At 67.2% G+C, this 55,518-nt stretch carries 52 protein-coding genes and 1 pseudogene (1 of these 53 only partly in view); 31 read left to right on the forward strand and 22 right to left on the reverse strand.

What is annotated here, in order from left to right; all coding sequences use genetic code 11:
• Positions 1–122: 122 nt before the first annotated feature.
• The 5 genes from A9974_RS18485 to A9974_RS18505 all read right to left on the reverse strand — a co-directional run bounded on the left by A9974_RS18485 (position 123) and on the right by A9974_RS18505 (position 6,851).
• Complete coding sequence (locus A9974_RS18485; RefSeq protein WP_183005628.1) at positions 123–2,123, reverse strand: ribonucleoside triphosphate reductase; 2,001 nt, start codon at positions 2,121–2,123, stop codon at positions 123–125.
• A 147-nt stretch (positions 2,124–2,270) separates the two neighbouring features.
• Positions 2,271–2,621, reverse strand: a complete 351-nt coding sequence (locus tag A9974_RS18490) for a DUF3325 domain-containing protein (RefSeq protein WP_183005629.1) — start codon at positions 2,619–2,621, stop codon at positions 2,271–2,273.
• Positions 2,618–4,228, reverse strand: coding sequence for a PepSY domain-containing protein (locus A9974_RS18495; protein WP_183005630.1), 1,611 nt, complete (start codon positions 4,226–4,228; stop codon positions 2,618–2,620). Before A9974_RS18495 ends, A9974_RS18490 begins: the two co-directional genes overlap by 4 nt.
• Before the next feature lie 173 nt (positions 4,229–4,401).
• On the reverse strand, positions 4,402–5,409 hold the full coding sequence (locus tag A9974_RS18500) for a tripartite tricarboxylate transporter substrate binding protein (RefSeq protein ID WP_255468230.1): 1,008 nt from the start codon (positions 5,407–5,409) through the stop codon (positions 4,402–4,404).
• A 29-nt stretch (positions 5,410–5,438) separates the two neighbouring features.
• Positions 5,439–6,851, reverse strand: coding sequence for a M20 family metallopeptidase (locus A9974_RS18505; protein ID WP_183005631.1), 1,413 nt, complete (start codon positions 6,849–6,851; stop codon positions 5,439–5,441).
• A gap of 220 nt (positions 6,852–7,071) precedes the next feature.
• Here A9974_RS18505 and A9974_RS18510 point away from each other — a divergent pair, with 220 nt between their 5' ends.
• Both A9974_RS18510 and A9974_RS18515 read left to right on the forward strand, forming a co-directional pair.
• Entirely contained in the window at positions 7,072–7,998 is a 927-nt protein-coding gene (locus tag A9974_RS18510; protein ID WP_183005632.1) for a LysR family transcriptional regulator, read from the forward strand.
• A 216-nt stretch (positions 7,999–8,214) separates the two neighbouring features.
• The gene (locus tag A9974_RS18515; RefSeq protein WP_220806026.1) at positions 8,215–8,994 is read left to right on the forward strand and encodes an alpha/beta fold hydrolase; all 780 of its coding nucleotides are present in this window, start codon (positions 8,215–8,217) and stop codon (positions 8,992–8,994) included.
• Positions 8,995–9,072: 78 nt separating this feature from the next.
• On the opposite strand, the gene A9974_RS18520 is transcribed toward A9974_RS18515, so the two are convergent.
• The gene (locus A9974_RS18520; RefSeq protein ID WP_183005634.1) at positions 9,073–9,972 is read right to left on the reverse strand and encodes a LysR family transcriptional regulator; all 900 of its coding nucleotides are present in this window, start codon (positions 9,970–9,972) and stop codon (positions 9,073–9,075) included.
• Between the two features lie 133 nt (positions 9,973–10,105).
• Here A9974_RS18520 and A9974_RS18525 point away from each other — a divergent pair, with 133 nt between their 5' ends.
• From A9974_RS18525 to A9974_RS18550, 6 genes are all read left to right on the forward strand, one after another.
• Positions 10,106–11,293, forward strand: a complete 1,188-nt coding sequence (locus A9974_RS18525; protein WP_183005635.1) for an FAD-dependent oxidoreductase — start codon at positions 10,106–10,108, stop codon at positions 11,291–11,293.
• Between the two features lie 61 nt (positions 11,294–11,354).
• Entirely contained in the window at positions 11,355–12,056 is a 702-nt protein-coding gene (locus A9974_RS18530) for a hypothetical protein (protein ID WP_183005636.1), read from the forward strand.
• Positions 12,057–12,123: 67 nt separating this feature from the next.
• Positions 12,124–12,621 carry a molybdopterin-guanine dinucleotide biosynthesis protein B gene (gene mobB, locus A9974_RS18535; RefSeq protein WP_183005637.1) on the forward strand — a complete coding sequence of 166 codons (498 nt, stop codon included), beginning with the start codon at positions 12,124–12,126 and terminating at the stop codon, positions 12,619–12,621.
• A gap of 125 nt (positions 12,622–12,746) precedes the next feature.
• Positions 12,747–13,763 (forward strand): peptidase U32 family protein, encoded by a 1,017-nt coding sequence (locus tag A9974_RS18540; RefSeq protein ID WP_183005638.1) that lies wholly within the window; start codon positions 12,747–12,749, stop codon positions 13,761–13,763.
• Complete coding sequence (locus tag A9974_RS18545) at positions 13,760–14,650, forward strand: U32 family peptidase (RefSeq protein ID WP_183005711.1); 891 nt, start codon at positions 13,760–13,762, stop codon at positions 14,648–14,650. Before A9974_RS18540 ends, A9974_RS18545 begins: the two co-directional genes overlap by 4 nt.
• On the forward strand, positions 14,647–15,078 hold the full coding sequence (locus A9974_RS18550) for an SCP2 domain-containing protein (protein ID WP_183005639.1): 432 nt from the start codon (positions 14,647–14,649) through the stop codon (positions 15,076–15,078). Before A9974_RS18545 ends, A9974_RS18550 begins: the two co-directional genes overlap by 4 nt.
• 55 nt (positions 15,079–15,133) lie before the next feature.
• Here A9974_RS18550 and A9974_RS18555 read toward each other — a convergent pair whose 3' ends face one another.
• Both A9974_RS18555 and A9974_RS18560 read right to left on the reverse strand, forming a co-directional pair.
• The gene (locus tag A9974_RS18555) at positions 15,134–17,371 is read right to left on the reverse strand and encodes an ABC transporter permease subunit (RefSeq protein WP_183005640.1); all 2,238 of its coding nucleotides are present in this window, start codon (positions 17,369–17,371) and stop codon (positions 15,134–15,136) included.
• A gap of 7 nt (positions 17,372–17,378) precedes the next feature.
• Positions 17,379–18,404 (reverse strand): amino acid ABC transporter substrate-binding protein, encoded by a 1,026-nt coding sequence (locus A9974_RS18560; protein WP_183005641.1) that lies wholly within the window; start codon positions 18,402–18,404, stop codon positions 17,379–17,381.
• Positions 18,405–18,573: 169 nt separating this feature from the next.
• Here A9974_RS18560 and A9974_RS18565 point away from each other — a divergent pair, with 169 nt between their 5' ends.
• From A9974_RS18565 to A9974_RS18575, 3 genes are read left to right on the forward strand one after another with little or no spacing between them, the layout of a single operon-like run.
• Entirely contained in the window at positions 18,574–19,713 is a 1,140-nt protein-coding gene (locus A9974_RS18565; protein ID WP_183005642.1) for an aminotransferase class V-fold PLP-dependent enzyme, read from the forward strand.
• 35 nt (positions 19,714–19,748) lie between these two features.
• Positions 19,749–21,044, forward strand: a complete 1,296-nt coding sequence (locus A9974_RS18570; protein WP_183005643.1) for an O-acetylhomoserine aminocarboxypropyltransferase/cysteine synthase family protein — start codon at positions 19,749–19,751, stop codon at positions 21,042–21,044.
• Positions 21,045–21,049: 5 nt separating this feature from the next.
• Positions 21,050–21,868, forward strand: a complete 819-nt coding sequence (locus A9974_RS18575) for an alpha/beta fold hydrolase (protein WP_255468231.1) — start codon at positions 21,050–21,052, stop codon at positions 21,866–21,868.
• 28 nt (positions 21,869–21,896) lie between these two features.
• On the opposite strand, the gene A9974_RS18580 is transcribed toward A9974_RS18575, so the two are convergent.
• Positions 21,897–22,838, reverse strand: coding sequence for an AraC family transcriptional regulator (locus A9974_RS18580; RefSeq protein WP_183005644.1), 942 nt, complete (start codon positions 22,836–22,838; stop codon positions 21,897–21,899).
• Positions 22,839–23,048: 210 nt separating this feature from the next.
• Here A9974_RS18580 and A9974_RS18585 point away from each other — a divergent pair, with 210 nt between their 5' ends.
• Genes A9974_RS18585 through A9974_RS18605 form a run of 5 tightly spaced genes read left to right on the forward strand, consistent with a single transcriptional unit; the run spans position 23,049 to position 27,552 of the window.
• The gene (locus tag A9974_RS18585; protein ID WP_183005645.1) at positions 23,049–23,606 is read left to right on the forward strand and encodes a carboxymuconolactone decarboxylase family protein; all 558 of its coding nucleotides are present in this window, start codon (positions 23,049–23,051) and stop codon (positions 23,604–23,606) included.
• Positions 23,603–24,712 carry an acyl-CoA dehydrogenase family protein gene (locus tag A9974_RS18590; protein WP_183005646.1) on the forward strand — a complete coding sequence of 370 codons (1,110 nt, stop codon included), beginning with the start codon at positions 23,603–23,605 and terminating at the stop codon, positions 24,710–24,712. The genes A9974_RS18585 and A9974_RS18590 overlap by 4 nt, the downstream gene beginning before the upstream one ends.
• Entirely contained in the window at positions 24,709–25,521 is an 813-nt protein-coding gene (locus A9974_RS18595) for an ABC transporter ATP-binding protein (RefSeq protein ID WP_183005647.1), read from the forward strand. The genes A9974_RS18590 and A9974_RS18595 overlap by 4 nt, the downstream gene beginning before the upstream one ends.
• Positions 25,511–26,701, forward strand: coding sequence for an ABC transporter substrate-binding protein (locus A9974_RS18600; RefSeq protein ID WP_183005648.1), 1,191 nt, complete (start codon positions 25,511–25,513; stop codon positions 26,699–26,701). Before A9974_RS18595 ends, A9974_RS18600 begins: the two co-directional genes overlap by 11 nt.
• 23 nt (positions 26,702–26,724) lie before the next feature.
• On the forward strand, positions 26,725–27,552 hold the full coding sequence (locus tag A9974_RS18605) for an ABC transporter permease (protein WP_255468233.1): 828 nt from the start codon (positions 26,725–26,727) through the stop codon (positions 27,550–27,552).
• A 48-nt stretch (positions 27,553–27,600) separates the two neighbouring features.
• On the opposite strand, the gene A9974_RS18610 is transcribed toward A9974_RS18605, so the two are convergent.
• Complete coding sequence (locus A9974_RS18610) at positions 27,601–28,176, reverse strand: surface-adhesin E family protein (protein WP_183005649.1); 576 nt, start codon at positions 28,174–28,176, stop codon at positions 27,601–27,603.
• A gap of 216 nt (positions 28,177–28,392) precedes the next feature.
• Between A9974_RS18610 and A9974_RS18615 the strand changes: the two genes are divergently transcribed.
• Positions 28,393–29,757, forward strand: a complete 1,365-nt coding sequence (locus A9974_RS18615) for a hypothetical protein (RefSeq protein WP_183005650.1) — start codon at positions 28,393–28,395, stop codon at positions 29,755–29,757.
• Positions 29,754–30,197, forward strand: coding sequence for a GNAT family N-acetyltransferase (locus tag A9974_RS18620; protein WP_183005651.1), 444 nt, complete (start codon positions 29,754–29,756; stop codon positions 30,195–30,197). Before A9974_RS18615 ends, A9974_RS18620 begins: the two co-directional genes overlap by 4 nt.
• Before the next feature lie 43 nt (positions 30,198–30,240).
• Here A9974_RS18620 and A9974_RS18625 read toward each other — a convergent pair whose 3' ends face one another.
• Positions 30,241–30,930, reverse strand: coding sequence for a GntR family transcriptional regulator (locus tag A9974_RS18625; RefSeq protein ID WP_183005652.1), 690 nt, complete (start codon positions 30,928–30,930; stop codon positions 30,241–30,243).
• Positions 30,931–31,058: 128 nt separating this feature from the next.
• Between A9974_RS18625 and araD the strand changes: the two genes are divergently transcribed.
• The 4 genes and pseudogenes from araD to A9974_RS18645 all read left to right on the forward strand — a co-directional run.
• On the forward strand, positions 31,059–32,789 hold the full coding sequence (araD, locus tag A9974_RS18630; protein WP_183005653.1) for an L-arabinonate dehydratase: 1,731 nt from the start codon (positions 31,059–31,061) through the stop codon (positions 32,787–32,789).
• A 44-nt stretch (positions 32,790–32,833) separates the two neighbouring features.
• Positions 32,834–33,544: a ribonuclease activity regulator RraA gene (locus A9974_RS18635; RefSeq protein WP_183005714.1), complete on the forward strand. Its 711-nt coding sequence runs from the start codon at positions 32,834–32,836 to the stop codon at positions 33,542–33,544.
• A gap of 143 nt (positions 33,545–33,687) precedes the next feature.
• Complete coding sequence (locus A9974_RS18640) at positions 33,688–34,677, forward strand: tripartite tricarboxylate transporter substrate binding protein (protein WP_183005654.1); 990 nt, start codon at positions 33,688–33,690, stop codon at positions 34,675–34,677.
• A 279-nt stretch (positions 34,678–34,956) separates the two neighbouring features.
• Positions 34,957–35,454 (forward strand): annotated as a pseudogene (locus tag A9974_RS18645) (PDDEXK nuclease domain-containing protein); the annotation flags it as partial.
• 43 nt (positions 35,455–35,497) lie between these two features.
• On the opposite strand, the gene A9974_RS18650 reads toward A9974_RS18645, so the two are convergent.
• Both A9974_RS18650 and A9974_RS18655 read right to left on the reverse strand, forming a co-directional pair.
• Positions 35,498–36,469 carry a tripartite tricarboxylate transporter substrate binding protein gene (locus A9974_RS18650; RefSeq protein ID WP_183005655.1) on the reverse strand — a complete coding sequence of 324 codons (972 nt, stop codon included), beginning with the start codon at positions 36,467–36,469 and terminating at the stop codon, positions 35,498–35,500.
• Positions 36,470–36,482: 13 nt separating this feature from the next.
• Entirely contained in the window at positions 36,483–37,385 is a 903-nt protein-coding gene (locus tag A9974_RS18655; protein ID WP_183005656.1) for a dihydrodipicolinate synthase family protein, read from the reverse strand.
• A gap of 352 nt (positions 37,386–37,737) precedes the next feature.
• On the opposite strand from A9974_RS18655, the gene A9974_RS18660 reads away from it, so the two are divergent.
• Positions 37,738–38,388 carry a GntR family transcriptional regulator gene (locus A9974_RS18660; RefSeq protein WP_183005715.1) on the forward strand — a complete coding sequence of 217 codons (651 nt, stop codon included), beginning with the start codon at positions 37,738–37,740 and terminating at the stop codon, positions 38,386–38,388.
• Positions 38,389–38,517: 129 nt separating this feature from the next.
• Here A9974_RS18660 and A9974_RS18665 read toward each other — a convergent pair whose 3' ends face one another.
• The gene (locus tag A9974_RS18665; protein WP_183005657.1) at positions 38,518–39,504 is read right to left on the reverse strand and encodes a tripartite tricarboxylate transporter substrate binding protein; all 987 of its coding nucleotides are present in this window, start codon (positions 39,502–39,504) and stop codon (positions 38,518–38,520) included.
• 85 nt (positions 39,505–39,589) lie between these two features.
• Positions 39,590–40,714 (reverse strand): muconate/chloromuconate family cycloisomerase, encoded by a 1,125-nt coding sequence (locus tag A9974_RS18670; RefSeq protein ID WP_183005658.1) that lies wholly within the window; start codon positions 40,712–40,714, stop codon positions 39,590–39,592.
• A gap of 107 nt (positions 40,715–40,821) precedes the next feature.
• Here A9974_RS18670 and A9974_RS18675 point away from each other — a divergent pair, with 107 nt between their 5' ends.
• The 3 genes from A9974_RS18675 (at position 40,822) to A9974_RS18685 (ending at position 42,817) form a co-directional block, all read left to right on the forward strand.
• Entirely contained in the window at positions 40,822–41,706 is an 885-nt protein-coding gene (locus A9974_RS18675) for a LysR family transcriptional regulator (protein ID WP_183005659.1), read from the forward strand.
• A 114-nt stretch (positions 41,707–41,820) separates the two neighbouring features.
• Positions 41,821–42,318: a hypothetical protein gene (locus A9974_RS18680; protein WP_183005660.1), complete on the forward strand. Its 498-nt coding sequence runs from the start codon at positions 41,821–41,823 to the stop codon at positions 42,316–42,318.
• A gap of 58 nt (positions 42,319–42,376) precedes the next feature.
• Positions 42,377–42,817 (forward strand): hypothetical protein, encoded by a 441-nt coding sequence (locus tag A9974_RS18685; RefSeq protein WP_183005661.1) that lies wholly within the window; start codon positions 42,377–42,379, stop codon positions 42,815–42,817.
• Between the two features lie 86 nt (positions 42,818–42,903).
• Here the strand turns inward: A9974_RS18685 and A9974_RS18690 are convergent, their stop codons facing one another.
• The 3 genes from A9974_RS18690 to A9974_RS18700 all read right to left on the reverse strand — a co-directional run bounded on the left by A9974_RS18690 (position 42,904) and on the right by A9974_RS18700 (position 48,277).
• Positions 42,904–46,041 carry a CheR family methyltransferase gene (locus A9974_RS18690; protein ID WP_183005662.1) on the reverse strand — a complete coding sequence of 1,046 codons (3,138 nt, stop codon included), beginning with the start codon at positions 46,039–46,041 and terminating at the stop codon, positions 42,904–42,906.
• A gap of 192 nt (positions 46,042–46,233) precedes the next feature.
• A complete protein-coding gene (locus A9974_RS18695) occupies positions 46,234–46,908 on the reverse strand; it encodes a class I SAM-dependent methyltransferase (protein WP_183005663.1) in 675 nt (224 codons plus the stop codon).
• Positions 46,909–47,095: 187 nt separating this feature from the next.
• Positions 47,096–48,277, reverse strand: coding sequence for a hypothetical protein (locus tag A9974_RS18700; RefSeq protein WP_183005664.1), 1,182 nt, complete (start codon positions 48,275–48,277; stop codon positions 47,096–47,098).
• Positions 48,278–48,797: 520 nt separating this feature from the next.
• On the opposite strand from A9974_RS18700, the gene A9974_RS18705 reads away from it, so the two are divergent.
• Positions 48,798–49,232 (forward strand): SgcJ/EcaC family oxidoreductase, encoded by a 435-nt coding sequence (locus A9974_RS18705; protein WP_183005665.1) that lies wholly within the window; start codon positions 48,798–48,800, stop codon positions 49,230–49,232.
• Positions 49,233–49,259: 27 nt separating this feature from the next.
• On the opposite strand, the gene A9974_RS18710 is transcribed toward A9974_RS18705, so the two are convergent.
• A complete protein-coding gene (locus A9974_RS18710; protein WP_183005666.1) occupies positions 49,260–50,150 on the reverse strand; it encodes a LysR family transcriptional regulator in 891 nt (296 codons plus the stop codon).
• A gap of 100 nt (positions 50,151–50,250) precedes the next feature.
• Here A9974_RS18710 and A9974_RS18715 point away from each other — a divergent pair, with 100 nt between their 5' ends.
• Both A9974_RS18715 and A9974_RS18720 read left to right on the forward strand, forming a co-directional pair.
• The gene (locus tag A9974_RS18715) at positions 50,251–50,679 is read left to right on the forward strand and encodes a nuclear transport factor 2 family protein (protein ID WP_183005667.1); all 429 of its coding nucleotides are present in this window, start codon (positions 50,251–50,253) and stop codon (positions 50,677–50,679) included.
• Complete coding sequence (locus A9974_RS18720; protein ID WP_183005668.1) at positions 50,679–51,605, forward strand: NADP-dependent oxidoreductase; 927 nt, start codon at positions 50,679–50,681, stop codon at positions 51,603–51,605. The genes A9974_RS18715 and A9974_RS18720 overlap by 1 nt, the downstream gene beginning before the upstream one ends.
• A gap of 215 nt (positions 51,606–51,820) precedes the next feature.
• Here A9974_RS18720 and A9974_RS18725 read toward each other — a convergent pair whose 3' ends face one another.
• A complete protein-coding gene (locus tag A9974_RS18725) occupies positions 51,821–52,237 on the reverse strand; it encodes a RidA family protein (protein ID WP_183005669.1) in 417 nt (138 codons plus the stop codon).
• A gap of 272 nt (positions 52,238–52,509) precedes the next feature.
• Here A9974_RS18725 and A9974_RS18730 point away from each other — a divergent pair, with 272 nt between their 5' ends.
• Complete coding sequence (locus A9974_RS18730) at positions 52,510–52,929, forward strand: DUF1801 domain-containing protein (protein WP_370539650.1); 420 nt, start codon at positions 52,510–52,512, stop codon at positions 52,927–52,929.
• Positions 52,930–53,037: 108 nt separating this feature from the next.
• Here A9974_RS18730 and A9974_RS18735 read toward each other — a convergent pair whose 3' ends face one another.
• On the reverse strand, positions 53,038–53,964 hold the full coding sequence (locus A9974_RS18735; RefSeq protein ID WP_183005671.1) for a LysR family transcriptional regulator: 927 nt from the start codon (positions 53,962–53,964) through the stop codon (positions 53,038–53,040).
• A 134-nt stretch (positions 53,965–54,098) separates the two neighbouring features.
• Between A9974_RS18735 and A9974_RS18740 the strand changes: the two genes are divergently transcribed.
• Complete coding sequence (locus A9974_RS18740; protein WP_183005672.1) at positions 54,099–54,497, forward strand: RidA family protein; 399 nt, start codon at positions 54,099–54,101, stop codon at positions 54,495–54,497.
• Positions 54,498–54,570: 73 nt separating this feature from the next.
• Here A9974_RS18740 and A9974_RS18745 read toward each other — a convergent pair whose 3' ends face one another.
• Positions 54,571–55,518, reverse strand: the 3' portion of a protein-coding gene (locus tag A9974_RS18745; protein ID WP_183005673.1) for a hypothetical protein. It continues 591 nt past the right edge of the window; the window shows 948 of its 1,539 coding nt (coding positions 592–1,539); the start codon falls outside the window, past its right edge; its stop codon occupies positions 54,571–54,573.

The raw sequence follows: 55,518 nt of genomic DNA on the forward strand, positions 1-55,518 counted from the left end.
GCCTTTCACTTTTTCTTCCCCGGGCGGGGATCGCCCGGGGAAGAAAAAGTGAAAGGCGGTGGAGGGTTACGTGGCTTGGGCGACAGGCTTGACCCCGCCGGCCCGCGTCAGCCGTGTTCGCCTCACGCCGGCGCGCAGCACGCGGACTGCTTGGCCAGCAGTTCGGCATCGCACTTCGGGCAGAACTCGTGATGCCCCGCCAGATAGCCGTGGTTGGGGCAGATCGAGAACGTGGGTGTGACGGTGATGTAGGGCAGCCGGAAGTTCGACAGCGCGCGCCGCACCAGCGCCTTGCAGGCGTCGGCGGACGACACCGCTTCGTTCATGTACAGGTGCAGCACGGTGCCGCCCGTGTACTTGCCTTGCAGCGTTTCCTGCAAGGACAAGGCCTCGAACGGGTCGTCGGTATGGCCCACCGGCAACTGGCTGGAGTTGGTGTAGTAGGGCTGGGCGGCGGTGCCGGCCTGCAGAATGCCGGGCCAGCGCTTTTTGTCTTCGCGGGCGAAACGGTAGGTGGTGCCTTCGGCCGGCGTGGCTTCCAGGTTGTACAGGTGGCCGGTCTCTTCCTGGAACTGCGTCATGCGGTCGCGCACCCGGTCCAGCAGGCGCACGGCCAGCGCGTGGCCGGCGGGCGTCGTGACGTCGTCGGTGTCGCCCGTGAAGTTGCGGATCATCTCGTTGATGCCGTTCACGCCCAGCGTGCTGAAGTGGTTGCGCAGGGTACCCAGGTAGCGCCGGGTGTAGGGGTACAGGCCCTGGTCGATGTAGCGCTGCACGACTTTGCGCTTGGTCTCCAGCACGTCGCGGCCCAGGCCTAGCAGGTGGTCCAGCCGGGCCATCAGCGCGGCCTCGTCGCCTTGGCAGGTGTGGCCCAGGCGCGCGCAATTCACGGTCACCACGCCCACCGAGCCGGTCTGCTCGGCCGACCCGAACAGGCCATTGCCGCGCTTGAGCAGTTCGCGCAGGTCCAGCTGCAGGCGGCAGCACATGGACCGCACCATATGCGGCTCCAGATCGGAATTCAGGAAGTTCTGGAAGTACGGCAGTCCATAGCGTGCCGTCATCTCGAACAGGCGCGTGGTGTTGGGATGGTCCCAATCGAAATCGGGCGTGATGTTGTAGGTAGGAATGGGGAAGGTGAAGACCCGCCCCTTGGCATCGCCGGCCATCATCACTTCGATGTAGGCGCGGTTGATCATGTCCATCTCGGCCTGCAGGTCGCCATAGGCGAACGGCATTTCCTCGCCACCCACGTAGGGGATCTGGTCCTTCAGGTCGGCCGGGCAGGTCCAGTCGAAGGTCAGGTTGGTGAAGGGCGTCTGCGTGCCCCAGCGGCTGGGCACGTTCAGGTTGTAGATCAGTTCCTGCATGGCCTGCTTGACCCCGCCGTAGGTCATCGCGTCGCGGCGGATGAAGGGCGCCATGTAGGTGTCGAACGAACTGAACGCCTGTGCGCCGGCCCATTCGTTCTGCAGGGTGCCCAGGAAGTTCACGATCTGGCCGATGGCCGCCGACATGTGGCGCGGCGGAGTGGCTTCGACCTTGCCGGGAATACCGTTGAAGCCTTCGGTCAGCAGCTGGCGCAGCGACCAGCCGGCGCAATAGCCGCTGAGCATGTCCAAGTCGTGGATGTGGATGTCGCCTTCGCGGTGGGCGCGGCCGGCTTCGGGGGTGAAGACGTTGGACAGCCAGTAGTTGGCCGTGACCTTGCCCGCCACGTTCAGGATCAGGCCGCCCAGGCTGTAGCCCTGGTTGGCGTTGGCGTTCACGCGCCAGTCGCGTTGTTCCAGGTATTCCTCCATGGCGCTTTCCACGTCCACCAGCGTGTGACGCAGCGAGCGCAGGCGGGCGTGCTGTTCGCGGTACACGATGTAGGCGCGGGCGGTGCGCCAGTAGCCGGCCTGCACCAGCGTGTCTTCCACCTGGTTCTGGATGGTCTCCACGCCGGGGCAGACATTGCCGTCGGCGGCCAGCGCGTCGATCACTGCGCCGGTCAGCACCTGCGCGATGTCATCGTCCAGCTCGCCGGTGCCGCGGCCGGCGGCGGCGATGGCCGCCGCGATCTTGGCGCGGTCGAAACCGACGACCCGGCCGTCGCGCTTGAGGATGTGTTGGAGTTGCATCGTCGACACCATATGTTGTGGGGTAGAAAAACTCTACCACCACATATGGTGCCAAATGCGGAGGCGGCGAGGCGTTTGTCGGCCTGGCTTGATGCGGGTCAAATGCGGCCGGGCGGACCCACGCCGGCGCAATCTGGTGGCGCCGGCCTAGAAGCCGAAGCTGATGCCCGCGATGGAAATCACCACCGCCAGGGCCGCGGTGCGCATCGCCGGGCGCGGCGCCCAAGACAGCATGCCGACCCAGAGCAGGGCGCCGGCGGACAGCCAGCCCAGCCACGCCACCACGCCGACGGTGTTGCCCCACAGGCCCACGCAAGGCAGCAGGGCGAGCAACAGCAGCAGGATGCCGGCGCCACGCAGCACGCGGGTGTGGCCGGCCTGCGGGTCGCGGCCCCAGACCTGATCGTAGTGGCGCGGCATGGCGAGACTCAGGCAGGCCATGCCGGAATAGGTCAACAACAGCGCCATGGCGATGCCGAATGCGTCGTTCAGATTCATGCTGCGGCTTCCTGTTGCGCGCGGGCCTTGCGCGGCGGGGGCGCGGACAAGGATTGATTGCGCAATCGTAGCGCAGCCCAGCCGGCCAGCAGGCCCGCGGCCAGGGATGTCAGCTCGACGCCGGCGCTTTCCCAGTCGCCGCGCGCGATCTGCGCCACGGGATGATCGCCCAGCGTCAGCAGCGACAGCACGGGTAGCAGCAGGCACAACGCCGATAGCAACCCCAGTTGCCAGATCCAGGCGCGCCGCGGCGTGCACAGCCAGGCATGCGCCAGCGTCATGGCCCAGACGATGAAGAACACGCGGATTTCCCAGCCGGCGCGTTGCGGCAGCGACACGGGCAACAGGCGGTTGGCCCACAGATAGGCGATGCAGGCGATAGCCAGCCCCGCCATGGCGGCCACGTTCAGGCCTTCGATCAGGCGATAGACGCGGACGGTGGCGGCGCCGAATTCGTTGCCCATCTTGACGCGGCGCTTGACCATGAACAGCACGGCGCCCGTGCCCATCATGGCCGCGCCGGCCACACCGCACAGGAAGTACAGCCATTTCATTGCCAGGCCGCCGAACTTGACCATGTGCAGGTCGGACATGACCTGGTGCGTCAGCGGCGCGGCGCCGCCGTGCACGCCGCCCGGCTGCCGCATGCGCAGCACCTCGCCGGTGGCGCCGGAAAACGCCACCATGCCGCTGGTGCTGCTGATCGAGGTGTGCTGGGTGGCCGGTTCGTTCCAGCCGTAGACGCCGATGCGCATGGCGCCGTCCTCGGGGTTGTGGATGACGATGGCGCGGGCGCTCTGGCCGATCATCTGCTCGGCGCGGGCCACGAGCGGCTCCAGCGCCGGCACGGCCAGGGGCGTGCCGGTGGGCGCGGGCTTGTCTTCGCCCATCAGTTCGGCCAGGTACTGGCGCGACGCTTCCATGCCGGAACCGTAGGCGGCCACCATGGGGGCAGGCATCAGCGTCACGGCGGAAATCACGAGGCCGGTGTAGACGATCATGAACTGGAAGGGCAGCGTCAGCACCGCGGTCGCGTTGTGCGCGTCCAGCCAGGACCGCTGGCCTTTCTTGGCGCGGAAGGTGAAGAAATCCTTGAAGATGCGCTTGTGCGTCACTACGCCCGAGACCATCGCCACCAGCATCGCCACGGCCGCGAAGGCTACGATCCACAGGCCTATCGGGTCTGCGTGCAGGGTGTAGTGGAAGTCCACGAAATGCGTGCCGCCCAGCGTGGCGCGGGCGCCGCCATGGGCGTCTTCGGCCAGTTCCTCGCCCGTTTCGGGGTCCAGTTCGGCATCGGCGTACTGGCCGTTCTTGTCGAACCAGTAGGCCACCAGGCCGTTGTCGTGGAAGCGGTCGACGGGCCAGATTTCCCACATGCCGGCGCCGGGGTGATGGCGCGTCATGTATTGCACCGCCAGTTCAAGGCGGCGCTTGCGATCCACCTTGGCGGGCGTCTGCTGGGCGGCCTGGGCCTCGGCGGCCTGGTGCTCGGGCGTCATCCAATGCGTGATGGCTTCGGAAAACACGGCCAGCGAACCGGTGAGAAACACCGCGAACAGCAACCAGGAAAACCACAGGCCGACCCAGGTGTGCAGCCAGGCCATGGATAAGCGGAAACCGGATTTCAGAACGAGCCTCTTTATTGTCGACGCGGCCTTGGGGAGGGCGCGGGCATTTTATTGAGAATGGTTCTGATTCTAGTCTAAATGGGGTCGGAGTGGTTGTAGATGAGACGCCAACGCATGGGAGTGGGGCTGCCGGGCAAGGCCGTTGGGCTTCAATCGAGTTTGATATCCGCGCGCCGGCCGACTTCGCCGAAGACGCGCAGCTCGTCTTCCATGCGGGCTTTGAAGGCCGGGCCCGGCAGGTAGACCGGTTCCAGCGCCAGATCGTTGATGGCGCGGCGCACCTGCGGGTCCTGCATGATGTCCGCGACCGCGCGGTTCAGCGTGTCCAGCACCGGCGCGGGCGTGCGGGCCGGCGCCACCAGGCCGTACCAGCCCACCATCGACACGCCGGGCAAGCCGCTTTCGATGAAGGTGGGGACATCGGGCAATTGCGGCACGCGGTGTTCGCCGGTGACGGCCAACGCGCGCACCTTGCCCGCCTTGACCTGCGGCGCGGCCGAGGACACGGTGTCCACGCCCAAGGCGATCTCGCCGCCGATCAGCGCGGTGATGAACTGGGCGCTGCCCTTGTACGGGACCGGCGTCATCTTGGCGCCGGCCGCTTCGGCGAACATCTCGCCCACCAGGTGCGGGGCCGAGCCCGGGCCGAAGGTGCCGTACATCAGGCCGCCGCTGGCGGTCTGGCTGCGGGCCAGCTTGGCGGCTTCCTGGGCGGTGTTGGCCGCCAGGCTGTTCTGCACCAGCAGCACCACCGGCGCCAGCGCCACGATGGCGATGTGCTCGAAGCTCGTGCGTGGATCGTAGGGCAGCGACGGCTTCAGCGCCGGCAATACCGTGTAGGTGGTGCTGCCCGACAGCAGCAGCGTGTAGCCGTCGGGCTGGGCCCGCGCCACGGCGTCGGCGCCGATGACGGTCGAGGCGCCGGGGCGGTTTTCCACGATGACGGCCTGGCCCAGCTTGCCCGACAGCTTGTTGGCCAGCAGGCGGGCCACGGCGTCGGTTGCGCCGCCGGGCGTGAAGGGCACCACCAGCTTGATGGCCTGTTCGGGGTAGGCGGCGCGGGCATCGGCGGCCCAGGCCGTGGTGAACGCGGTGGCCGCCAGCAGGGCGGCGGCGGACAGGCGGGACAGCGCGCGGTGGCGCGAGGGTGTGGTCATGGACGATCCGGAAGTCATGAGCTATCGCGTCAGGGGGTAGCGCAAGCGGTGCCTTGGCGCAGGGCGGGGCCCTGTTCACCCAGGTCCCAGAACAGGCCCGCCATGATCGCCAGGCCCTCGCGCGCCACGCTGCCCAGCAGGTGTTCGTTGGGCGCGTGCTGCGCGCAGGCGGGGTAGGAGTGGGGCACCCACAGCGTGGGCAGGCCAAGCTGGTCGGCGAAGATGTCGTTGGGCAGCGAACCGCCCAGGTTGGGCAAGAGCGCCGGGCGGCGGCCGGTGGTGCGCTCGAGCGAGGCGGCGGCCCAGCGCACCCAGGCGTTGTCCGGCGACAGGCGCGTGGCGCCGGTCTGCATGCCCACGCGGATTTTCACGTCGGCAAAACCCGCCTGGTCCAGGTGCGCGCGCACATGGCTTTCCAGCGCTTTCCAGTCGGTGCCCACCACGAAGCGCAACTGGCACCAGGCGACGGCCTCGGGCGGAATGGCGTTGACCGGCTTGGCGGGGTCTCCGGCGCCGAAAGTCAGCACGTCCAGGCTGTTCCAGCCAAAGACCTTTTCGGGGGCGGACAGGCCCGGCTCGCCCCAATAGGCGTTGATCTCGGGATCGTCTGCGCCGCCGCCCACCTCGAGGTCGGCCAGCGCCGCGGCCACGGCGGCCGGAATGGGCGGCGGACGCAGGCCTTCCACCTGGATGCGGCCCTGGGCGTCCACCAATGATGCGATGGCGTGCGACAGCACGATGGCGGGGTTGGCCAGCAGGCCGCCCCAGTTGCCCGAGTGATAGCCGCGTTCGCGCGCCCGCAGCGACAGTTCAAAATTGACCGCGCCGCGCGAGCCCATGAACAGCGTGGGGCGGGCGGCGTTCAGGCGCGGCCCGTCGCTGGCGATGAAGACGTCGGCCGCCAGCGTGTCGCGTTGCGCTGCGCAGAAGGCCGCCAGCCCGGGCGAACCGGCTTCCTCGCCGGTCTCGATCAGCCAGGTGGTGTTGAAGCCCAGCTTGCCGCCGCGCGCCCGCAGCGTCTGGCGCAGGGCGGACAGATTGATGGTGTGCTGGCCCTTGTTGTCGGCCGTGCCGCGGCCATACCAGCGGTCGCCGTCGACCTGCAGGCGCCAGGGGTCGCGGCCCGCTGCCCACTTGGCCGCGTTGCCGCGCACCACGTCGCCGTGGCCGTACATCAGCACCGTCGGCAGCAGCGGGTCTTCGATGCGCCGCGCCACCAGGATGGGCAGGTCCATGCCGGCCGGATTGGGATGCACGCGACAGGAAAAACCCAGTTCCACCAATGCAGGCGCCAGGTCGTCATTCAGGTAGGCGTGCTGGCGAGGGGCCTGATCGGACACCTCGCTTTCGGTCTGGTAGGCGACGCGGCCGGCCAGTTCGGCCAGCAGGGAGCCGTCGTCGTAGGCGTGGATAGCACGCAGGATGGCTTGTTCGCGGGTCATGGTGATCTCGGAATAGGCGGCGAAGGCACAAAGTTATTACGCTTGGTCGCGTGCCACAATTAGATATTTCGCACATGAGCGTTGCTATTTAGGCATGGTTTACGGCTTGTTCCGCGATGCCTGGGCATGACGAGGCGTTGTGCCCAGACCGCGCGGGGATGCGCCTTGCGGGTATTCCATGACGGGATTGCGATGACGGCGTTGCCATGACGAGGTTGCCATGATTTCACTCGGTCTGAGATATTTCCTGGAAGTCGCCCGCAGCGGCTCCATCGCCGCCGCGGCCGCCGCGCAGCACGTGGCGGCCTCGGCCGTCAGCCGCCAGATTGCCAAGCTGGAAGACGAACTGGGCGTTGCGCTGTTCGAGCGCCAGGCGCGCGGCATGGCGCTCAGCGAAGCCGGCCGCCAACTGGCCGCCTACGCCAACGCCGCCGCGCTGGAAGCCGAGCGCGTCGCCACCGGCATCCGCCAGCGCAGCGCGGTGGGCGACGTGACCATCCGGGTGGCCTGCACCGAGGGCTTTGCCCATGGTTTCCTGCCCCTCTGCATGGCCGACTTCAAGCGCAGCCGGCCCGAGGCGCGCTTTCACCTGCGGGTCGAGCACCCCGAAGAGGTCAATCGCCGTGTGCTGGAGGGCCTGTCGCAACTGGCCTTGCGCTACACGGTGGCGCAGGATGACCGCCTGAAGACCGAGCTGCTGAGCCGCGCGCCGGTGTACGCCATCATGTGCCGGCGTCATCCGCTGGCGACGCGCCGCAGCATCGGCATGCGCGACCTGACCCAGGTGCCGCTGTCGCTGGGCGACCCGGGCACGACGGTGCGCCAGCTGTTCGACGCGGCCTGCGCCAATGCCGGGCTGCATATCGAGCCGGCCTACGTGTCGAACCACTCGGCAGCCTTCTTGCCGATGCTGCCGGGCAGCCAGATCGTGGCCCTGTCGGGCTACCTGACGCTGATGGGGCAGATGGAGAGCGCGGGGCTGGTGGCGGTGCCGTTCAGCAATCCTGAAATGCGCCAGCGCAGCATCCAGGTGGTGACACTGCAAGGCCACACGCTGCCGCCGCTGGCGCGGGAGTTCGTGGGCTTGTTGGCGCAGCGGCTGAATGCGGCGCCGCGGGCGCCGGATGGGGAGCGCGGGGCGGACTGAAAATCAGAATTTTCCAATCCACTTTTGGCTACGGATTATTTAAGGTTGTTCCGTAGTTCCGGCCGCCTTCTGCATTGCATTGAAGAGAGGAAAGCATGAAATCTATGCGAGTGGATTCAGTGGCGCATGACTGCCCAGCCATGCGCGAGACGCGCGAACCCATTCGGTTGCGGGTCGGCGTCATCGTCGATATTGATTCGAAGTAGGGCTACGGCAATGGTGAAACGATGGAAGGCCTTGCCGCAGCCCAAGGCGCTGCCTGCACCGTGGCGCAGCGGACTGGCGCCCGTGAACGGCATTCAGATTTATTACTCGATCCACGGAACCGGTGATCCGGTGGTCATGCTGCATGGCGGCTTGGGCAGCGGCAACTGGTGGGGCAACCAGGTCCCGGCCTTGATGGAGCACGGCAAGCGCGTCATATTGATCGACAGCCGGGGCAATGGCCGCAGCACACGGTCGGATCAAGCCTACAGCTATGAATTGATGCTGGCGGATACGCTGGGCGTGCTCGACTACCTGGATATTGCCCGAGCGTCTTTTGTGGGTTGGAGCGATGGCGCGATCATCGGCCTGTTGGCCGCGGCGCATCAGGGCGAGCGGGTCGATCGGTTATTCGCCTTCGCGCCGAACGTCACGCTGAGCGGCGTGAGAAAGAATTTCCAAGATACGGTGACTTTCAAGCTGGCGGCACGGCGCGCGGCGGATGAGTACCGCGAGCTGTCCAGTACGCCGGATCAGTATGAGGAATTCCTCGCTCAAATTGAAACGTTGTGGGTCAACGACACTATCCTGATCCGGCGGCAACTGAAAGCAATTGCCACGCCGACTACGATCGCCTGCGGCGCGCATGATGAGGCCATCAAGCTTACGCATCTGAAGTATATCGCTCGCTCCATCCCGGGCTCGCACCTGGTGATATTGCCCGATGGCAGCCATTTTGCGCCCCTTCAGACGCCGCGTGAATTCAATGCTGCGTTGCTTGCGGGATTGTGATCAGGGCAACAATGACTATCGCGGCCCTGGACAAGAAGTGCCATGCATGAAAGCCGGGCTTGCGACTGTCATTCAGTTTCAGGCGCCCAGGCGCGCCTGGATGAACGCCAGCAAGGCACGTACGCGGGCGGTGACCGAGTGGCGGTGGGCGTAGACGCCCAGCAGCTGCAATGGCGCGGGCGGCAGGTCCAGCGGCACGTGCACCAGGCGGCCCGCTGCCAGGTCGTCCTGGCACGAGACCGCCGCCAGGATGGCGAAGCCGAGGCCCTGGCGGGCGCCGGCCAGGGCCAGTTCGCCGCTGTTGACCCGGTAGCGGCTGCGTACCGGCACTTTGACGATGCCGCCCGCGCCGTCGTCGAATTGCCAGGGCTGGCCTTTCAAGGCGCTCAGGGTGGTGATGCAGGGCAATGACTTCAGTTGGCGCACCTGGCGGGGCGTGCCGGTCCTGGCGAGCAGGGCGGGGGCGGCGACCACGATGCTGGGCAGCGTCGCCAGGTCGCGAGTGATGAAGGTGCTGTCTTCCTGCTTGCCGCGATGGAAAATGATGGACAGGTCCATGTCTTCGCGCAGCGCGTCCAGGCCCGTCAGGCGGGTATCGCATTCGAGTTCGATACCGGGATGCACGTCGCAGAATGCCGCCAGGATCGGGGCCAGCAGGCGGGGCGCTTCGCCGGGCATGCACATCTTCAGGGGGCCGCGCAGCTCGCGCTGCACCGCGCCCAGTTCTTCTTCCGTCGAGGCCAGCGCGTCCAGGAGCGGCTTGGCCCGCTGGTACAGCAATTGTCCGGCCTCGGTCATGCGCAAGTGGCGCGTGCTGCGTTCCAGCAAGCGGGCGCCCAGCCTTTTTTCCAACGCGGCGACGTGGCGGCTGACGTTGGATGACGGCATCGACAGCAGGCGCGCCGCGCCGGCAAAACTCTGTTCATCCACGACCGCTGCGTAGACGCGCACGGCATTCAGGTCCATCGCGGGGCGCATGATTATCCCGATTAAGGTATTAAACGAACTCATTTTTGCATACTAGTTATCGCAGTCGGCGCAATCTACGATGCCGCCTTGCCTTGTCCCCCGCCGCCGGCGGAGGAAGGCGTGACAGGCAGGAGCTTTCAACGTGGATATCGGAATCGTGGGCGGCGGCATCGCCGGCCTGAGCGTGGCATTGGCCCTGAGCCAACGAGGGCACCGGCCCCGGGTGTATGAGCGGGGGGCGGGCCCCACGACCATGGGGGCGGGCGTGACGCTCTGGCCCAACGCCGGCCTGGTGCTGGATGAACTCGGGCTGTTGCCAGACATCGCCGCCGTGGGCGGCCGGCCCATGGCGATGCGCCGTCTGGATCCGGCGGGCAACGCGCTGGGCGGCATCGACATCACGCTGCTGGATCGCCTGATGGGGTATCCCACCCACACGATCCTGCGCCGCGACCTGCTGGCGGTACTGCTGGACCATGTGGCGCAGGCGGGCATCGAGGTCGTCTACGGCCACCGCGCGGTCGCGATCGACCTGGACGATGCCGGCAGGGCCGTGGCCAGGTTCGACAACGGGGCAGCCATCCGTCCCGACCTGCTGATCGGCGCCGATGGCCGCATGGGCTCGGTGGCGCGCCAGTTCGTGGCGGGCGAGAACGCGCCGGTCTATCAAGGTTTCGTGAACTGGATCGGCGTGGCGTCGGGGGCGGGAGCGTTGGTGGACGACGTCGCCATCCAGGACTACTGGGGGATAGGCGAGCGCTTCGGCTGCGTCGCGGTCCGGCCGGACCTGGTGTATTGGGCCGCCGCCGAGGCGCGACCCTTGTCCGCGGCGCAGCAAGGCGACACGGATTTGCGGGCCGAGCTGCTCGACCGCTTCGGTAGCTGGGCGGGGCCGGTTTCCCGGATCATCCAGGCCACGCCCGCGCAGGCCTTGCGCTTGATCGCCGTGCACGACCTGGAGCCGTTGCCCGTCTGGAGCCGGGCTAACGTGCTGCTGGTGGGCGATGCGGCGCATGCGCCGTTGCCGACGTCGGGCCAGGGCGCTTGCCAGGCGCTGGAAGACGCCTGGCATCTGGGACGTTGCCTGGATGAGGCCGGCGCCAGCCTCGAGGCCGCCTTGCAGCGGTTCACCAGGATTCGTGCCCCCAAGACCGCGCAGCTGACGCAGCAGGCGCGCGGGTTTGCGCAGGGCCTGTTCGCCACGGACCCCGAGGTGTGCCGGATCCGCAACCAGCAGGCCCTGGCGGCCGACCCCGTGCAGCACGTGCGGGCCATGGCCGCGGGATGGGGGCAGGGGCTGGAAGCTGGCGGTGCGCGGCCGCAGGGATAAAATGCGGATCGAATCATGCCGTGGCGCGCTGTGCGCCGCGCCCAGCGAACAGGTTTCAGCCATGTCAGAACACACCCCCGAAGCGCTCGCGCTCCAACTGGATGCCGCACGCGCCAAGCTGCGTCTGTGGCGCGAGGTGGAACCCGCCTACCAGAAGCAGTTCGAGGACGTGCTGGCGCCGCTGGAGTCGACTGCCCTTGAGCTGAAGGCCAAGCTGGTGCTGTGCTTTGACCACGCCAGCAAGCAAAAGGAACTGACCAAGGGCGAGCGCGAACTGGCCTCGGAACTGGTACAGCAGCTGGGGCAAGAGACGCTGGCGGCCATCGTGCTGGACGGCACGCCAGCGGAATGCGACGTCGACCGGATCAAGGCCGTGTACCGCAAGCACAGCGGCTCGGACTTCGATGCCGAAGTGGCCGAAGAACTGGCGGAAATCCAGGCCCACGCGGTGACGCTGGCGCTGGCCGTGCCGGCGGAACCCGATCCCGGTCCCGACCCGGTGGCGCAACTGGCCGCGGTCAAGCGGGAACTGGCGGCGGTCGAGGAGCACTTCGCGGCCCGCTTTCACTTCGATCCGGACCAGGACATCGATCCGGCCGACCTGATGGAAGACCTCGCCGCCGAGATCGAGGACGCCGAGGAATACATCGGCGAGCTGGAATTCGAGCTGACGCAGTTCGTGGACATGCAGCAGGTCAAGGCCTGGCTGAAGGCCATGAAGAAGCAGCTGGACGCGGACAAGCGGCGCGAAGGGCGGTCGTGACGATACCGCAGCCGCTACGCGTGGATGCGTTCCTGTCCATTGCGTGTTCCTCGCCTTCGGAGCCAGCATGACGTCAGTTTTTGGTATTGCGGGCCGCTCGGGCAGCGGCAAGACCACCTTGATCGAAGCGATGCTGCCGCTGCTGGGCGCGGCCGGGCTGAAGGTCAGCGTGATCAAGCACAGCCACCATGATTTCCAGCTCGAGCCGCCCGGCAAGGACAGCGCGCGCTTTCGACTGGCTGGGGCGCAGGAAGTCATGGTGGCGTCGCCGTTCCGCTATGCCATCGTGCACGAATTGCGCGGTGCGCCGGAACCCTCGCTTCAGGACCAGATCGCGCGCTTGGCGCCGGCCGATCTGGTGCTGGTCGAAGGCTTCAAGCATGCCGGGATCCCGCGGATCGAGGTCTACCGGCCCGCTCTGGGCAAGCCGCCACTGCACGAGGGTGACGCGGCATTTCTGGCGGTCGTGACCGATGCCGCGCTGAACACGGCATTGCCCTGCCTGCCGTTGAACCAGCCGGCCGTCGTGGCCGAGTTCATCCGGCGGGCGGTGGGGCGAGCTTGACCTGCAGGGGCTTGCGAACCGCCTCGCAGGCCCTCGTGGTTTCGATTGCCTACCGTCGCGCCGGCCGCCACGCCGTTTGATCTGCGACAAGGCCGCGCCGCCGGCCGGCCCCTAGACTGGCCGGCATGCATATCCGAACCTCTCCCCTAGAGCTCGTCGCGCCGGCAGGCAGCCTGGCCGCGCTGAAGGCGGCGATCGAGGCAGGCGCCGATACCGTCTACCTGGGCCTGAAGAACGCCACCAACGCCCGCAACTTCGCCGGGCTCAATTTCACCGAAAAAGACATCCGCGCAGGCGTCGAACTGGCCCACGCCAGGGGCCGCCAGGTGCTGTTCGCGATCAATACCTTCGTGCAGCCCGGCCGCGGCCAGGAATGGCGCGAGGCGGTCGATGCCGCGCACGCCTTGGGCGCCGACGCCGTCATCATGGCCGATGCCGGGTTGCTGGGCTACGCCCGCGATCGCTACCCCGAGCTGCGCCTGCACCTGTCGGTGCAGGGCTCGGCCACGCACGCCGACGCCATCGAGTTGATGAAAGAACAGTTCGGCATCCGCCGCGTCGTGCTGCCGCGCGTGCTGACCCTGGCCGAGATCGCGCGCATCTGCGCCAGCGTCAGCGTCGAGGTCGAGGTGTTCGGCTTCGGCAGTCTGTGCGTCATGGCCGAGGGGCGTTGCCTGCTGTCGTCCTATGCCACGGGCGCCTCGCCCAACAACCAGGGCGTCTGTTCGCCGGCCAGCGCGGTGCGCTGGGTGGAGCAGGACGGCCGCCTGGACGCGCGCCTGAACGGCATCCTGATAGACCGCTACGAACCCGGCGAGGCCGCTGCCTATCCCACGCTGTGCAAGGGCCGCTTCCAGGTCGACGGCCATGCCGACCACGCGCTGGAAGAGCCCACCAGCCTGAACGCCATTGGCCTGCTGCCGCGGCTGGCGCAGATGGGCGTGTCGGCCGTGAAGATAGAAGGGCGTCAACGCAGCCCGGCGTATGTGACGCAGGTGGTGTCCACGCTGCGCGCGGCGCTGGACAGCGCGCACGCCGGCCCTAGCCGCTATTCCCCCCGCCCCGAATGGAACGCCATGCTGGCGCGCCATGCCGAGGGTTCCCAAGTCACGCAAGGCGCATTCGAACGTCCATGGAAATGAAACCCAAGGCTTTCCGCATTTCGGCCGGTCCGCTGCTGTATTACTGGCCGCGCCAGCGCACGCTGGATTTCTATGCGTCGCTGGCCGACAGCCCGGCCGATATCCTCTATGTGGGCGAAACGGTCTGTAGCCGGCGCCACGAGCTGCGCGCCGACGACTGGCTGGACCTGGCGCGCGACCTGCGGGCCGCGGGCAAGGACGTGGTGCTGTCGGCCCGCACGCTGATCGAAACCGGCGCCGAGGCTACGGCGCTGCGGCGCCTGTGCGAGCAGCAGGGCTTCATGGTGGAAACGGGCGAGGTCGGTGCGCTGCGTCACCTGGGCGGCCGGCCGTTCGTGGCGGGCCCGCACATGAACGCCTATCACGGCGGCACGCTGGAATGGCTGGCCGCAAGGGGCGCGGCGCGTTTCGTGGCGCCGTTGGAAATGCATGTGAATGCGCTGGCCCGGTTGCTGGCCGAACGCCCGTCGGGCCTGCAGGCCGAGATCATGGTGTGGGGCCGCATGGCGCTGGCGTTCTCGGCGCGCTGCTTTACCGCCCGGCACTTCCGGCTGAACAAGGACGACTGCGGTTTTCGCTGCATCGAGCATCCGGACGGCCTGGACATGCGTACCCGCGAATCGCGCGAATTCCTGGCGATCAATGGCATACAGGTGCAATCGGCCGCCTGCCTGGACTTGCTGGACCAGGCCGCGTATCTGGCCGACCTGGGCGTGCAGGTATTGCGCGTCAGTCCGCAGTCGGCCGGCACGCTGGACGCGATCGCCGCGCTGGACGCGGTGCGGCGCGGCCAGGCGCCGGCCGATGTGGCGCCGCCCGTCGGCATCGGCCGCTGCAACGGCTATTTCCATGGCCAATCGGGCATCGCCTGGCAGGAGCGCGCATGAGCGGCGCTGGATGGAATGTTCCTGCGGCCGTGGTCCGCCTGGGCTGCCGGCTGCCCGCGCCGCTGCTGTCGTTGCATGCCGTGGCCGGGCTGGAATTGGCGCGGCGCCTGAAATGGCTGACTCCGCCGCCGGAGCTGGATGGGTACAGCTTCGCCATCACGCTGGAAGACCTGGGCTTGCGCAGCGGCTTTCAGGTCCGGCGCGGGGCGTTCCGGCCGCGCTGGGACCGGTCGCCTTGCGAACTGGAGCTGGGCGCACGTTCGGCGGACCTGCTGGCCCTGATGCGCGAAGAGACCGACGCGGATACGCTGTTTTTCCAGCGCCGGTTGCGCATATCGGGGGATACGGAGCTGGGCCTGATCGTGAAGAACTGGCTGGACGCGGCGCCGCGCCCGGCCTGGCTGCAACGGCTGGGGGCTGCGCGCTAGGGCGCGCAGGCCGAGCGGGACGCCCCGCGCAGGCAAGCGTGCGCCGCTGACCGGATCAGCCGCGACGGCTTTCCATGGCGCGCGCCACGCGCGACAGCGCCAGGCTGGCCGCGAAATACAGCAGCGCCACGGCCAGGTAGACCTCGACGTGATAGGGCCGCCAATCGGTGCCGGCCACCACCGCCTTGGCCGCGCCCAGCACGTCGAACACGCCGATGATGCTGACCAGCGACGTGTCTTTCACTGCACCGACGAATACGCCCAGCGCGGCCGGCGCGGCGATGCGGCGCGCTTGCGGCCAGATTACCGTCCAGTAGGCCACGCTCGGGCGCATACCCAGCGCGCGCGCCGCCATCATCTGGCCGGCGGGAATAGCCTGCAGCGCCCCGCGCAGCACCTCGGCCAGCAGACAGGCGGTATGCAGCGTCAGCGCCGCGAGCGCCATGCTGAATTTGGACACGCCGCCGCCCAGCAGCAGCGGCAGCACGAACGAGGCGAACAGCAATTGGGTCACCAGCGGCACGCCGCGCACGGCCTCGATCAGGGCCGCGGCCGCCAGCGAGCCGCCCCGGCTGCCGGAGCGGCGCAACAGCGCCAGGCCAAAAGCCAGCGGCACGGCCGCGAACAATGCCGCGATCGCCAGGATCAGCGTCACCAGCAGGCCGCCCCAACGCAACGGGCCGATGGCCGCGCCGCCCCAAGGCCAGCCGCTCAGCGCGCCCGCCGTCACGGCCAGGGCCAGCGCGATCAGCGCCAGGCGCGCACGGGCGGACAGGCGGCCGGCGCCCAGCGCCACCGCCACGCCCGCCAGCAGCGCGGCGCATGCGACCAGGGCCTGGGGCCGGTCGCCCGGCGCCATGGCGCCGAACAGCAGCAGCGGCAGGTTGTCGCCCACCGCGGCCCAGCAGGCGCCGGCGGCGGCGGCGCATTCGGCCGGGCTGCCGTGCCACACCGCGCGCAGCACGGCCCAGTCCAGTACTGTCCAGCCGGCAGCGGCCAGCGCCAACACGGCCAGAACGGATCCCAGCCCGCGCCGCCACGTCGCGGCGCGACGCGCATCGCCGCCCAGCACGGACGGGCCCGGCCGGTCACCCAGGCGGGCGCCGTGGCTGTCGCCGGGGCCGTGGCGCGCATGGCGCGCGTTCCAGGCCGACAACGCGCCGCCCAGCGCCAGCGCCAGGCCCAGGTACACGGCCACGGCCAGGGCGATGCCTTCCAGCGCCAACCCGGTCTGTGTGATCGCGGTGTTGATGACGGCCATCAGTTCCTGGTAGCCGATGGCAATGGCCAGCGTGCTGTTCTTGACCAGCGCCAGGCACTGGTTGGCGTAGGGCGGCAGCGCGACGCGCGCGGCGTAGGGCGCGATCACCCGGCGCAGCACGCTGACCGGCGTCAACGCCATCGCCTGGCCGGCTTCGACCAAGCCCACTGGCACCGCACGCACCGAGGCGCGCACGATGTCGGCGATATAGGCGGCATGGAAGACAATCAGGCCGATGGCCAGCGCGGCGAACTCAATGCTGGGTTGCCAGCCGCCTTGCAGGCCCAGCCCGCGCTTGACGGGCAGGTCGACCTGCACGGGCGGCAACAGCGACCAGGCCAGCAGGGCCAGTGCTGGCGGCAGCAGCCACGTGGCCCGGCGGGCGGCAGGGTGTTGCCCATGGTGCGAGCCAGGCGTGGAATAAGATCGCGGCCCGCGGCCGAAGCGGCGACTCTGCCTGCGATGCGCCAGCCACCCGATCAGCAGGGCGCCCAGCGCCACCGCCAGATACGGCAGCCAGCCATGCAGCGCGGGCAGGGCCAGCCCGCGGTTGGACAGCAGCACCGACGGCAACGGCGACCAGGCCTGGCGCGCATCGGGCAGGCGCAGCAACAGGCCGTACCAGACGAACAGCTGCAGCAGCACGGGCGTGTTGCGCAGCGGGGCAATGACGGCGGCGGCGCCGCGCGCGGCCAGCGGATTGGCCGACAGACGCAGCAATCCCAGTGCGATGCCCAGCAACGTCGCGATGGGAATGGCCACCAGCGCCACGGTCAAGGTATTGACCAGCCCGGCGGCGATCGACATCCAGTACGGATCGTCGGGTGTGACGGGAAGCAGGCTTTCCGAAATGCGAAAGCCCGCCGGCTGGAACAGGAAGCCGAAGCCGCCATGGATCCCGCGGGCCGCCTGCACCGATTCGATATGCAGCAGCAACACGGCGGCCAGGCCGCCCAGCGCCAGCGTCCAGGCGAGGGCGGGCAGCCAGCGCCGCAGGGCGGGCCCCCAGGGCAGGGCAAGGGTGGCGATCACTTGTGACTTACTGGAACGGCGGCGAATACAGCAGCCCGCCCTTGTTCCATTGCGCGTTCAGGCCGCGTTCCAGTTTCAGCGGGGTGGCCGCGCCCAGGTTGCGATCCCACACTTCGCCGTAGTTGCCGACGGCCTTGATGACGTTCCTGGCCCAGCGTTCGTCCAGGCCGAAGCTCTTGCCGATGCCCGCGTCCAGGCCGAGCAGGCGGCGCACCTGCGCGTCGGTGGTCTGCGTCTGGCTGTCGACGTTCCGGGACGTGATGCCCAGTTCTTCTGCGGCCACCAGCGCGTTCACCGTCCAGCGCACGATCGCGGTCCAGTTCGGATCGTCCTGGCGCACAAAGGGGCCCAGCGGCGATTTGTTGATGCGCTCGGGCAGGATGATGAAGTCATCCGGATTGGCGGCGCGCGCGGCGCGGCTGGCGGCCAGGGTCGATGCGTCGGACAGGTAGACGTCGCAACGGCCAGCGTAGAAAGCCTGTTCCAGTTCCACCAGGTTCTCGATCACCACCGGGCGGTAGGTGAGCTTGTTCTTCTTGAAGTAGTCGACGAGGTTCTGCTCGTTGACGGTGCCGGGCTGCACGCAGACCTGCGCGCCGTCCAGCTCGGTGGCGCTTTTCACGCCCAGCTTGCGCGGCACCAGGAAGCCCTGGCCGTCGTAGAAGACGATGCCGGCGGACACGATGCCCAGCCCGGCATCGCGGCCCGACGTGATGGTGGTATTGCGGTTCAGCACGTCGATCTCGCCGCCTTGCAGGGCGGGAAAGCGCTGCTGCGAACTGAGCGGCACGAAGCGGGTTTTCTCGGGATCGCCCAGCACCGCGGCGGCCAGTGCGCGGCACAGGTCGGCGTCCAGGCCGGTCCAGCGGCCTTGCTTGTCGGCGATGGACAGGCCCGCCGAACCCTGGCTGACGCCGCACACCAATTCGCCGCGCTTCTTGATGGCGTCGACTGTGACGCCTGCCGTGGACGCGCTCGCATAAGCCAGCGCCGCCGCCACGCCGGCGGTCTTGAGGATAGAGATCAACCGCATGCCATTCCCGTATTCGTTGTATGCAAGAAAGGCATGAATTCTATGGCTGCGCCCCTGTGCGGCGAGCGACTGTATGGTCATATGGTTATGAGAACTTAGCCTTATCCAGATTCGCGTCATATACCTAGAATCCGTCCATACCAAGTTGGATTGACGAAGAAGGTCGCGCATGAGCTGGCAGGACGAATTCAGGCAGTTGTTTCCCATCACACGCGACAAGGCCTACGCCAACATCGCCTACACCAGCCCGCTGGCGCCCAAGGTGGCCGGCGCGATCGCCGGCTTTTTTGACAGCATCACGCATGCCCGCAGCGACAAGCCGCAATGGCTGCGCGACGCCAGCGCGCTGCGTGTGCGCCTGGCCCGCCTGATCGGCGGCGACGCGCATCGGCTGGCCTTCACCAAGAACACCACTGAAGGTTTGAACACCGTGGCGCAGGGCCTGGCCTGGCAAGACGGCGACAACCTCATCGTTGACGACCAGGAGCATCCCACCAACGCCTTGCCCTGGCTGAACCTGCGCCGCCGCGGCGTGCAGGTGCGCGTGCCGCCATCGCGGTCGCATCGCTACACGGTCGATGACCTGTGGCAGCACGTCGATGCCCGCACGCGGCTCATTGCCGTGTCGTGGGTGCAGTACGGCACCGGCCTGCGCACCGACATCGCCGAGCTCGGCCGGCGTTGCGCCGAACGCGGTATCTGGCTGGTGGTCGACGGCATCCAGGGCGCGGGGCTGCTGCGCGCGCAAGTGGACGCCTGGGGCGTGGATGCGTTCGCCTGCGGCGCGCACAAAGGCCTGCTGGGCCCGCTGGGCGTGGGCTTTCTGCACGTCTCGCCGCGCCTGCTGGACGCGCTGGACCCGCTGTATATAGGCCCGTCCGAAGTGACCACGCTGGACAAGGCCGGCCTGCAATGGCAGGTGAGTGTGGCGGATGCGGGCGATGCGCGCCGCCTGGAAACGGGCAACCTGAACTATCCGGGCATCGCCGGCCTGGCCGGCGCGCTGGACCTGATCGAATGGGCGCAGCCCGATCGCATCGAACCCTGGGTGTTGGAACTGTCCACGGCATTGAGCGACGGTTTACGCGCCCAGGGCCTGCAGGTAGTATCCCCTGCCGACGCCGCGCTGCGCAGCACCACCACGGCATTGCGCGTGGCCGATCCGGCCGCCGCGCTGGCCCACCTGACCCGCGAGGGCGTGGTGGCCAGCCTGGTGGAGCATGGTTACCTGCGCCTGTCCGTCGGCGCCTACAACAATCACGGGGACATCGAACGCATCCTGCGCGCCGCGCGCGGGTTCGCCGCCTGATCCCCCCATCGATAACGCATCTCAAGGAGAGACACATGACTGAAGCGAAAAAGCCCGATTGGCGGCTGGAAACCATAGCCGTGCACGGCGGCTACCGTCCCGACCCGACCACGCGCGCCGTGGCCGTGCCGATCTACCAGACCGTGGCCTATGCCTTTGACGACACCCAGCACGGCGCGGACCTGTTCGACCTGAAAGTCCCGGGCAACATCTACACCCGCATCATGAACCCGACCACCGACGTGCTGGAGCAGCGCGTGGCGGCCCTGGAAGGCGGCATCGCCGCGCTGGCGCTGGCCTCGGGCCAGGCCGCGGTGACCTACGCGATCCTGACCATCGCCGAAGCCGGCGACAACATCATCTCGTCCAGCACGCTGTATGGCGGCACCTACAACCTGTTCGCCCACACGCTGCCGCAGTACGGCATTACCACGCGCTTTGCCAACCCCAGCGACCTGGCCGCCTTCGAAGCGCAGATCGATGACCGCACCAAAGCCATCTTCGCCGAGTCCGTGGGCAACCCGCTGGGCAATATCACCGACATCGCCGCGCTGGCCGAACTGGCCCACCGCCATGGCCTGCCGCTGATCGTCGACAACACCGTGCCCTCGCCGTACCTGCTGCGTCCCATCGAGCACGGCGCCGACATTGTGGTGCAGTCGCTGACCAAGTACCTGGGTGGCCACGGCACCAGCCTGGGCGGCGCCATCATCGACTCGGGCAAGTTCCCCTGGGCCGAGCACAAGGCCCGCTTCAAGCGCCTGAACGAACCGGACATCAGCTACCACGGCGTGGTGTACACGGAGGCCTTCGGCCCGGCCGCGTACATCGGCCGCGCCCGCGTGGTGCCGCTGCGCAATACGGGCGCCGCGATTTCCCCGTTCAACTCGTTCCAGATCCTGCAAGGCATCGAGACGCTGGCGCTGCGCGTGGACCGCATCGTCGAAAACGCCGTCAAGGTGGCCCGCTACCTGCGCGAGCACGCTAAGGTGGAATGGGTCAACTACGCCGGCCTGCCGGACCATCCCGACCACGCACTGGTGCAAAAGTACCTGGGCGGCAAGGCGCCGGGCCTGTTCACGTTTGGCGTGAAGGGCGGCCGCGAGGCCGGCGCGCGCTTCCAGGACGCGCTGCAACTGTTCACCCGCCTGGTCAACATCGGCGACGCCAAGTCGCTGGCGACCCATCCGGCGTCCACCACCCACCGCCAGCTCAACCCCGAAGAGCTGCAAAAGGCCGGCGTGCGCGAAGAAACGGTGCGCCTGTCCATCGGCATCGAGCATATCGACGACCTGCTGGCGGATCTGGACCAGGCCCTGGCGCAGGTGTAATCGGCATGACGATGCTTCACCGCAGAACCTTGTTGAAGCTGGCCGCGGGCTTGCCCGCGCTGGCGGCCGCGCCCGCCATCGCGGCGGCGCCGTCCGCCGCCCGCGCCAAGACCTACGTGCTAGCGCACGGCTCCTGGCACGGCGGCTGGTGCTGGCGTCCCGTGGCCGACCGGCTGCAGGCGGCCGGCCACCGCGTCCATGCACCCAGCTTCACCGGCATGGGCGACCGGGCGCACCTGCTCAATCCGGCCATCACCATCGACACCTTCGTCGAAGACCTGGTGCAGGTGATCCAGTCCGAAGAACTGAACGACGTGATCCTGGTCGGCCACAGCTTCGGCGGCATTCCGATCTCGGGCGTGGCCGATCGCATTCCCGAGCGCTTGGCGCACCTGGTGTATTTCGATTCCATCGTGCTGCAAAGCGGCCAGAATGCGTTTTCGGTGTATCCCAAGGCGGATGCCGATGCCCGCATCGCGGCGGCATCCAAGGCCACCAACGGCCTGGCCGTGCCGATCCCCGATCCGCTGCCCGCAGCCTGGGGATTCAAACCCGGCAGCGCCGACGAGGCCTGGGTCAAGCGGCGCCTGACGGCGCATCCGCTGGCCAGCTACACCACGCCGCTGACACTCAAGCATCCCATCGGCAACGGCCGTCCGCGCACCTACATCCACTGCACGCAGCCCGAACTGCCGGTGCTGGAAGAATCGCGCAAGCTGGTGAAGTCGCAGCAGGGCTGGAACTGGATCGACATCGCCGCCCCGCACGAAGCCCACATCACCCATCCCGCGCTGCTGGCGGATCTGCTGCTGGGCTTGTCGTGACCGGGCGGGCGCTCGCTCGATAGCGGGTTCAGGCAAGGGCGCCCGGCAACGGGCGCCCTTTGCGCCAGGACGACGGCGCCATGCCTTCGGTGCGCTGGAACACTCGGCTGAACGCGGCCTGCGAGCGGTAGCCCACCTGTTCGGCCGTATCCTGGATGCCCACGCCCTGCGACAGCAGGCGCCGCGCCACCCGCATGCGCAGCAATTGCAGCAATTGCGCGGGTGTGGTGCCGCTGTGCAGCGTGAAGCGGCGGTGGAAGGTCGCCTTGGACATGTGCACGTGGCGCGCCATGTCGTCCATGCTCCAGGGGGCCGCCGGCCGCGCCAGGATCGCCTGCAACAAACCCGCCATGGCGGGGTCTCGCGCCAGCACGAACAGGCCGTAGGCGTGGCGGTCGTGGATGGCCAGATGGCGCAGCATGAAGAAGATCAGCATGTCCGTCAGGCGCTCCAGCACCACGGGCGACGCGCCGCCGTCGCGCGCGGTCTCGCCCAGGATCAGGTCGAACACGCCGCGCGCGCTGGCGTAGCGGGCATCCTGGGCGCGCAGCAGCAGCACGTCGGGCAGGGTGTCGGCCAGCAGATCGGCCAGACCCGGGCGAAACTGGAAAAAGCCGCAGGCCAGTCCCGTGCCGTCGGGCTGCGGGGGCGACAGCGGCTGCATCGCCGTGCAGGCCGGCGCGCCCGGTTCGGGCGGGTCCAGCGGCGTCAGCGCATGCGGCAGGTCGCGCAGGAAGAACACGCCGTCGCCGGCCGACAGCGTCAGCGCTTCGTGCGCGCCGCCCAGGTCGACCCGGCAGCGCCCGTGCAGGATCAGGTGAAAGCTGGCGCGCGCCCGGCCGCTGGTGCTGGCGGACCAATTGCCGCAATACTGGCCCAGGTGATACAAGCTGGATTGGACTTCCAGGCTGGACAGCAGCAGGGCGTCGACGGCGGCTTGATCGGTGTTCGGGGCGGAAAGAGGCTGCATGGTGGCGTCAGGACAGGGCGTTGGCCGCGCGGTCTGATACGGCGCGACGACCGGAGCAGTTTGGCGGGATGATGCGGCAGGCGCCTGGTTATATAGGCATAGCTGAAAGTCGATAAGATCGAGCATCAGCTTGCGATCCCCGTGCATTGTCGCGCGGGCCAGGGCCACCGCACAATCGTGTTTTCATTGAACGCCCTGCAGGAGACTCTCATGGCCCGTCTGCCCATCCACACCGCGCAAAGCGCGCCCGAACCCACCCGCGCGGCGCTTGCCGCCGCGGAGCAGGGCGCCGGTTATCTGTCGAACCTGCTGGGCGTGCTGGCCAGTGCGCCGGCGGCGCTCGAAGCCTACCAGACGCTGTCGCAGATCAACGCCCGCGCCGGGCTGACGTTGCAAGAGCGTGAAGTGGTGCAACTGGTCGCCGGCGCCCGCCACGGTTGCACCTTCTGCGTGGCGGGGCACACCGCGCTGGCGCGCAACAAGGCCAAGCTGCCGCCCGCAGTCGTCGATGCGCTGCGCGCCCAGGGCGTGCTGCCCGATGCCCGGCTGCAGGCGCTGGCGGCCTTTACCGAAGCCGTCATCCAGACGCGCGGTCGCGTCAGCGACGAGGCGCTGCAAGCCTTGCGCGGGGCCGGCTACACCGACGGCAACGCGCTGGAAGTGATCCTGGGCGTGGGGCTGGCCACGATCTGCAACTTCGCCAACAACCTGGCGCAGACGCCGCTGAACGAACAACTGAGCGCCTACGCCTGGAGCGGCGCCCAATGACGGCGCGGCAATCCGATCTGCTGACGCCCGACCTGACCGCCTGGCTGGACCAGCACGCCGGCGCGCTGGACGATGGCAGCCAGGACCCGGCCAGCGTGCTGCCGCGCCTGGCCGCGGCGGGCGTGTTCCGCCAGGGCGTGCCGCAGGCGCTGGGCGGTCTGCCGGGCACCGATATCGGCGACGCCATCGAAGCCGTCTCCCAAGTGGCCGAGCACTCCGTGGCCGGCGCCTTCGTCGCCTGGGGCCAGCGGGTCTTCATCGAATACCTGCTGCGCAGCCCCAACGCCGCGCTGGCGCAGGCCTGGCTGGCGCCGCTGCTGGCGGGCGAACAGGCCGGCGCCACCGCGCTGTCCAACGCCATGAAGTTCCTCAGCGGCATCGAATCGCTGCAGATCAGCGCGCGCCAGGACGGCGCGCAATGGGTGCTGGATGGCCGCATGCCGTGGGTCACCAACCTGCGCAAGCAAGGCTTCCTGGTGGCCGCGGCGGTCTCGGCGCCGGATGGCACGCCGGCCGTGGTTGCCTTGCCGCATGATATCGACGGCCTGGCGCGCAGCGCCGACCTGGACCTGCTGGCGTTGCAATCGAGCAATACCGCGGCGCTGGACGTGCGCGGCGTGCGCATCGGCCCCGAGTGGCTGATCCATCCCGATGCGCGCCAGTACCTGCCGCAGGCGCGGCCGGCCTTCGCCGGCCTGCAATGCGGCCTGTCCATCGGCCTGGCGCGGCGCGCGTTGCGGGCGGCCATCGAAGTGGGGCAGGGCCAGGCCTCGCGCGGTATCCTGGGCCAGCCCTTGCAAGCGCTGGCGGGGCAGTTGGATGACCTGACCGCGCGGCTGATCGCCGGCGTGCGCAGCGAGCGCTTCGTGGCCGAGCCCTGGGCTTTGTTCGAACTGCGCATCGGGCTGGCCGAGATCGCCAGCCAGGCGGTGCAGCTGGAGCTGCAGGCCAGCGGCGGCGCGGCCTACCTGAAGCCCGCGGGCAATGGCTTCGCGCGGCGCTGGCGCGAGGCCGCCTTCCTGCCCATCGTCACGCCCAGCCTGGTGCAGCTGAAAACCGAACTGGCCAAGCGCCAGGCCCGGCTGGCGGCCGAGGGCGCCGCATGAGCGCGCCGCCGCGCCCCGTATTGCAGGCCAGCGGCTTGGCGCTGCGCTACCCCGGCGCGCCGGCCGACGTGTTCCAGGGCGTGGATCTGGCGCTGGACCGCGGCGAAGTGGTGGCGGTGCTGGGCGCCAGCGGGGCGGGCAAGTCCAGCCTGCTGCGCGTGCTGGCGGGGTTGCAGCCGGCGAGTGCCGGATCGCTGCTGATGGAAGGCGCGCCGCTGACCGGCGTGCACCCGCGCGTGGCGGTGGCGTTCCAGGACCCCAGCCTGCTGCCGTGGCTGTCGCTGGAACGCAATGTGGCGTTCGGGCTGGATTTCAAGCATCAGCCGGCGCTGACCGCCGCGCAACGCCGCTTGCGCGTGGATCAGGCCATCGACGAGGTCGGGCTGTCGCACGCACGGCAATTGCGTCCGGAGCAGCTGTCCGGCGGCATGGCCCAACGCACCGCGTTGGCGCGCTGCCTGGCGCGCCAGCCGTCGGTGCTGCTGCTGGACGAACCCTTCGGCGCGCTGGACGAAGTCACCCGGGGCGAGATGCAGGCCCTGCTGCGCAAGGTGGTGGCCGACTTCCATACCGCCGCGGTGCTGATCACCCACGATATCGACGAAGCGCTGCTGCTGGCCGACCGCATCGTGCTGCTGGGCGGCGCGCCGGGACGCATCCTGGGCGTGTGGCCGGTGGACCTGCCACAGCCGCGCGCCGACCTGTTGCCGGAAATGGGCGCGCGGCGCCTGGAAATCCTGACCCGTCTGCGCAGCGCGCTACGGGCTGTTCGCGGTCAAACCTCTCTGGAGCCTATCGATGTGCCTTGAACACATGTCGCGTCGCGACTGGTTGAAACTCTCGGCCCTGCTGACCGTTGGCGGCGCGGCCCCCTTGCTGTCCGCCTTCGATGCGCGGGCGCAAAGCGAGCCCGATGCCCCCGTGCGCATCGGCTACCTGCCCATCACCGACGCCGCGCCACTGCTGGTGGCGCACAACAACGGCCTGTTCGACAAAGCCGGCGTCAAGGCCGAAAAGCCCACGCTGCTGCGCAGCTGGGCGCAGGTAATCGAAGCCTTCATTTCCGGCCAGGTGAACGTAGTGCACCTGCTGTCGCCCATGACGGTGTGGGCGCGCTTCGGCAGTCAGGTGCCGGCCAAGGTGGTGGCCTGGAACCACGTGGGCGGCTCCGGCCTGACCGTGGCCCCGGCCATCAACAGCGTCAAGGAACTGGGCGGCAAGACCGTCGCGATTCCGTTCTGGTATTCCATCCACAACGTCATGCTGCAGTACCTGCTGCGCGAGAACGGCCTGACGCCCGTGTCGCGCAAGGACGCGGGCGTGGCGACCAACGAGGTCAACCTGGTCGTCATGGCGCCGGCCGACATGCCGCCGGCCCTGGCGCAGAACCGCATTGCCGGCTATATCGTGGCCGAGCCCTTCAACGCCGTGGCCGAGACGCTGGGCGTGGGCAAGGTGCTGCGCTTTACCGGCGACATCTGGCGCAACCATGCGTGCTGCGTCGTCTTCATGCACGAGCGCGACCTGCAACAGCGCCCCGAGTGGTCGCAAAAGGTGGTGGACGCCATCGTCCAGGCCCAGCTGTGGATTCGCGGCAACCGCGAAGAAACCGCCAAGCTGCTGTCCAAGGAAGGTATCAACCGCTACACGCCCCATGCCTTGCCCGCCCTGAGCAAGGTGCTGGCGCCGCCGCCGTCCGACCGCGAGCAATACCTGGCCAGCGGCGCGATTCGCCACGCCGCCTGGGACGAGCGCCGCATCGACTTCCAGCCGTATCCGTTCCCCAGCTACACCGAGGAACTGGTGCGCCGGTTGCGCGACACGCTGATCGAGGCGGACCGGGGCTTTCTGGCCAGCCTGGATCCGGCGCGCGCCGCGGCCGAGCTGGTCGACGACCGTTTCGTCAAACGCGCCATCGAGGCGACGGGCGGCTTGCAGCGCTTCGGCTTTCCGGGTGCCTACCAGCGGACCGAGACGGTGCAGGCGTGACGGCGCGCGAGTCCTTGAGCGCGATGCACGGGGAACCGTCGACCGCGCAGCACGCCGCCGCGAGCACTGCAGGTTCCAACGCAGCCGCGCCGCGCTGGCAAGGGTATGCCGCGCGCTTCGGCCTGGGCTTGGGCGGCCTGACGGCGGTGCTGGCGCTGTGGTGGCTGGGCACCGAGGTGTTGGCCCCGGCCGGCGGCATGGCGCGGCGCTTTGCGCCGGGCGCCACGTTCGTCAGCCTGGGCCAGTTGCTGACCGCGTCCGACCTGCCGATGCACGTGGCCGTGAGCCTGCGCCGCATCGCGGTGGGCCTGGGGCTGGCGTTGGCTATCGGCGTGCCGCTCGGCCTGGCCATCGGCAGCTACCGGCGCCTGGAGGCCGCCTTGTCGCCCGCCATGCAGTTTCTGCGCATGATTTCGCCGCTGTCCTGGATGCCGATTGCCGTGATGGTGTTCGGGGTGGGCGACGATCCGGTCTATTTCCTGCTGACCTTCGCCGCCGTCTGGCCCATCGTACTGAACACGGCGGCCGGCGTGCAGCAGCTGGACGCGCGCTGGCTGCAACTGGCGCAAAGCGTGGCCGCGACCCGCTGGGAGACGCTGCACCACGTGATCCTGCCGGGCGTGCTGGGCCACATCCTGACCGGCGTGCGGCTGGCTATCGGCATTTTGTGGATCGTGTTGGTGCCGTGCGAGATGCTGGGCGTTTCGGCCGGGATGGGCTATTTCATCCTGGATACGCGGGATCGCCTGGCGTATTCCGAGCTGATGGCGATGGTGCTGCTGATCGGCGTGCTGGGCTTCCTGCTGGACGCCGCGGCGCGCGGGCTGTATCGCTATTGGCGAGGCGGGTAGGGCGGGCCGGCGGATAGGCGGCCCCGTCGGGACACTGCGGTGCAGTGCCTACTTGCGCGCGCTCTTGCCGCTGGTGGGGCAGATCACGCCGCGCAGCTTGCGTTGCACCGGGTCGCGCGCCACGGGCGCGTTGGATATGCCGGCCACCGGGATCGATTCCACCAGGCCGCCCGTGGCGTTGGCGCCGGCGTAATGCTGGGTCTCGGTCACGGTGTAGGTGTTGTTGCTGCAGTTCATGACCACGGGCTGCGTTACCGAGCCATAGGGCTGGCCGTTGGCTTCGGACACGCGCGGCTGCGCATAGAACCAGGCCACCGTCACCCGCATCACCACGGGCCGCTCGGACATCTGCGCGACCGATTCCTTGTCGTAGAACACGCCCGGCATGGCTTGGGAATCGACGGGCTGCCAGTCGGGTCCGGAGCCGAACACGATGCCCGCCACGCTGGGGTCGCGCGGCACGATATTGACGGCGCAGGCGTTGGCCGGAATCGGGTCTCCCTCGCGCACCGTCACCGCCTCGCACACGTCGGCCGGCTGGGCCGGTTCGGCAGTGGCCTGGGCCCAGGCCGGCCCCGCCAGCATGGCCAGTACCAGTGTGAGATGCGCTTGCCTTGCTGTCATGGAGCATTCCCTATGCAACGTCAATGGAATTGATCAGCCAGTATAGAGAAGAGTACGCCCGGCCGCCCGAAGGCCGGGCAGCCCCCTCGGGGGCAGCAAGCACGCAGTGCGTCGCGGGGGGGGGCACCCATTCTTCTCTTGTTATAGTCACGTCCGTTCATGACAAGACGTGGCGCGGCCGGGCGCCGACCGGGTTCGGGGGAGAAGGCGATAGCAATGAACATCAGGGTGCTCGCCGGCGCGGCTGCCATTGCCGTGACGGGCGTGCTGGCCTACGGCTTCTATCAATGGGTCCCCGAGGGGCAGCCCTTGAACCGCAGCGAGGTCATCGGCGAACTCGACGGCCCGCCGCTGGCCGGCTATTCGCGCACGCGCCTGTACCGCTACGACTCCCGCCAGTTCCTGGTCGGCCAGCTGATCACGAGCCCTCGCGATGTGGGCGGGCTGCTCCAGGCGCCCGTGCTGGACGCCTTGCCGCCCGCGCAAGGCGACCGCCTGTTGCTGGCCGCCGCGGCTGCGGGCGAGGTGCGCAACGTGGTCTACGGCGGCCGCGACAACGGCCGCTACGCGCTGTTGGGGTCCAACGGCGGCGATACCGGCGTGACCCTGATCTCCACGCCGCACGGCCAGACGCTGTACCTGGTTGCCGCGTCGTCGCGTACAGGGGGATCGCCCGCCGACGGCACCGTCAGCGCAGGCCCGGCTGCCACGGTCCCTCCCGTCATCACCAACACCCTGCGCTCCGATGACCAAGGCGCCACCTGGCATCACGAGCCCGACGTGACGCTGGGCGCGCCGCTGCGCCATGCCGCGTTCCTGACCGAGCAGCGCGTCGTGGCGCTGGAGGACGGTCCCGATGGCGCGCGCCTGCTGCACAGCGAAGACGGTGCGCGCCATTGGTCCGGGGTCTCGCTGCTGCAGCAGGTCTGGCCCGACGCCGATCGCTATGGCAAGGCCTTGCGCGAGCAGGCGGCCAAGGCGCAAGGCCAGGGCGAGACGCTGGCCTACCGCTGGTCGCTGTATCCGCTGGCGCCCGACCAGGCGGTCGGCTGGAGCTGGCGCGAACGCGGCGGTCCGGCCTTGACCCAGCGCATTGAAACCCGGCGTTTTGAAGTCCGGTTCCAGGACGGCGCGCCGCCCGCGTTCCGCGTCGCGCCGGTGCCGCCGCCGGTGCCCGCCCAGGCTTCCGACGGCCAGGCGGTGTTGGGCCAACCCGTCTTCGAGACCGCCGGCAGCCGCATCTACCGGCTGGACCCGGCAAACCGGAACTGGCATGCCCTGGGCGCCATGCCGACCGTGCGCGGGGAGCGCACCTGGATCGGCCAGGCCTGGTTCGGCCGCAACGGCTGGGTGGTCCAGACCTATGCCGACCACCTGTTCTCGTTCGGCGACTACACCCGCACCTACTTCCATACGCCTGACCAGGGCCGCAGCTGGCGCCCGTTCCAGTTGTCGCCGGACCAGGAGCGCGGTCTGTTGGGCCTGGACGCGGCGGGCGAGGGCTTGCTGGTGCATACCGAACGCAACGGCAAGACGGTCATCCTGCGCTATGCGCTGGACGAAGCGGGGCGCGGGCGTTGACGCTGAACCTGCGCCTGGCCGAGGAATCCGACCGGCCCGCGCTGCGCGCCCTGTTCCTGGCCGTGCGCCGCGATACCTATATCTGGCAGGCGCCCGCCAGCTTCGAGCTGGCGGATTTCGATGCGCAAACCGAAGGCGAGCGGCTGTTCGCCGCGTTCGATGGCAACGGGCGCGTGGCCGGTTTCCTGTCGCTGTGGGAGCCCGACAGATTTATTCATCATCTGTATGTGGGCCGGCCGTGGCAGCGGCGCGGGGTGGGGCAGGCGCTGCTGCGCGCCTTGCCGGGCTGGCCCGCCACGCGCTACCGGCTAAAGTGCCTGCGCCTGAATGCAGGCGCGCTGGCGTTCTACCGCACCTGCGGCTTTGCCGCCATCGGCTCGGGCGTGTCCGAAGACGGCGAATACGTGCTGCTGGAATCGGGCCTGGCGCCAGCAGCCTGACCGCAGATGCGGCGCAGGGGCGTCGCGGCAACTGTGGCCGGCCTCACTCGGGCAGCACGTAGTCCGGATAGCGCTTGCAGATCTCTGCCACCTGGCTGAGCGTGCCCGACAGGTGTTCGCGCAGCGCCTGCTGGGCACGCGGCGCGTCCTGCGCGGCAATTGCGTCCAGCACCCGCTGGTGGTCGTCCATGATGCGTTCGGCCTTGCCGGCTTCCGGCAGGTGCAGGCGCCGCAGGCGGTCCAGGTGGCCGCTGTAGCGCTGCGCCATGTGCCACAACCCGATCATGCCCGCAGCCTCGTGCATGTCGCGGTGGAAGGCCTGGTCGGCATCCATGAACGGCTGCGGCTGGCCGTTGGCGTGGCTGACGCGCTGGCGGTCGATGCTGGCCTGCAGCCGCTGGATCAGCAGCGGATCGGGCCGCTGCGCCAGGATGTGCGCGATCTCCAGCTCCAGCGAGCGGCGCAGGAAGTGGGCCTGGCGCGCCGCCGCGATGTCGATGCGGCTGACTACGGTGGTGTGTTGCGGATAGATCTCGACCAGCGCTTCCTCGGCCAGCTTCATCAGCGCGTCGCGGATCGGCGTCTGGCTCAGGCCATAGGCCTCGGCCAGCGTCACGCGCGACAGCGGCGCGCCCGGCGCCAGCTCCAGCGAGACGATCTGTTCGCGGAGATGTTCGAAGACCTGCGGCGCGGCGTGCCGCGAGCGATCCAGTCTGAGCTTTTGGCTGTGCATCGAAGCGCAATTCGGTAAGGGCGGTGGAACGGGAGTGTAGCGGGTTTCTCCCTAGCTGACGCACTAATGTATTAGTGTTTAAATGACTTGTCCACGATTCCGCTTTCTCTCTTTTCCTCTACCTGCCCATGAAACGCACCTACGAAAGCCTGCGCAGCGCCGCCTGGATGGCCAAAGACGACCTGCGCTCGTTCGGCCACCGCTCCCGCATGATGCAAATGGGCTATGCGCCCGACGACTGGGTCGGCCGCCCCATCATCGCCATCATCAATACCTGGTCCGACCTCAATCCCTGTCACAGCCACTTCAAGCAGCGGGTCGAAGACGTCAAGCGCGGCGTCTTCCAGGCCGGCGGTTTTCCGGTGGAACTGCCCGCCATCTCGGTGTCGGAATCGTTCGTCAAGCCCACCACCATGCTCTACCGCAACATGCTGGCCATGGAAGCCGAAGAGCTGCTGCGCAGCCATCCGGTGGACGGCGCCGTGCTGCTGGGCGGTTGCGACAAGACCACGCCGGGCCTGCTCATGGGCGCCATCAGCGCCGGGTTGCCCTGCGTCTACGTGCCCGCCGGTCCCATGCTGCGCGGCAACTGGAAGGGCAAGATCCTGGGCTCCGGGTCCGACGCCTGGAAACTCTGGGACGAACGCCGCGCCGGCAAGATCACGCAAGAACAATGGACCGAAGTCGAGGGCGGCATCGCCCGCAGCTACGGCACCTGCATGACAATGGGCACGGCCAGCACCATGACCGCCATCGCCGAAGCCATCGGCATGACGCTGCCGGGCGCCTCGTCCATTCCCGCGGCCGACGTCGGCCACATGCGCATGTCGGCCGAATGCGGCCGCCGCATCGTCGACATGGTCTGGGAAGACCTGACGCCGCAGCGCATCCTGACGCTGGCCTCGTTCAAGAACGCCATCAACGTGGCCATGGCCATGGGCTGCTCCACCAACGCCATCGTGCACCTGGTAGCCATGTCGCGCCGCGCCGGCCATCCGGTGGGGCTGGACGACTTCGACGCCGCCAGCCGCAAAGTGCCCGTCATCGCCAATATCCGGCCCAGCGGCGACAAGTACCTGATGGAAGACTTCTACTACGCCGGCGGCCTGCCGGCGCTGATGTCGCGCCTGGAAGGCCACCTGGACCTGTCCGCCCTGACCGTCACCGGCAAGACGCTGGGCGAGAACATCGCCGGCGCCGAGGTCTACAACGACGACGTCATCCGCAAGCTGGACACCGCCATCTACGACGAAGGCGCCCTGGCCGTGCTGCGCGGCAATATCGCGCCCGATGGCTGCGTCATCAAGCCCAGCGCCTGCGCGCCGCAATATCTGCAGCACACCGGCCCCGCGCTGGTGTTCGACGACTACCCCAGCATGAAGGCCGCGGTCGACGACGAAAACCTGGATGTCACCGCCGACCACATCATGATCCTGCGCAACGCCGGGCCGCAGGGCGGGCCGGGCATGCCGGAATGGGGCATGCTGCCCATCCCCACCAAGCTGGTCAAGCAGGGCGTGCGCGACATGCTGCGCCTGTCCGATGCCCGCATGAGCGGCACCAGCTACGGCGCCTGCATCCTGCATGCCGCGCCCGAGGCCTATATCGGCGGTCCGCTGGCGCTGGTCAAGACCGGCGACCTGATCACCGTCGACGTGCCGGCCCGCAGCATCCACCTGAACGTCAGCGACGAAGAGCTGGCCGCGCGCCGCGCCGCCTGGACCCCGCCGCCCAAGCGCTACGAGCGCGGCTACGGCTGGATGTACTCGCAACACATCCTGCAGGCCAACGAGGGTTGCGACTTCGACTTCCTGGAAACCAGCTTCGGCGCGCCCGTGCCCGAACCCGAAATCTTCTGAACCCTGTTTCCGCCTCGATCCCTGGAGCTTCCGACGTGTCCGACATGAATCCCGAAACCCGCGCCCGGCTGGCCGGCATCAGCACCGCCACGCTGTGCACCGCCTTGTTCAAGCGCGGCCTGCGCAACCAGTTCATCCAGGACGTGCGTCCGCTGAACGCCACGCTGCCCAACATGGTCGGCCCCGCCTTCACGCTGCGCTACATCCCCGCGCGTGAAGACCTGAACACCATCAAGGTGTTCGAAGACCGCGCCCACCCGCAGCGCGCCGCCGTCGAAACCTGCCCGCCGGGCGCGGTGCTGGTCATGGACAGCCGCAAGGATCCGCGCGCGGCCTCGGCCGGCTCGATCCTGGTGACCCGCTTGATGAAGCGCGGCGTGGCCGGCGTGGTCACCGACGGCGGCTTTCGCGATTCGCCCGAGATCGCCGAACTCGGCTATCCGGCCTATCACAACCGCCCGTCGGCGCCCACCAACCTGACCCTGCACCAGGCGCTGGACATCAACGCGCCCATCGGCTGCGGCGACGTGGCCGTGTTCCCTGGCGACATCGTCGTGGGCGACCGCGAGGGTGTCGTGATCATTCCGGCGCACCTGGCCGACGAGATTGCCGTCGAAGCGGTGGAAATGACCGCGTTCGAAGACTTCGTCACCAGCCAGGTACAGGCTGGCGCGTCCATCCTGGGCCTGTATCCGCCCACCGATCCGGGCACCAAGGACAAATTCGCCGCCTGGCGCACGCAGCACGGCCGCTAAGGCCCGGCCGAGCATTCGCCGCCTGGCATCCCCAACAAGGCCGTCGAGCCTTGGCCGGGCGGCGCTGAAAACGGGCCATGCACGCGCCGGCAATCCCGCCGGCGGTGCATGCGCCCGCACATAGACAAGGCAGGAGACAAACCATGAACACGCAACGTCGCAGCGCGCTCGCCGCGCTGCTGGCAGGACCGCTGCTGGGCGCGCTGGCGCTGCCGGCCCTGGCCGCGGATTGGCCCGCGCAGAAGCCCATTTCCTATGTGGTGCCGTTCACCGTGGGCGGCTCCACCGACGTGGTCGGCCGCGTGCTGGCGCAAAAGCTGGGCGACCGGCTGCACCAGAACGTCATCGTCGAGAATAAGCCGGGCGCCGCTGGCGGCATCGGCGCCACCTATGTGGCCAAGGCCGCGCCCGACGGTTACACGCTGTTCGGCGGCACCATCAGCACGCATGCCATCAACGCCAGCCTGTACAAGAACCTGAAGTACGACCCGGTCAAGGACTTCGAGCCCGTCTCGCTGATTGCCTACCTGCCCAACGTGCTGCTGGTCGATCCCAATCTGGGCGTGAACTCGGTGGCCGACCTGATCGCACTGCTCAAGCGCGACCCGTCCAAGCGCACCTTCGCTTCGTCAGGCGCCGGCACGTCCACCCACCTGGCCGGCGAGCTGTTCGCCAGCATGATCGGCGTGCCGCTGACGCATGTGCCCTACAAGGGCACGCCGCCCGCCATGGTCGACGTGTCCTCGGGCTCGGTCACCTTCATGTTCGACCAGATGACCGCGGCGCTGCCGCTGTTGCAGACCGGCAAGCTCAAGCTCCTGGCCGTCACCACCCGCGACCGCATCTCGCTGGCGCCCGAGGTGCCCACCATGCAGGAAGCGGGCGTGCCCGGCTTCCAGATGGCCTCGTGGCAAGCCGTCTACGCGCCCAAGGGCACGCCCAAGCCCATCCTGGACAAGCTCGCCGCCGAGATCGCCGTCATCCTGAAAGAACCCGACGTGCAGGAAAAGCTGGGCAAGACCATGGGCATGGAACTGGTCGGCAGCACCCCCGACGAACTGCGCGCCCTGATGGCCACCGAGATTCCGCGCTGGGCGGAAGTGGTGAAGACGTCGGGGGCGACGGTGGAGTAGAGGAGGGGGCGTGCCGAGCCGCCTGAAAGGTGTAGCCGTCTACGAAGCAGACTGATTCACCGATGACGACGGTTCAGGGCTGGCGTAGCCTAGTGGCCAGGTTGGTGATGGCTCGCAATGGATTTTTATCTGCGCCCCATCATGTAAGACCTCCTCCTTACCCCGGCCTTGAGCCGGGGTATTTTTGCAGTAGATCTGGTAATGCTGCTCGGATGGTAGTGCCAGGACTCGCGTCGCATGATCGATCGTACGCTGGCACGCCAAGACTACTGGCACATCCTGTTTGGAAGGAAGGATCCTCACGCTCGTCAGTTCTACGAGGCAGAAGCCCTGCGCGGAGGCTGGATCGTACGCCAACTGGATCGACAGATCGATAGCCAGTTCTACGAGCGCACAGCGTTGTCCAAGGACAAGGCCGGCATGCTGCTTAAAGGCGCAATGCCAACGCCCCAAGATACTGTCACGCCCGGCGATGCGATCAAAGATCCCTATGTATTGGAGTTTCTCGACCATGCCGACGTGGGGCAGATGCACATGTACTGCAACTATGCCAAGGAGCACTGGGTATACGCTCAGGAGAATCCACCCGTGGGTTTGATCTTGTGTGCCGACAAGGGACAGGCGTTGGCGCGGTACGCGCTGGATGGCTTGCCGACCCAGGTCATGGCAGCCAATTACCGCACGGTGCTGCCGGATGCCGAGTTGCTGCAGAAGGAGTTGGATACCGCGCGGCGCCAGCTCGAATCCGGCGGGTCGCTTGCCCTATCGAAGACTTGAATGATATTGCCCCGGCCAAGGCCGGGGCATTCCTTCAGCCCCCTCAAGGCTTCAAATTCAGCTTCGGCACCAGCGCGTTGAACGCCTGCTCCTGCCGGGCTACGTCTGCGGCGAATTGCGGTTGGTCGGCGTACGATGGCGTCAGGTTCTGTTTACGCATCAAGGCCTGGAAGTCCTTCGATTGCGCCACCTGGCGGGCGGCGGCGCGCCACTTTTCGGCGACCTCGGCGGGCGCCGCCTTCGGCAGGCCGATGCCGCGCCACACGCTGAACTGCAAATCGGCGCCGCGCTCCTTCATGGTCGGCACATCCGGCAGGGTGTCCAGCCGCTTGGGCGCCATCACCGCCAGCGTGCGCAGCTTGCCGGTGTCCACGTGCTGCTGCAATTCGGCGTAGGCCACCGTGGTGGCCTGCACGTCGCCCGACAGCAGCCCCATGATGGCCGGGGCCGAGCCCTGGTAGGGCACATGCACGAACTTCACGCCGGTCTGCTCGCCCAACGCGGCCGCGGCCATGTGCGGCACGGTGCCGATGCCGGCGTTGGACACCGCCACGCGCTCGGGATTCTTCTTGGCGTAGTCCAGGAATTCCTCCACGGTCTTCCAGGGCGCGTCGGCGCGCACCGTGACCGATGACGGATCGTCGGTGAAGCGCGCGATTGGCTGGAAGTCATTGACCGTCGTCTTGCCGATGCCCATCAGCGGCACCACTAGCATTTCGGGCGTCATCAGCACCAGCTTGTAGCCGTCGGGCTGCGCGTTGGCGACGTAGGCCCAGCCGATCGAGCCGCTGGCGCCGGGCTTGTTGATCACCACCGTGGGCTGCGCCAGCAGGGGCGGGCGCACGGCCTCGGCGATGGCGCGGGCGGTATTGTCGCTGCCGCCGCCCGGCTGGTAGGCCACCACCAGTTCCATCGAGCGGGTCGGATAGTCGGCGGCGGCCGCCGGGGCGGCGCCCAGGGCGAACAGGAAGGACAGGGCGCTGAAGGCCAGCGCGGGCAGGCGTAAGGGTGTCATGGCGGTTCCGGTATCAATAGCCCAGGGCGGACAGGTCGGCCAGCGTCTGGCGGGTGATGGCAAGGGTGCGTTCGCGCTCGGCGCCGGCCAGGTCCAGGCGCGGCGGCTTGACGGTTTCGGCGCTGCCGGTGATCAGGTGTTCGGCCAGCTTGATGTGCTGCACCAGCTTGACCACCGTGTCCAGGTGGAACAGCGGCGTCAGCGCGGCGTACAGCTTGCGGGCGCGCACAAAGTCGCCTTCCGCGGCCAGCCGCAGCAGGTCCACCGACGCCTTGGGCACGGCGTTGGCCATGCCCGAGACCCAGGCCGTGACGCCCAGCGCGGCGCTTTCCAGCACCAGGTCGTCGACTCCGCAGACCACCGCCAGCCGGTCGCCAAAGCGCGTGATCAGATCGGTGACGCGGGTCGTGTCGTACGACTCTTCCTTGATCGCGACGATGGTGGGTTCCCGCAGCAGCTCGGCCACCACATCGGGCGTCAGGTCCACGCCGTAGCCGCGCGGGTTGTTGTACAGCAGGATGGGCAGCGGGCTGGCCTGCGCCACGCTGCGGTAGAAGGCGATGGTTTCCCGGTCATCCGACTTGTACGTCAGGCCGGGGAACACCATCAGGCCGTCCACGCCGATCTTGGCCGCTTCCTGCGCGAAGACGGCGGCGCGGGCCGTGCCGGTCTCGGCCACGCCGGACACCACCGGTACGCGGCCGCGCACCGTCTCCACCGCCGTGCGCAGCACCGTCAGCTTTTCATCGGGTGACAACTGGGCGTTCTCGCCCACCATGCCCATCATCACCACGCCGCCCACGCCGTTGGCGATGAGCCGCTCCAGCCCTTGGCGGATGGCGTCCACGTCCAGCGAGAAATCGGGTTTCAGCTTGGTGGTGACCGCGGGGAATACGCCTTTCCATTGAATGCTCATGCTGCCGCTCCTGATGCGTGGTCCGCCGGGCCATTCCCGCCGGATAGTTATGATTGGATATTGGATCCAAAATAAAGGGGCTAGAAAAAACAGGCTCGCGGCCTGTCGCAACGGGCAGCCAGGGGCTGCCGGTTTCAACTGGATCATGGATCCAATATACTTCGCATTAAACGGGCTGCAGGCGCCCGCTGTCTCTCGGGGTTTTCCTGGGCATGGCGGTCGCGGCAGGCTTCCCTGCCAGTCCCTCTTGCCGCGCGGCGCAAGCCGGGCGGCTTCACGCATCAGGTATCACGTGACCCGCAATTCCACCGCTGTTTCCGCCTCTTCCTCTTCCGGCCCGGCTGGCCGCCTTGTGCGCAAGACCGCCGTCGACCTGGTGGTCGACGAACTGCGCGACCGCATCCTGTCGGGGGCGATGCCGCCCGGTTCCGCGCTGCGCCAGGAGCTGCTGGCCGACGAGTTGGGGGTGAGCCGACTGCCGGTGCGCGAAGCCATCCGCCAGCTCAGCGCAGAAGGGCTGGTGGACATGATCGCGCACCGCGGCGCCTATGTGTCGATGCTGTCGCGCGCCGAAGTGCAGGAATTCTTCGACATCCGCCTGCGGCTGGAACCCTGGCTGTTCCGCCTGGCCGTGCAGCAGCACGACGCCGGTGATCTGGACCGCGCCGCGCAGGTAGTGGCGCAGATGGACAGCGCCGAACCCGAGCAATGGGGCCGGCTCAACTGGCAATTGCACGAGTTGCTGTACCGCGCCGCCCAGCGGCCCGCCGCCCTGGCCATGGTGCGCGCGCTGCATGAAAAATCCGAGCGCTATTTCCGCTTCCAGATCGTCAACGCACCCATCCGCCAGCAGGCGCATGACGAGCACACCGAACTCATCGCGCTCAGTCGCCAGGGTCAGGCCGACAAGGCAGAGGCCGCGTTGGCGCGCCACATTGGCCAGGCTGCCGACCAGATCCTGCTCATCGTCGATCATCTGCTGGATGCGACGGCGCCAGCGTAAGGGGGGCGGCGCAGTGCGCAATGTTGCATCAATACGCTTGCGCGCCGCAAACCACAGCGCCGGCGCGGAACAGGCCCGGCCGGCGCGTCGAAGAAAGCCCGCGGGCCTTCTTTCTGGTCGTCAATCGACTCAGTTGATCTTGATGTTGCGTTCCTTGACCAGCACCTTCCACTGCGCCGTTTCCTTGGCCAGGTGGTCACGCAGCTCGTCGGGCGAACCGCCGATCGATTCCGCGCCGATCGAATCCAGCGTTGCCCGGACCTTGGGCTCGTTCAGCGCCTGGCGCATGGCGGCGTTCAGCTTGGCCACGACTTCCGGCGGCGTGCCGGCCGGGGCGAAGGCCGCGAACCAGGGCATCAATTCATAGCCGGGCAGACCGCTTTCCGCCACGGTGGGCACGTTGGGCAAGGCGGCCGAGCGCTTGCTGGTCGTCACCGCCAGCGCGCGCAGCTTGCCGGCTTCGATATGCGGCTTGGCCGACGTGACGCTGTCGAACATGTAGTCGACCTGGCCGCCCAGCAGATCGGCGATCGCCGGGCCGCTGCCCTTGTACGGCACGTGCAGCATGTCGATCTTGGCCATCGACACGAACAGCTCGCCCGCCAGGTGGATCGAGGTGCCCACGCCGGCCGAGGCGTAGGTGTAGTGGTTGGGCTGCGCCTTCGCCTTGGCGATCACGTCGTCCACGCTCTTGACATCGTTGCGCGCCGGGTTGGTGACCAGCACGTTCGGCACCACCGCCAGCAGCGAGATCGGCGCGAAGTCCTTGATCGGGTCGTAGTTCAGGTCGGCGTACAGCGCCGGGTTCACGGCCATGCCGTTGGCCACGATCAGGATCGTGTAGCCGTCCGGCTTGGAACGCGCCACGCTGGCCGCGCCGATGTTGCCGCCCGCGCCCGCGCGGTTCTCGACGATGAACGAGGTATTGAGCTGCTTGCCCATCGACTCGCCCAGCGTGCGGGCGATGCTGTCCATCGCGCCGCCCGGCGGGAACGGCACGATCCATTTCACCGGACGGTCCGGATAGCCGTCGGCCAGGGCGCCGCCGGCGGCGCCCAGCAGGGCCAGGCCCAGGCAGGCCCGGGCGAGATGTTTGTAGGCGTGGCGAAATTGCATGCTGTCTCCGTGGTGCTTGATTTATTGTTGCCGGCGCGCGCCGCGCCAAGCCGTGCGCGCCGGATAGATTGGGGGGCAGGGGCGTTCAGCGATCCCTGCGGTAGAAAGCCAGCTTTTCTTCGTCCAGTTCCAGCCCCAGGCCCGGGCCGGTCGGAATGTCCATTTCAAAATCCGTGTAGCGCGGCGGGTTGGCGACGATGTCGTCTTTCAGCAGCAGCGGGCCGAACAGCTCCGTGCCCCACGACAGGCGCGGCAGGCAGGCAAAGCCGTGCGCCGACGCGATCGATCCCACCGAGCCTTCCAGCATCGTGCCGCCATACAGCGACATGCCGGCCGCATCACCCACCGCCGCGGTGCGCAGCATTTCATGGATGCCACCGGCCTTGGCGATCTTCAGCGCCAGCACGTCGGCTGCGCCCAGGCGGGCGATCGCCAGCGCGTCCTCGGGGCCGTTGACGGCCTCGTCCGCCATGATCGGCACCACGAAGCGCGCCGCCAGGCGTGCCATGCCGGCCAGGTTGGCCCGCGGAATCGGTTGTTCGATCAGGTCTACGCCGGCCGCTTCCAGCCGCGCGATCGCGCCGGCCGCGTCGGCTTCGTTCCAGGCCTGGTTCACGTCTACGGTCACGCGCGCGCGGTCACCCAGCGCCTGCTTGATGCGCGACACGTGCGCCACGTCGTCGGCCACCGCGCGGCGGCCGACCTTCAGCTTGAAGGTATTGTGGCGGCGGCTGGCGAGCAGCGACTCGGCTTCCTCGATGTCGCGCGCGGTATCGCCGCTGGCCAGGGTCCACAGCACCGGCAAGCGGGCGCGCACCGCGCCGCCCAGCAGGGTCGACACCGGCACGCCCAGGCGCTTGCCCTGCGCATCCAGCAGCGCGCTTTCCAGCGCCGATTTGGCAAAGCGGTTGCCGCGGGCCACTGTCTCCAGGCGCCGCATCGCGCCATGGATATTGGCCGCGTCCAGGCCGGCCAGCGCCGGTGCCAGGTAGGTGTCGATCGCCAGCTTCATGCCTTCCGGGCTTTCCTCGCCATACGACAGGCCGCCAATGGTGGTGGCTTCGCCGATGCCCTCGATGCCGTCGCTGCAGCGCAGCCGCACGATCACCAGCGTCTGGCGCTGCATCACCGCCATGGCCAGCTGATGGGCGCGGATGGTCGGCAGGTCCACCAGGATTGCTTCGACCGAGACTATGCTTACCGGATTCATACTTTTTACAGCCAGATTGAACAATAGGGCGCAGTATCGCTTGCGCGTAGAGGCGAAGTCCAAGACTATATGGGTCTCTATTGATACCTTTAAGGTCTGAATAAGCCATGCAACTCAGACACCTGCGGTACTTCCAGGCGGTCGCGCAAGAGGGCAGCTTTACCCGCGCCGCCGAAAAACTGCATATGGCCCAGCCGCCGCTCAGCCGCCAGATCCGCCAGTTCGAGGAAGAACTGGGCGTGGCGCTGTTCGAACGCACCACCCGCGCGCTGCGCCTGACCGAAGCGGGCCGCTTCCTGCTGGAGCAGTCGAGCCTGTTGACTGCGCGGCTCGATGAGGTGCTGGAAGCCACGCGCCGGCTGGGCCAGACCCAGCGCCGCTGGTTTGGCATCGGCTTCGTGCCGTCCACCTTGTATGGCTTTGTGCCCGAACTGATCCGGCAACTGCGCGGCGCCGACGCCCAGGTGGAGGTCGGGCTGGCCGAAATGACCACGCTGCCTCAGCTGGAGGCCCTGAAGGCCGGCCGCATCGACCTGGGCATCGGCCGCATCCTGCTGGACGATCCGGCGATCGAGCGGCGGATACTGATGACCGAACCGCTGATGGCCGCCGTGCCGCTGCAGCATGCGCTGGCCGGCCAGGCCCGTGTCGGCGTCGACCGGCTGGCCCGGGAGCCTTTCGTGCTGTATCCCGCCCGTCCGCGCCCCAACTTCGCAGACCATGTGCTGGGCCTGTTCCGGGCTGCTGGCCATGCGCCCCAGGTGGTGCAGGAGGCCAATGAATTGCAGACGGCCATCGGCCTGGTGGCCGCCGGCTTGGGGGTCACCGTGGTGCCGGCTTCCGTGCAGCGCCTGCAGCGGCGCGATGTGGCCCACGTGGCCATCGACGCCGACGCCTTCGTATCGCCCGTTATCGCCAGCTATCGCAAGGACGACCGCTCGCCGTTCCTGGCGCAGGCCCTGGCCTTGGCCGAGGCGCTGGCCAAGGGGTAACAAACCGTTTTAGACGCGGTCATGATGCACCGGCTTGGGGCAAACTACGGCCGGCGCGAAATCCCGCGTGCGCCTGTCGGTATCCCAACGGTGACATACCCCGCAGAGAGGTCAATGATGATCGTCAATATCGAGAACAAACCCAAATGGCTGTTTGCCCAATTGGGTCAATTGGTTATCGCCGTCGGTCTGCTTTCCCTGGTCTTCAACTACGCGTACCGCTACACCGTCGATCGCGATATCAATACGCCGGTCTTCTATGTGGCCACCGTGGTGCTGGGCCTGATCGTTTTTCTCGTCATTCGCAAGGACTACGTCTTCGTGAACCGCTATGAATTCAGCGACGCCGACATTACGATCAACACGCTGCTGGGCGTGAAGAAAACCTATCCGACCGCGCAATATGAATTCGTGCCCGCCCTGCACAAAGCAGTAAACGTGCCCGAGAAAAAGGCGTCCTTGTCTTTCTACGTGCGTGACGCCAAGAGCAAACGCAATATCCGCAATTACTCATGGACGGGATTTTCTGCCGAGGATTTTCAGAAAGTGTCCCAGATGTATGGCTTTCGCGGCGAGACCGACTTCAAGCAACGGGATTTCGGCAAGCGCTAGGGCAGGCTGTGCTTTCAATCAATCGGATCGCGAGATCCCGTAATTTTCCTGGAATCCCATGACACTGACGAAAAAAGGCGATTATTCCTACGGCACTTCGGCCAAGGATATCCAGACCGAGATGGCCGAATTCAGCGAAGACAACGGCTACCCTACTGTCCGCTACGCGCAATCGGTCTGTGCCTGCGGCAACCGGTCGTTCAATCTCGAGTCCGACGAAGACGCGGGCGTAGCACAGCGCACCTGCGCAGAATGCGGCGTCGTCCACTTCATGGGCGACAGCGCCGAATTCGCCGATGACGCCGACCTGGGCGGGCATGTCTGCGTATGCGGCGAGGACGTCTTCGAACTGATGTCGGGCGTCGCCCTCTACCCGGACAGCAACGACGTGCGCTGGTACTACATCGGCTGCCGCTGCGCCGGTTGCGACCTGGTCGGCGTCTTTGCCGAATGGAAGTGCGAGGCTGGCAACGCGGATGCGTTCCTGGCCAAGGTCTAGGGCCCGTTCCCACTGGAAGGCGCCGGCGCACGAAGCAGAAAGGTGCCGCAGGCCCGGCGGGGCCGCGGCTGGCGTTCGGCCGGAGATCAGGCCTTGCCGTTCGGCGCCGTGGCGCCGTCGTCATTGCCCAGCGGCACATCAATATGGCAGGCGATGCCGTCCTGCCTGAATTCCAGCGCCGTCTTGGCGCGCAGGGTAAAGACCAGTGCGTGTTCGATCAGCTCGCGGCCATAACCGCGATGGGTCGCATCCGGGGGCTTTGGCAGCCCGGTTTCCAGCCAGTCGATGAGCAGGTGATCTTTTTCCTCCTGGCGCTGCACGCGCCAGGTGATGTCCAGGCGTCCCGATGCCAGGCTCAAGGCGCCGTATTTCACCGCGTTGGTGGCCAGTTCGTGAATGGCCAGCGCCAGCGTCTGGATGCGGTCGGGAAGCAACTGTACGGGCGGCCCGGCCAGCGTGATCTGGTGCTCGCAGCCGACGGCTTCCAACTCGCGTTGCAACATACCGCCGAAATCGATTTTGTCATTGCCGCTTTCGCCCAGCAGGCCCTGTACCCGGTCCAGCGCCGTCAGGCGGGTGTCCAGGCGCTTGAACGGTTCGCCCTCGCCCAGGGTGCGCCGCGCCACATTTTTCACCAACGCAAGCAGATTGCGGGTGCGATGCTGCAATTCGGATATCAGGATGCGGTGACGCCGCTCGGCGCGGGTGATCTGGGTGACGTCGATGAATGTCACCACCACGCCGTCCACCCGGCTGTCGCTGCCGCGATAGGGAACCAGCCGCAGCAGGTAGTGCTTACCGTCAAGCGTGCCGGCGATGCGGCGTTCAATCGGCTGATAGCGGCTGTAGACCTGCTGGATGTCGTGGGCGAACGAGGGCAGGTCGAAGCGGCTGGCCAGGTCGGTGATCGGACGGCCGCAGTCGCTGGGCAAGATATTGAACACGTCGCTGACCGCCGGAGTGAAGCTGCGGATGATCAGGTCCTGATCCAGGAATAGTGTGGCGATGGCGGTGCTTTCGAACAGGTTGTGCAGATCGCTGTTGCTGCGGTCCAGTTCGTCGACCTTGCCATGCAGCTCGGCATTGACGGTATGCAGTTCCTCGTTGAGCGAGACCAGCTCTTCCTTGGATGCTTCCAGTTCCTCGTTGGTCGATTGCAGTTCTTCGTTGACCGACAGCAACTCTTCGTTCGAGGACTTCAGCTCTTCGAGCGCGGTCTCGTATTCCTCGATCATGGATTGCAGCCGCTCGCGGGTGTCGCGCAGCTCGGTTTCCATTTGCTGCGCCGCACCCTGGCGGGCTGCCTTCGCGTGGGCCTGGGCGTCCTCGCGGGGCAGCAGCGGCCCTTGATCGACGAACAACACCAGGTAAAGCGGTTCGGTCTCGTGGCGCGCGGCCAAGGGTTCGACCGTGAGCGATACGCGCTGCACGCGTCCGTCGTCATCTTCCACCACGACGTCGTTGCGCACTGCGGCCAGGCCTGTCTCCACGGCGTCGTGCAGCAGCGTGCGCAGATCCAGCCGCAGCCCTTTGCGGGCCAGCGTCAGCACCTGGCGGGTAGGCACGCCCGCCGCAGCCTCCAGGTATTTCCCCGTGCGGCCGGAGTAATACACGATGTCGCCTTCGCGATTGACCAGCACATGCGCCGGCGCGTGCTGCGCCAGCACCTGGGTGTCGACGGCCTGGCGCAGCGCCGCGGTACCGGCGTGCGCGCGCGGTGCGCCAGCGTTGGGTTGTCCGCGAGATTGCAACGACGCCAGCGGCAACGAGGGGCGTGGCGGGGCGGCAATGTCGGCGCGGCGCTGGAAGATGCGGTGTTTTTTCTCGATGGGGCTGAACAGTTCGCTGAATTGGCTGACGTTTTCGGACATGCCCAGGAACAGATAGCCGCCGACGCGCAATGAATAATGGAACGTCGGGATGACCTGTTTTTGGATCTCGCCGCCGAAATAGATCAGCAGGTTGCGGCAGGAAATCAGGTCGATGCGGGAAAAGGGCGGATCGCGCAGCACGTTGTGGGGCGAGAAAATGCATAGTTCGCGCACTTGCTTGCTGACCACGTAGCCGTCGCCGTCGGCAAAGAAATAGCGATCGCGCCGTTCTTGCGACATGCCTTCGAGCAACTGGCCCGGATAGCGTGCGGCCCGGGCCACGGCCAGCGCACGGTCGTCGATATCCGTTGCGAACAACTGCACTTGCGGCGCGGCGGCCATGCCGTCCATATGCTCGCGCAGCAGGATAGCCAGGGAATAGACTTCTTCGCCCGTTGCGCAGCCCGGCACCCAGATGCGCACGGATTCGGCCGCGCCGCGGCCGTCCAGCAGCTTGGGGATGACCTGGCGCCGCAGCGACTCGAACGCGTCCGCGTCGCGGAAGAAATTGGTCACGCTGATCAGCAAGTCGCGGAACAACGCACCCGCTTCTTTAGGGTCCTGTTTCAGAAAATCGATATAGGCGTCGATGGTGTCGATCTGGTTCACATGCATGCGGCGCTGCACGCGGCGCATGAAGGTCTTGTTCTTGTATCCGCTGAAATCGTGGCCGATGCGGGTGCGCAGCAGGTTGCAGATTGCAAGGCCGGCGGCGTCCAGGCGGACCGTGCCACTGGACTGCAGATCGGCGCCCGGATCGTTCAGCGCCGGCAGTCCTTGGGCAAATTCCACCAGCCGGGGCCCCATCTGGTCCGCCGGCAGGGCAAAGTCGATCAAGCCGCTGGCGATGGCGCTGTCGGGCATTTCCGAGTTGTTCGGCCCATACCCGTCGGCTGCTTGCGCCAGGGTCAGGCCGCCGTGTTCCTTGATGGCCTTGATTCCCAAGGTGCCGTCGGAATTGCCGCCCGACAGAATCACGCCGGCCGCGAAATCGCCGCAATCGCGTGCCAGGGCGGAAAAGAACAGGTCGATGGGGCGGCGGCCGGGCAGGTCCGGCGGGCGCTTGAGCACGCGCAGGCGGCGGTGGCTGATGGACATGAGCGCGTCGCGCGGCAGCACGTAGACGCTGTTGATCTCGACTTGCTGATTGTCCACGGCGGCCACGACTGGCAATGCGGTGTAGCGCGACAGGACTTCGGGCAGGTGGCTTTCGCGGGAAGGGCTCAGATGCGTGACCACCACGAAGGCCACGCCTGGCGTGGCGGGCAGCCCGCGAAAAAACCCTTCAAGCGCTTCAACACCGCCAGCGGATGCGCCGACGCCGACGATAGGAAATTCCAGGGGCAGCGTCATGGCGCGGCGCGCCAGCCCGGTCGGGCGAACAAGTGATTTGGCAGCATGATGATGGCGACGCCGCGGGCTACCGGTACCGGCAAGCGGGTCGTATCGGCCCGTGGGCGCCAGCGTACGGATGTGCCCAAAGATAGGGTTATGAGAGGGAATGCGCCGACATTAACACGGACCTATCGCATTTGTAATAAGACACTAACTATTGGCCTTGAGGCAGATCCAGCCTTTGAACGTGAACGCCGCGTAGAACAGTTCGATATCGGTAAATCCCGCGTCGCGCAGCACGGCTTCGTCGGTATCCGGGGCCAGCACGGGCAGCTTTTCCTTCATGGTCTGGATACTGTTTTGCGCTTGCTCGGCCGGCACGCCCGCCGCGACGACGAAAGCGGCATTGCGGGCCAGCCACGCGTCCTGCCGGTCCAAGGGAAAACTGTGATGCACGGCGATGAACGGGGCGCCCGGTTTCAGCCGGCTCGCGATTTCGCGCACGGTTCTCAGCCGTTCTTCGCGCGGCAGGAAGTGCAGCGTCAGCAGGCACGTCGCGCCATCGAACGGCCCGCCGGGCGCGTCATCGATATAGCCCTGGTGCAGGGCCGCGCGCGGCGCCAGCGCGCCCAGCGTGGCTGTTGCCTGGCGCAGCATCTCGGCGGACGGGTCCACGCCATCGAGCCGCCAGCCTGGCCGCGCTTCGGCCAGCGCTTTCAGCTCCAGCCCGCCGCCCGCGCCCAGCACCAGGATGCGGCCATCGGCAGGCACGTGTTCCGCCATCAGCAGGCCCACCATGCGGTGCAGGTCGCGCAGCCCGGGGACATGGCGGGCGACGCGTTCGGCGTAGTCTTCCGAAGCGCCGGGGGTATGGGAAAAGGACATGGAAACTCCGGAAAGGACGGCAGCGAGCTATCGGGCCAAATCATATAACATATGATGTTGCGTGATAGGCCGAACGTCAAGCGGCAGGTTTGCCGCTGGCCCCCCGCGCGGTCATTGTTTGCCGCGGGGGCCCGCTATAACCGGAATCGAAGGGCGGCTCGTCAAGCCGTCCGGCGGCAGGCAGTGATCACGCCGCGATGGACATCGGCTGCGCCGAGCCGGGGAAATCGGGCAACACGATGTCGGTATGGCCGGGCCGTACCCAGCGCACGCGTTCGCGCGTGGCGTCGATGCAGCCGCCTTCGGCGTAGACGCCTTGCGGATCGCGGATGCGCATCATGCGTGCCAGGATGGCGGCCGTGGCCTCGGGGTCGGCCAGCGTGTCGTGCACGCGCGCCTTGACCACGTCTTCATCCATGTAGCGCTTGCCCGCCGCGTCGGTGCGCACGCCGTCGCGCCAGTGATAGATCTCGACGCACTTGGACGTCAGCGTGTAGGGCACGCCGCGCTCCCAGAAATTATTGAAATGGCCCCCGCCCAGGTAGAACACCCAGGATCCTTCGTAGCCTTCGATGTCCGACGATTCGGCGTCCGGGTTGCGGAACCACAGCCGGTCGCCCGGCACATAGAAGCGCTGCGGCAAGGGCTCGGCCAGCGAGCCGTATTCGTGCAGGAACGTTTCGTGGAAGCTGCCCGACATGACCGCGCGGGTTTCCCACTGGCGTTGCAGGCGGCGCGCCAGGTCGGGGTTGGCGCTGTGCAATTCCTGGGCGATACCCAGCACCGTCACGTATTCCGTCGCCCGGTAGCACGAGAACGAATACAGCTGGCCAGAGGCGTCGGGCTGCGTCGCCTTGCGCAGGCCGTCGATCAGCGAACGTCCCGGCAGTACCGTAAAGCCGCGGTCTTCGTCATAGGTCCAGTAGTCGTCGGGCCGTTCGGCGTGTTCCGTATCGAAGGCCAGCGCCGTCTTGCTGGCCGCCTGCACGATATGGCGGCGGATGCGCACGGCGCTGGCGAGTTCGGCCACGGTCGGGAAGGTGAAGGCGACGGGACTGGCCAGCATGGTCAGCAAGATCTCGCGATCCAGGTCCGCGTCGTTGGCGTCTGTCCGCAGGCTGAGCGCCCGGGCGACGCCCGTGGTGTCATGGCCGGGCAGGTAGGTGGCGGCAAATCCCGGGTTCAACTCGGCGTGCACGCCGGCCACGGGGCCGGTCAGCGCAGCGCAGCGGGAGGCGGCGCGCAAGCCCAGGCCGGACAGGGTTTGTTCCATCGCGCTTTGGGCGGCGGCTGTCAGGCGTGAATCGGCGACTTCAATGCGAATCCCGCCTGGGGCAGGGTGGTTCGGCGACTGCGAGTAAGACGGCATGAAATACGACCGGGAAAGCGGCAGGAATGAATATGGATCGGCGCCGCGCGGGCAGAGTTCCCATCAAGCTGAAAAAGGGGGTGAATAACTATTTCAGCTACGGCGTCCAGCGTCGGTCTCCATAGGGAAGGCGCGGTTTACAAGCCCGTAAATTGTAGTGACGCGGCCTTAATAACAGCTTTAAACCCTTGGTCGGGTTCGCGGCAAAATGGTCATTTTTTTGTCATGGCGCCGCTCAGTGCGACGACACGTACGCCGACGCCGCGAAGGCTGGCGGCACCCCTGGCACACGATGACGATGCCCGGGGCGTACGGCACCGGCATGGACGTGAGCGGACGATTGAACCGCAGGCAGCTATTACGGCATCGAGGAATATGTCGAAGTGAAGTATGTGCTGATGGCAGGGTTGGACAAGTAGGCGGACAGGGAGCGTGGGTTCCCGAGCTTGGAGGTCCATGGATTTTTCAGCAAGTATCATTGGCGGATTGACGCGTGCCTGACGGCCTTCGGAGCAATCCCATGACCCCGCTGAAACAACCCGAGGACATCCCCCACGCCTTCCAGGCCGCCTGGAACCGCCACGACATGCAGGCATTCGGCGCGCTGTTCCAGGCCGATGCGACCTTCGTGAACCGGTTCGGCCACTACGTGCGCGGCGTCGATGAGATTGTCGAGCTGCATGCCCCCATCCACGCCACGATCTATCGCGATTCCACGCTGGAGAACGAATTGATCGACGTGGTTCCCATCGGACCGGACGCGGTGATCATGCATTTCTGGAGCCGCCTGGCCGCCGGCGCCGCCCATCCGGCCGGCGCGCACTCGGTCGATACGCTGATTCTGGCCGTGCTGACGCGGCGAGGGAGCGAGTGGCGGATCCAGGCGCTGGAAAATGTCACGCTGACGAATCCGCGTACTGGGGAAACCGTGTTGCGGGGCGAGGGCCATCCCTGACCCAGGCGTACCCGGTTCAATGGCCGTTCATACGGTCTTGAGCTGCTCGAGAAACCATCGCCCGGCCGGCCCCGGCGGGGTGTCCTTGCGGTAAATGGCGAACATCGCGATGGGCGGTGTGCGGGGCTGGAAATGCTCGATCCGCAACGGGACCAGTTGGCCGCCCTTGAGGTCGTCCTGCACCATCTCGGCCGGCATATGGCCCCAGCCGAAACCGGCGCGCAGGAATGCATGCTTGGCGCCCAGATCGGCCAGGCGCCAGATCTGCGGCGAGAAGACCCCGAAGGTAGTGCCATCGGTCAGCGTGCTGCGGTCAGTCAGGACCAGCTGCACGTGGTCTTGCAAGGCGCCCGCGCGGATGATGCCCTTGCGCCGCGCCAGGGGGTGTGACGGCGCGGCGACAGTGACCATTTGCACGTCCAGCAGTTTTTCCGCATCGAGTACCTCGGGCACGGCCGGCATCGAGCCGCTGATGCCCAGGCGGCACGCCTGGCCGATGACGGGCTGCATGACCGCGCCCAGCGCTTCGACGTAAAGCCGCAGTGGCGTGTGCGCAAACGCCTTGCGAAAGGCATCGACCGCCGCGGTCAATGACGCCATGGGGTACATCACATCCACCACGACCGAGAGTTCGGGCTCCAGGCCGCCCGCGATGGCGCGCGCCTTGGATTTGAAGCCATCCATGCCGCTGACGACCTGGCGGGCCTGCGCCAGTAGCGCCGCGCCGGCTTCGGTCAGGCGAGGGTAGCGGCCGCTGCGATCGAACAGGCGGACGTCGAGCTGGTTCTCCAGATTGGCCAGTGTCTGGCTGACGACCGACTGCGCGCGCCGCAGCTTGCGCCCGGCTGCGGAGAAGCTGCCCTCGTCGGCGGCGGCAATGAAGGTGCGGAGCTGGTCCAGCGACAGGGCGTCGAGCATGTATCGGTCCTTTAGATGGATTGAATCTAGAAATATAGGCTACCAAGATACATGTCAAGCGCCTAATCTGTCTCCATCGCATCCTTTCCAAGGACTTTTCATGACCACGGCAACCGAACTTCTGCAGCGCCACTTGCAATGGCTGATTGATGACAACGCGCAATGGCAAAGCCTGATCGCCGACGACATTGTCTGGGATCTGCCCTATGCCCCAAGCCTGGGGCATCCCCTCAAGCTCGAGGGGCGGCAGGCCGTGCTGGAACACGTGGGCTGGTTCATCGGCGCGGTGAAGGACTTTCGCTTCTTCGATGCGCTGATCACGGCGGCGGGCGATACGCAACATGCCGTGGCGCGCGTCCGCGCCCAAGGGCTTGTTCCGGCCACGGGCCGCACGTATCAACAAGAGTATGTCGTCTTCCTGGCTGCGCGTGATGGACGGATCCGTCATCTGCGCGAGTATTTCGATCCTGTCCGGGCCGCACTGGCCTTTGACGCCGCGATAGTCGGCGTGCCTTCAAGGAGCATTTGATGAAAGCCATCCGTGTTGCTGCGTACGGCAGTCCCGAAGCCCTGCGCCTGGTCGAGATTGACGACCCTGTTCCTGGGGATGACCAGGTCTTGATCGACGTCGCTGCCGCGTCGGTCAATCCGATCGACTGGAAGATCGTCAGCGGCGCCATGCAAGCGTTCATTCCGCTGCCTTTGCCGTTCACGCCCGGCGTGGATGCCGCCGGTACCGTGGTGGCGGTTGGGCGCAATGTCACCGCTTGGTCGCCTGGCGACGAAGTCCTGGGATTCATCGGCATCGTCGGCGCCTATGCCAGCAAGATCGTCGCTGATGCCAGCCGGCTGGCCCGCAGGCCAAGCCGTTTGAGTTTTCACGAGGCTGCGGCAATTCCCGCGGCTACCTTGACCGCGTGGCAGGCCCTGTATGAGCACGGTGACCTGCGCCCCGGCCAGAAAGTCCTGATCCATGCCGCCGCGGGCGGCGTGGGAAGCGCGGCGGTGCAACTGGCCAGGCTGGCGGGCGCCCATGTGATTGCGACGGCGTCCGCCGCCAATCACGACTATGTGCGTGACCTGGGAGCGAAACAGGTGATCGACTACCGCGCCGGGGATTTTGCGCGGCAGGTGTCGGACGTCGATCTGGTGCTTGATCTGATGGGAGGCGATACGCAGGCCCGCTCCTGGCAGGTCTTGAAGCCCGGCGGTCTGCTGGTGTCGACGGTCAGCAATCCGGCCGCGACGCGCGGCGCCGAAGCGAAGGGCGAGGGCAGGCATTTCGCCACCCGCTCGGACGGCACGCAACTTGCCGCGTTGGCGGCGTTGTACGCCCGGGGAGACTTGCGGGTTCGGATCGATGAGGCTGTACCGTTGGCGCAGGCGGGTCAAGCCTTGGCCCGCAGCATGGACGGTCATGCCCGGGGAAAGCGGGTCCTGGACGTGACCGCGTAAGGCGCTGCCATCCGCAGCAGGTCAGCGCGTGCACCTGCGGCAGGTTGAAGGTGCCGGCGCCGGGCGCCTGGCGGAAATCTTCGATGCTGGCGGGCCGGCGCTCCGCGGTGATCCACTGCATCGGTCTTGTCGTCCCACCGCATCATGGCGCTGCTTTGCTGCGTGAACCGGACCCGCGTCGCGCGGTCATGAAAATCGCGCTTGCCCAGGGCGTCTTACCGTGCGCGGGTCGCGGCGACCGCTTTGATTTCAATCGCCAGTTCCGGGCGCGCCAAAGCCGCGACGCCGAGTATCGTCCAGGCCGGAAAATCCGAGCGGATGTATTTTTCCTTCACGGCGCGAAAGTCCTTCAGGTCCGCGCCGACATCCACGTGATAGGTCACCAGCTCGACCAGGTCGGTGAAGTCCAGGCCCAGGTGCGCGAGGATGGACTGAATACGCTGGAATGCCAGGTCCGCCTGTTCCGATGGAGATTCGGGAATCGTGCCGTCGGCGCGCAGGCCGATCTGCCCGGCAATGAAAACCATGCCGTTGGCCGTGACGGCCGGCGAATACTGGAACAGGTCGAAAATGCGGTTGCCGCCGAAGGTCGGGTCATCGTCGGGCAGGCGCAGGCGGTCGATCTGGCTCATGGGAGTCCTTGTGGTCGAATCGTGGGCTAGGCATCCCGCGGCCGGATTGACCGGCGAGTGCGCAACTGTGCGCAATGCTAGCCAATTTCAGGGCAAGGCATGTGGGGCCGGCCGCTGTTTCGGAAGGCAGCGGCCAGGGGCAGGCCGGAGCGGGATGGCTTGAATCTGTCCGCAGGTTCTATATTCCCTGATGCGGGCCTGGCCATTCGGGGGTAGGCCAATCCATATCCGGGAGACAAGTCTTGGCCAATAAAAAGACGACCGCAACATCGGTGTCCGCCGCTACGACGGCCCCCCGCCTGCTGTCCGGCGGCAATCCGCAAATTCCCAAAGGCGAGGGCGATGCGCCGGTGCAGGCGTATATCGATGCCATGCCCGGTTGGAAAAGCGAGGTTGGGCGCCGCCTGGATGTCCTGATCAGTCAGGCCGTGCCCGGCGTGCATAAAGCGGTGAAGTGGAATTCGCCCTTGTACGGCATGGCGGGCCAGGGCTGGTTTCTGGGCGTGCATTGCTTCACCAAGTACATCAAGGTAGCGTTCTTTCGCGGCACGTCATTGCAGCCGGTGCCGCCGGGAACGTCCAAGAGCCAGGACACCCGCTATCTGGATATCCGCGAAGGCGATGCGCTGGACGAGGCCCGGTTCCTGGCCTGGGTGAAGCAGGCCAGCGAGCTACCGGGCGAACGCATGTAGCGCGGCAGCTTGCGGTTGGCGCGGCACGCAAGGGAAATCCGTGCAGGAGCCTGACCTCGCGCGATCGGCATGCCCACGTGGACGAACATTGCGGGCGGGTTGGCCGGCCTATCCGCCCGGATGCCTTTCCACCGGGGCATGTTCCTCCATCAATTCCGCCACCCACTCAATGAACACCCGCAGCTTGGCGCTGACGTGCCGGTTGGGCGGGTAGGCGATGTAGAGGGGCATGGGGTCCAGCCGCCAGTCTTCGAACAGCGGCGTCAGTTCGCCGCGCGCCGCGTGCTCGCGCGCCATGTAGTCGGGCAGCCACAGCACGCCCATGCCGGCCAGGCCAGCCGCCAGGTAGGCGTTGCCGTCGTCCATCGCTACGATGTAGCGGCCCTGCGCGTGCACGCTTTCGTCGCCGCGGCGCATGGCGTAGGGCAGCGGCTTGCCGGTGCGCGACCAGAGAAAGCCGACGATGCGGTGGTGGGAGTCTTCCAGGTCGGCCGGGTGGGCGGGCGTGCCAGCGTGTCGCAGGTAGCTGGGCGCGGCGTAGACGCGCAGTTGCAGGTCGCCGATACGGCGGGCGATGAGGGACTGGTCGGTCAGTTCGCCGCCGCGCACGACGCAGTCGACGTTCTCGCCGATGATGTCCACGATCCGGTCGCTGACGCCCATGTCCAGCTGAATGTCGGGGTAGCGCGCATGGAAGGCGGGCAAGGCAGGGGCCAGGATCATGCGCGCCAGCGGGCTGGGCACGTCGACCCGCAGCCGGCCGCGCGGCACGGCCGCGGCGCTGGACAGGCTGGTCTCGGCGTCGTCCATGTCGGCCAACAGGCGCAGCACGCGTTCGTAGTAGACGGCGCCGTCGGCGGTGACGTTGACCTTGCGGGTTGTGCGGTTCAACAGCCGCACGCGCAGCCGCGCTTCCAACTGCTGTACCAACTGGGTAACGCTGGTCTTGCTCATGTGCAGGGTGTCGGCCGCCTTGGTGAAACTGCCGGTTTCCACGACGCGGGCAAATGCCTGCATGGCATCGAAACGGTCCATCGCCACTCCAGGATCTTGGGGATTGTTTGTATTTTACAAACAGTGATGGGCAGTATTACCCGTTTATCGCCCGCCGAGGGGGCCGTAGAGTGCCTGCATGATCAATGCGGGCCCACGCCCATAGGAGAGATGGAATGACAACGCGTGACGTGGTATTCCCGGCGGGACGCCAGGCGCTGTACGAGCGCAACCGGTATTCCCCGGCGATCCGGTCCAATGGTTTCCTGTTCGTGTCGGGCCAGGTGGGCAGCCGCGAGGACGGTTCAAAGGAGCCCGATCTGCAAACCCAGGTACGCCGGGCGTTCGACAACCTGAACGCGATCCTGAAGGCAGCGGGCAGCACGTTCGATGACGTGGTGGACGTGACGGTGTTCATGGTGGATCCGGCGTCCAGGTTCGAAACCATCTGGAAGATCGTGCCCGAATACTGGGGCCAGGCGCCGCATCCGACGCTGACGGCGGTGGGGGTGACGTGGCTGTACGGTTTTGACTTCGAGATCAAAGTCATCGCGAAGGTGCCCGACGGCGGGTAGCCGTTAGCGGACAAGGGCGGACAAGACAAAGGCGCCCCGAGGGGCGCCTTTGCCGTTGCGCGGGAAGCGGGGATTAACCGCGGGCGCGGGCTACGGCCTGGGCCAGGTCTTCCTGCTTGCGGATCAAGGCGGCCTCGATCTGGTCGCGCGGGGTCTTGGTGTCCTTGAGCGGGGCATCCAGGTCCGCGGCGCGCAGCAGTTCCATCAGGTCACGGCTGCGGGTCTGGGTGGACGGAATCGCGCTTTGGTCGACCAGCTTTCCCTTGACGAACTTGGAGACCGTGGTGGACAGCGTGCTGGTCTCGGTGAACGAGGCGCGGGCCAGCTTGCCGTCTTCGTAGCCGATGTCGGTCTTGTTCTCGTAGTTGTCGCGGATTTGGTAGAAGGCGTAGTTCTGCGAATCCGGGTCCGTGGTCAGGTTCAGCTTCTGATCCAGCGACAGCGCGCGATGGAAGCTGGCGCTCAGCGACGACTGCTGCTGTTGCGTGATGGCCAGGTCGAACTGCGGGCGGCCGCTGCTGCGGGTGTTCTGCGAAGTCTGGTACGAGAACGTGTCCAGTTCGCGCGGCTGAGCCGGGTTGGACGCGATGGGCGCCTGGTTGACCGAGGCGGAGAAGTCGGCCAGACCGGACAGCATGGTGCGGTGAACGTCGGCGGGCGCGCCCAGGCGGTTGGTGGTGCCCTGGGGCGACCAGGCGCCATAGCTGCGATGCAGGTCCGAGAAACCTTGCTTGAAGTACGACATCAGGGCGGCATCGCCTTCGCCGCGCTTCTGGGCGCTGTCGAATTTGCCGAGGTAGCTGTCGATGGCCGCGGATTGCTGCTGGGCGCTGCCGAATTGGCTGGGCTTGCTGACGTCGACGTTGATCTGGGCGGAACCGGCCAGGGTCTTGACGGTCAGCGCGCGCTGGCCGGCATCGGCCTGGAACTTGAAGCTGACCTGGTCCGGGCCTTCGGCGCCGACGGTGGCTTCCAGCGATACCGACGACAGGACATTGGTGTCGATCTTGGACAACGCGCT

Origin of the sequence: Achromobacter sp. UMC71 (assembly GCF_014170305.1) — a bacterium.
GTDB lineage: Bacteria > Pseudomonadota > Gammaproteobacteria > Burkholderiales > Burkholderiaceae_B > Achromobacter.

Excerpts from the sequence above, each read along its gene's own strand:
- A9974_RS18485 (WP_183005628.1), bottom strand. The coding sequence starts at position 2,123 with ATGCAACTCCAACACATCCTCAAGCGCGACGGCCGGGTCGTCGGTTTC.
- A9974_RS18490 (WP_183005629.1), bottom strand. The coding sequence starts at position 2,621 with ATGAATCTGAACGACGCATTCGGCATCGCCATGGCGCTGTTGTTGACC.
- A9974_RS18495 (WP_183005630.1), bottom strand. The coding sequence starts at position 4,228 with ATGGCCTGGCTGCACACCTGGGTCGGCCTGTGGTTTTCCTGGTTGCTG.
- A9974_RS18500 (WP_255468230.1), bottom strand. The coding sequence starts at position 5,409 with ATGACCACACCCTCGCGCCACCGCGCGCTGTCCCGCCTGTCCGCCGCC.
- A9974_RS18505 (WP_183005631.1), bottom strand. The coding sequence starts at position 6,851 with ATGACCCGCGAACAAGCCATCCTGCGTGCTATCCACGCCTACGACGAC.
- A9974_RS18510 (WP_183005632.1), top strand. The coding sequence starts at position 7,072 with ATGATTTCACTCGGTCTGAGATATTTCCTGGAAGTCGCCCGCAGCGGC.
- A9974_RS18515 (WP_220806026.1), top strand. The coding sequence starts at position 8,215 with ATGGTGAAACGATGGAAGGCCTTGCCGCAGCCCAAGGCGCTGCCTGCA.
- A9974_RS18520 (WP_183005634.1), bottom strand. The coding sequence starts at position 9,972 with ATGCGCCCCGCGATGGACCTGAATGCCGTGCGCGTCTACGCAGCGGTC.
- A9974_RS18530 (WP_183005636.1), top strand. The coding sequence starts at position 11,355 with ATGTCAGAACACACCCCCGAAGCGCTCGCGCTCCAACTGGATGCCGCA.
- mobB (WP_183005637.1), top strand. The coding sequence starts at position 12,124 with ATGACGTCAGTTTTTGGTATTGCGGGCCGCTCGGGCAGCGGCAAGACC.
- A9974_RS18540 (WP_183005638.1), top strand. The coding sequence starts at position 12,747 with ATGCATATCCGAACCTCTCCCCTAGAGCTCGTCGCGCCGGCAGGCAGC.
- A9974_RS18545 (WP_183005711.1), top strand. The coding sequence starts at position 13,760 with ATGAAACCCAAGGCTTTCCGCATTTCGGCCGGTCCGCTGCTGTATTAC.
- A9974_RS18550 (WP_183005639.1), top strand. The coding sequence starts at position 14,647 with ATGAGCGGCGCTGGATGGAATGTTCCTGCGGCCGTGGTCCGCCTGGGC.
- A9974_RS18560 (WP_183005641.1), bottom strand. The coding sequence starts at position 18,404 with ATGCGGTTGATCTCTATCCTCAAGACCGCCGGCGTGGCGGCGGCGCTG.
- A9974_RS18565 (WP_183005642.1), top strand. The coding sequence starts at position 18,574 with ATGAGCTGGCAGGACGAATTCAGGCAGTTGTTTCCCATCACACGCGAC.
- A9974_RS18570 (WP_183005643.1), top strand. The coding sequence starts at position 19,749 with ATGACTGAAGCGAAAAAGCCCGATTGGCGGCTGGAAACCATAGCCGTG.
- A9974_RS18575 (WP_255468231.1), top strand. The coding sequence starts at position 21,050 with ATGACGATGCTTCACCGCAGAACCTTGTTGAAGCTGGCCGCGGGCTTG.
- A9974_RS18580 (WP_183005644.1), bottom strand. The coding sequence starts at position 22,838 with ATGCAGCCTCTTTCCGCCCCGAACACCGATCAAGCCGCCGTCGACGCC.
- A9974_RS18585 (WP_183005645.1), top strand. The coding sequence starts at position 23,049 with ATGGCCCGTCTGCCCATCCACACCGCGCAAAGCGCGCCCGAACCCACC.
- A9974_RS18590 (WP_183005646.1), top strand. The coding sequence starts at position 23,603 with ATGACGGCGCGGCAATCCGATCTGCTGACGCCCGACCTGACCGCCTGG.
- A9974_RS18595 (WP_183005647.1), top strand. The coding sequence starts at position 24,709 with ATGAGCGCGCCGCCGCGCCCCGTATTGCAGGCCAGCGGCTTGGCGCTG.
- A9974_RS18600 (WP_183005648.1), top strand. The coding sequence starts at position 25,511 with ATGTGCCTTGAACACATGTCGCGTCGCGACTGGTTGAAACTCTCGGCC.
- A9974_RS18605 (WP_255468233.1), top strand. The coding sequence starts at position 26,725 with ATGCACGGGGAACCGTCGACCGCGCAGCACGCCGCCGCGAGCACTGCA.
- A9974_RS18610 (WP_183005649.1), bottom strand. The coding sequence starts at position 28,176 with ATGACAGCAAGGCAAGCGCATCTCACACTGGTACTGGCCATGCTGGCG.
- A9974_RS18615 (WP_183005650.1), top strand. The coding sequence starts at position 28,393 with ATGAACATCAGGGTGCTCGCCGGCGCGGCTGCCATTGCCGTGACGGGC.
- A9974_RS18625 (WP_183005652.1), bottom strand. The coding sequence starts at position 30,930 with ATGCACAGCCAAAAGCTCAGACTGGATCGCTCGCGGCACGCCGCGCCG.
- araD (WP_183005653.1), top strand. The coding sequence starts at position 31,059 with ATGAAACGCACCTACGAAAGCCTGCGCAGCGCCGCCTGGATGGCCAAA.
- A9974_RS18635 (WP_183005714.1), top strand. The coding sequence starts at position 32,834 with ATGAATCCCGAAACCCGCGCCCGGCTGGCCGGCATCAGCACCGCCACG.
- A9974_RS18640 (WP_183005654.1), top strand. The coding sequence starts at position 33,688 with ATGAACACGCAACGTCGCAGCGCGCTCGCCGCGCTGCTGGCAGGACCG.
- A9974_RS18650 (WP_183005655.1), bottom strand. The coding sequence starts at position 36,469 with ATGACACCCTTACGCCTGCCCGCGCTGGCCTTCAGCGCCCTGTCCTTC.
- A9974_RS18655 (WP_183005656.1), bottom strand. The coding sequence starts at position 37,385 with ATGAGCATTCAATGGAAAGGCGTATTCCCCGCGGTCACCACCAAGCTG.
- A9974_RS18665 (WP_183005657.1), bottom strand. The coding sequence starts at position 39,504 with ATGCAATTTCGCCACGCCTACAAACATCTCGCCCGGGCCTGCCTGGGC.
- A9974_RS18670 (WP_183005658.1), bottom strand. The coding sequence starts at position 40,714 with ATGAATCCGGTAAGCATAGTCTCGGTCGAAGCAATCCTGGTGGACCTG.
- A9974_RS18675 (WP_183005659.1), top strand. The coding sequence starts at position 40,822 with ATGCAACTCAGACACCTGCGGTACTTCCAGGCGGTCGCGCAAGAGGGC.
- A9974_RS18680 (WP_183005660.1), top strand. The coding sequence starts at position 41,821 with ATGATGATCGTCAATATCGAGAACAAACCCAAATGGCTGTTTGCCCAA.
- A9974_RS18685 (WP_183005661.1), top strand. The coding sequence starts at position 42,377 with ATGACACTGACGAAAAAAGGCGATTATTCCTACGGCACTTCGGCCAAG.
- A9974_RS18690 (WP_183005662.1), bottom strand. The coding sequence starts at position 46,041 with ATGACGCTGCCCCTGGAATTTCCTATCGTCGGCGTCGGCGCATCCGCT.
- A9974_RS18695 (WP_183005663.1), bottom strand. The coding sequence starts at position 46,908 with ATGTCCTTTTCCCATACCCCCGGCGCTTCGGAAGACTACGCCGAACGC.
- A9974_RS18700 (WP_183005664.1), bottom strand. The coding sequence starts at position 48,277 with ATGCCGTCTTACTCGCAGTCGCCGAACCACCCTGCCCCAGGCGGGATT.
- A9974_RS18705 (WP_183005665.1), top strand. The coding sequence starts at position 48,798 with ATGACCCCGCTGAAACAACCCGAGGACATCCCCCACGCCTTCCAGGCC.
- A9974_RS18710 (WP_183005666.1), bottom strand. The coding sequence starts at position 50,150 with ATGCTCGACGCCCTGTCGCTGGACCAGCTCCGCACCTTCATTGCCGCC.
- A9974_RS18715 (WP_183005667.1), top strand. The coding sequence starts at position 50,251 with ATGACCACGGCAACCGAACTTCTGCAGCGCCACTTGCAATGGCTGATT.
- A9974_RS18720 (WP_183005668.1), top strand. The coding sequence starts at position 50,679 with ATGAAAGCCATCCGTGTTGCTGCGTACGGCAGTCCCGAAGCCCTGCGC.
- A9974_RS18725 (WP_183005669.1), bottom strand. The coding sequence starts at position 52,237 with ATGAGCCAGATCGACCGCCTGCGCCTGCCCGACGATGACCCGACCTTC.
- A9974_RS18735 (WP_183005671.1), bottom strand. The coding sequence starts at position 53,964 with ATGGACCGTTTCGATGCCATGCAGGCATTTGCCCGCGTCGTGGAAACC.
- A9974_RS18740 (WP_183005672.1), top strand. The coding sequence starts at position 54,099 with ATGACAACGCGTGACGTGGTATTCCCGGCGGGACGCCAGGCGCTGTAC.